Genomic DNA, 57,671 nt, shown 5'->3' on the forward strand with positions numbered 1-57,671 from the left:
CGACGATCCGCGGTTGCAAATCGATTTGGACCGGCTCTTTGCGCGCCGTGGTACTACTCTACTGTTTGCAATTATCAAGCCATGCGCTATACCTCAGACACTCTCTGGTCACGCCGTGGTCGATGCAACCGAAAGCCTTCACGGAGTAATCAATAGTTTGAATTGGGTTGATATCATCGACCTACCCGGCCTTCTACAAACAGAATTTTCTAACCTAGTCGGGGAGTTGCTGCCGCGAATAGGCTTTTCACTGAAACAGCCGGAATATTTCGACACAGGAATCGACTTTCGTGGCATCTATCATGATCACCTAGGGCTTTCCGATCCAACCGAGTACGTCATTCAGGTGAAATACGGACAGAGTGACCGGCTCTCGGTCCGAGACCTCTGGATGGCCGCAGATAGCGCCCGAAATACTGCGGCGCACATACTGATTGTTACCAACTTCCAATTGACGAGTCTGGCGATGACTAGCCTCGTTGACGCCAATAATCGACATGCGAACCTGCGCGTATTTGATAGCTTGCGAATTAAGAACTTACTCTTGAATGAGCCGGATTTAGTTGCAAAATATTTCCCCGTAAGCGAGGTTGGTCAGTGACCACGCTAGGAGGGACTCGACTGGACGTAGCCGGGATCCGTCGACGTCTCACTACGTGTCCGGCAGGGCGGCCGGGGTGGCAGGAGTACGAAAATGTCGGGGTAGAGGCGTTGACGTATCTACTGGTCCCCCCGCTCTCGCGCCCGCAGATCCAGGCCAAAACCCTGTCGGGAATAGATCGCCGCGACGCCATATTTCCGAACCGGATAACGGATTCCAGGAGCCCGTGGGGGCTTCTCTACACAGAACTAAAGGCAAGACTAATCCTCGTAGAATTTAAGAATTACGACCGAATAGAAATTGGAAAGGAAGAAGTCGACCAGACTCGAAACTACATGAAGAAGACGATGGGCAGGTTGGCGATCGTGTGCTGCAATAAATCACCTTCCGATGCCGCATTGAGACGCCGCAACATTGCGTTTTCCGACGAGGGTAAGGTTATACTATTTCTGACAACTGCTCATATGCTGGAGATGATCGACATGAAGGAACGCGGAGAAGATCCGTCCGAGTTCATTATCGACAGCTATGAAACATTCCTAATTCAGCATGAGTAAGGACGTAGCGTCGCTACGGTTCACAAGCACACCATGGGTGCAAGTGGTGGAGGTCGCAAGCATTCATCACCGCGATCCGACACCTGCCGCAGTGCCATTGACCAGCGACGCTCTGCCGGAGCTATGCTAGCCAGCCCAGCCCGATCCAACTCAGCATGACGCGCTACGAGATAATCGCGACATGCCCGCGTGGAGAGATTTTCAGGAGTCCGCAGCTTCGTTCTACCGCAGCCTTGGACTTGTGGCCGAAACCGATGTGACCTTGGACGGCGTTCGAGGTAGGCATGATATCGATGTCACCGTGCGCGGCGCTCGCGCCGGCGTCGAGTTCCTGTGGATCATCGAGTGCAAGTTGTGGCGTCGTCGAGTTCCGAAGTCTGCCGTTGCAACACTGTCGTCGATAGTTCAAGATGTAGGCGCAGATCGGGGAATCATGCTTAGTAACAGCGGTTTTCAGACAGGCGCTCCGAGTTTGGCGTACATGAGCAACGTGACACTGACGAGCCTGGAAACCCTTCAGGCCGATTCATATCATGAGTTTTTCGAGTATCAATGCACTCTGAACGCTAGACGTTGCCAAGCCATCATCGATGCCGTGCACAACAGCGATCTGTACGAGCGAATTCCTGGAGGTCGCCTGACTACATTCGACCGACCAAGTCTCGGCTTCGGTGCCCGCGCTGCGGTACTCAAGACAGCCATCGACGAAGCTCTTGCTGGAAATTGGCCAGTCACGGTTATTAATTTCACCAACGATGTTCAGCGCCATGCTAAAGCGGACAATCCCTCCGCCTTCCTGGATATCTCGGAATATGCAGTAGCGAAGTTGGAGACTGATTTCACTCAGGCAATTGACCGATTCGGCTCCAGAACTATTGTCGGCAGCAAGTGAAATATGATTACCGCGCGGCAACTCGAAATGGACCACCTGGTCGGTGACCCTGGCTCAATCCGAGCCAGGGAGGATCGAAGGGATGCTTGCTGTGGAGGATTTGGCTGAAATTCGTCGTTTGCACAGGTTAGAGGGCATACCGATCTAGGCAATCACCCGGGGCTGCTGCAGGGGTAGGTGACACTGTCACCCGATCCTGCAGCAGCCCCAACCGCCTGGACAGAGAACACGCGGAGCCGATTCGATCGATCGATTACAGCGTCGGGTTTCGGCCGAAGTAATCATCTCGTCCAGCTACCCAACCACGCTGACAGCGGCCTGGGAGAGGATCACCCACCACCACGTTCCCCAACCTGAGAGGTCGCCTTGCGCACAGCCCGCATCGCGCGGAGATCCGTGGTTTCCTGCAGCCTCAATGAAGTGCAGCGCCCGAAGGCACTGCGAGTCGGCCGTATCGGGGTGTCCGAGCTGTTCGCACACGCCATAATGAGGTGCACCACACGAAGGCGCTGCGGTCCATCGGGCATCCTGCAGCGATCGCGCCCCAAGACCCGGCCTCACTCTCGGGGATGGCTCGGCGACGGCTCACGTCGTTGCGGCCGTGTCCTCCGATGCGGGGCTTGCATCGTCGCGAACGTCATCGCGTGCGGTTGTCGGTTCTTCCGCGCTAGATCCGGTGTCGCAGTCGGTGCCGTAGATGAAATTGTGGCAGTTGAAACGTGGGTCGTGGTCTCCCTCGACAAGTCGTTGTTCCCAGGCGAGTAGATCTGCGTGGCCGGGACACTCTTCGACGGCGTTGGCCGCGAATTCGATCGCTTGCTCGTGCAGGCCCGCCACTTCGAGCCGGTCGGCGGCCTCGAGCTGGAGCAACACATCCATCGCCGTCGGCAGTGGGGCCTCTTTGCCGGTGAGCCGGTCTGCCCGTCGCTCCCGTGCCAGCTCCACCCACTGCTGGGTCGTCCAGTCCGGGAAAGCGCGACCGGAGAGCACCGCAACCGAAAAAGCCACCGGTGAAGGATCGTCCAGACAGTGACCGTACGCGTCGAGGAACGCCTTCGCATCTGGCGTTGCCAGCTCCGAGTCAATCCAGGCGTGCCACAGTGCATGCAGTGCAACCATTGTCGTCTTCGCTGTGCCATCGGCCAGGACCGGAACACGCTGTTGGATCTTGGCAACAACCCCTGTCAGGTCGATGCCTTCCTCAGTCTGGCCGGAGTGCCAGGAGATGAACGCCTCAGCCACCCCGTTGAACCCCATTTGCGCGGTGTCGGCATCGAAACCCTCTGACTGCGATACCCAGAACTGGGACGCGAGCTGCATGCGCAAGATCCCGGGGAGCGCACTTCGATAATCCCACTGCTCGGCCGCTACCTGTGGGGCCTGGGCGACGAACCCGCGCACAACATGGCGAACCAGCCGCCACAGCCCGGCGATGGTCAGGATGCGTCGAAACCGAGGCTCGAAGACCGTCTCGGCACCATCGGTGGATACCCAGGCTTCTTCCCCGAGGTCCTCGAGGATGTGACCACGTCGTGATCGGATGTCATAGGCAAGGCCCAACATCCGCTCGAGGTCGGCGGCCTGCGGCGCCCGCACGACGCCGATCGCCTCGCTGCGATAGTAGGCCGGCGATATCCGCGCCATCGTCGAGGACACGAACCGCCGCTTGAGACCGACCCGTTCGGCTTGGAGTACCGCGGCGCGGACCTTGGCGATCAGTGCCTGCTGCTCATCGGCGAGCGCGGCGTCGATGATCTTGCGGGCCCTGCCGTCGTAGCGCTCCCAGGTCACCGGTGTCGTCAAATGGTCATCGGCGAGTGACTCGAGGGCAGCCACAAGGTCGGTGTAGGCACCGGTCGGATCATCGACGGCCCGCCTGGTCGCATCAACAGTTCCTCGGATCACACGCATCACACGCACGAAGTCCTCGCGTGACAAACCCAGCACGACGGTCATGAAGGTCTTCAGCTCATCGAGGTCGCCGGGCTGGATCATGACGCGTGGTTCGAACAACCCCGGCACCAATCCTGCTGCGTTGCCACGCGGGCCGATTCGGCCGCCGCCGGACACCAGGCGGTGAACTTCATCGTGGTTGTGGCTGAAGGTCCGGTTGAGAACGAAGGTCATCACATAGGAGATGTCGTCGAGCAACTCCCGTCCACTGGTGGCCGCAGGAACTCGTCGCTGCCGTCGGGACGCGTGGCTTCGAGCCGATCGATCGCCTCCAGCATGATGGTGGAGACCTCGCGTAGCGGTGTCGCGCCGATGATGGTCCCGACGGGCAGTTGCACGGGCGTCGAGTCGAGAAAGCAGGCGTTGCTGTAGAACGTTGCCCGGTGGGTGCTCTCATAGAGCGCCACGCCGGGCCGGAAGAATCGGCCCGCCGCGATCTGGAGCATCAGCTGGCCTTGCTCGGATCTCTGTTCTTTCTTCGCCACCACGCACTACCTCTCAGGGTCCTCGGTTTGAGTCATGAACCAGCCGTTCCCACCCGCAATGTGGACAATGCTCTGGCGGCTCACCCGGGAAAATGTTGGGCTGCGTGTATCACCGAGGTTTCGACGTCCGCGAGCCGTGACCACCGTTGTGTCGGTGACCAGTGCCAACCGCCGATGCCGCGCAGGCCGGAGTCCGCCGCCAACCACAGGTGAGTGATCTCGCCCGGCAGTACAGGGTCACGGACCGGAAGTTCAGGCTCGGCGAGTCCGCGTGAAGCTTGCACGTGGTAGTGATCAACCCACACGAACATGTGCCGTTCAGGCACAGCAGTCGCAGACAATTTCCGTCGTGCTCCCTGCTGATCGGACCCAGTGCTCGACAACCATGTCTCGACCTCGCCCACAGTCGCCTCCGCACCCAGTGCGCTGCGGTAGCCACTCAGCGACTCGATGAAGACTTCTGGGCCATCACCGCGGGGGTCGAGGCACGAAACACTCAACACTCCGAGTGTTTTCAACTTCCAGTCCACGCTCTGATCCAGGCCACCAAAAGGGTGAGCTCGACCGGCATCGACGTAAGTTCTTGCGGTGGACTCCAGTTCAGCCAGCAGCGGCGCGAGTGCAGCGAGCAGACGGTTGAATCTCGTCTCATCCCGCTCACACAAGACTAGCCACGTCTTTGTCAGCCCGGCTACTCGGCGACCACCTGCGGCCTTGCTCCAATAGGCTTTCTCTGATCCCCGCGCCGCCTGCACGGTATTGCGGCCGACCTCGAGCGCTCCGACCACGCGGCCATCACGATTGAGGAGCTGGTAGTCGACAAGGCCGTCGGCGCTGCCGTCGTCGACGACTTCGAGCTGATACTCGGTGTTGGCCTCCACGATGAGCCGCGCCGCGTACTCCTCGCGACGCTCATGCGGCCGAGGGTCCGTGAGGGTGGTCATGGCCCATGATCGTGTCACCAACGTTGGCCACTGTCACTCAAATTTTCACGTCGCAGCACCGGCATCTATCGGGATACGCCCGCGCGGTCAGCCTTAGAACGCGAACACGCCGCTAACCGGCTTCGATGCTCATCCTCGACAGCCGTGATGGAACGGCAATCGCTGGGCAACGATCATCGGATCGGTACGCGCGTAGGCTTGATGGTTTCACGGCAAGGCCGGTCGTCGGTGACCGTGCGGGCCAGGACAACCGTTGGGAACGCGGAAGTGGGACCGATGAGGGAACAGGTCAGACAGCTCGCCAAACCGTTCCCGTGCAATGCATGGCCGGATCTGAATTGTCCAGTGTGCCGAACCGGGATCCTGGTCGCGCAAACCGGTGCAGTGAAGTCGCACACCAGCGCCCAAGGGCACGCCGCCTACGACCTGAACAACGAGCCGACGGATCTGCACGGGGTCTTCTACGGGCACCTCACTTGCACCTCCCCCAGGTGCGGTGACGAGGTCGCGGTCAGCGGCGATATGAGCGTCGATTACCGCAGCGGGCCTGCTCCCGGCGACGACTACAACGATCAGTTCGAGACCTATTACCAGGTCCGCACGCTGTACCCGCCGATCGAGGTCGTGCAGACACCGCACGGAACTCCCGAGTCGGTGGAGCGCACCTTGCTCGATGCCTCTGCGGTGGCGTGGCAAAGCCCCGGTGCCGGCGCGTCACTGTTGCGGTCGAGTGTCGAGCGGTTGATGGACGAGCAGGCCATCGCCGCGACCACCGCGAGCGGAGGATTCCGGCCGCTGCATGATCGGTTGGTCGACTTCGAGCAGCGCAAGCCTGATGTCGGCGAACTGCTGTTGGCGGCGAAATGGGTCGGAAACCAAGGCGTTCACCCTGGCGGCCTCGCCGCCACAGACTTCCTCGATGTGGCCGAAATTGTCGAGCTCGCACTCGACCTGCTCTATCAAAAAGACACCTCCGCCGTCCGTGCGCGAGCCCAACGAATACGAGCCGCCAGAAAGCTGGTCCCCTGAGTTGTGGCGCGCTACCCCACTGTCATGGCGAGGCTCGCTCCTATTCTCGGCCCCATGCATGCGCGGGCGGCTGAGCCCCGGACGCAAGGAACGTAACCGGACCCGGAAACGAACACGGGCCGGTGCCCTGGGATCAGTGACTGGGCCCCATCAGCGGGTCCACCGGCTATGCGAGTTAGTTGTGCGGTTTCTGGGCTCGACGAACAGGAAAGACGGCGCGAGTTGTCTGCAACTAGGGAGATCCGTTGCGTGCGCAAACATGTCGCGCTTCTTCTGCAGTAGTGGCTTCATCGGGATGTCAGTAAACATGGAAATCTGCGATATGAGCAGTGGAGGCGAAAGTGGCGTTCTGGTGGGCCAGCCAAGGCAACAACTACCCGGTGGCGATCGACCAAGGTTCGCTGTGGACGTGTCCGCGAATCAACGGCGCGCTTCCTCCTGATCGGGCGCTGCTCAAACAGTTGCGCGTCGGAGATCTCGTGTTTCACCACTATGACAGCCACGTCCGCGCAATCAGCGTCGTCACCGCTTCGTGGCGCGATGCGCCACGAACGTCGGGATATCCGAACAAGTACGTAGATCGGCTCAACAACGGCTGGCTGGTCACCGTCGACCCTCTCATCACCGGACTGATGATCCACTTCCAACGCGTGGCGCAACTGCTGCCGCACGGCGCACCCGGACCTTTGGACAAGAACGGCACGCCACAACAGAAGTATCTGTCGCCGTTGACCGATGAGCAGGGACGGAAACTGCTCGACGCGGCCGGACTGTTCGTGCCGGACAGCTTCGAGAACCCGTGCTCCGCCCCGCCTCCGACTGCCAGTGACGCCACGCAGGTGGCGACGCGCCGAGTCGAACAGGCACTTCTACGGACATTTCTGCTCCAGGGTCAAGAGACCGGCGCCTGCGAACTGTGCGGGCGGCTACTGCCCGCGTCTCTTCTCGTGGCAGGCCACATCAAACCCCGCGCGCAGTGCACCGAGGCCGAACGGTGGGCCTTCTCGGAGGTCGCGATGCTCGTCTGCGTGCTGGGCTGCGATGCCTTGTTCGAGCACGGCTACCTCACCGTCGATGACACCGGCACAATCAACCCTGGCCGAACACCGTCACACGACATCATCGACACCGTCCATCCCCTCCTCGGCCGCCCCTGCCCCGCCCACACCCCGGCTCGGGCCGCAGCGTTCCGAGCACACCGAGGGCAGTTCACCCAGTTGCGATAGAGATCGAACCGCAGGCATGACACCACCGGTGGATTGGCCTTCTGCGCTGTCACCTCCGCTATGTATGTCTCGCAGCGCAGCGAGCCTGTTCGGTACTGAGATGTACTCGACAGCAACCGTTGTCGACAGATACGTCCGCAGGACCTATCTTGGATGGCAGGCCGCACAACACCACCGATCACAAACTCACTCGGCGCTGCACACCACCAACTCAAATTCAGCCGTTGCAGGCTCCTCGAATCGAACTCAGCCGAAACCAATAACTCTTCGAATAGCGCGGCCACCATAGCTTTCCCGCACTCGCGGGAAGGCTGACCGTCTATTCGACAAGAGGCCTTCAGGTGGGTTCCTCCAACCGATTCGTGGTCGCGCTCGATCTCACGGGTGGACAGTACGTGTCCGCACCGATTGATCCGGCAGACCCCTATTTACATGTGCTCAAGCGCAAGAGCCTGGCCGGGGACCGCACATTGGTGTGTGCCATGTGCTACGCCGAACTCGGTCGAACAGTGCCCATCGTGGTCCGAGCACGACTGGGCGGCAGTCGTCGTCCACACTTCGCTCACCGACCCGGATACGCACCGCCAGGCGGTGAGCATCACCCGGAGTCGTTGTGGCACTTCGACGGTAAAGCGATGCTGGCACGTTGGGCCCAGGCGCAGCCCGATGTTGTCGCGGTCCGCGTCGAGGCATGGCTGCCAGACCATGAGCGCCGCTCCGATGTCCGTGTTGTCTTCGGCAATGGCCGCGAGGTCGCCCTGGAGGTCCAGGGCAACCCGCTAACCGATGAAGAATGGACCTGCCGGCACGACGACTACCGACGAAGCGGTGTGGTCGATATCTGGCTGTGGCATCCCGAAAGCCGCCCGCACTGGATAGTGTTCAGCGATCCCGACGGTCTCCAACAGCTGTGGTCGTTCGACCCTGCTCAGCGTTCGGTGACCTTGTCTGTCGGCGCACCGCACCGCAATCGGCCGACAGAAGCGCCAAGCGGACACGACATCATCTATCGCGCGAGACATCTGCCGCCGTGCGTCGGCGATGAGCTCATCGCTCATTGTTTCACCTCGAGGATCTCAAGCTGACCTCCCAGGGCATCACTCTCCCCGCAGCCCTGCGGCAATCGATCGCGCTCGAACTCCGACGCGAACACGAACGCGCCGAGACACGAAGACAACTCGACCGACGACGGGAACAAGCGGCGTCGTTGCCCGCTCCGAGTCCGGTACCACCAATCCGTCCCGATTCCCGCATGATCAACCGCCCGACCGAATCTCGCCGATCTACCGACGACCGTGCAGCTGCCGCTCAGCTCGAGTGGATCGAACTCGAGAACACATTCATGCGCGTTGGGCATGTTCCGGCCTATCAGGACTCGCCTCGGCTGCGACGTCCCCGCGGGCCATATCAGCATGTGCAGTGCGGGAACTGCGGCAATACCCTTCTCCCGAACACCACCCCAGCCGACATTCAAGCATGCGCGCAGAAGCGGCCACCGGCACCAGCGCTCAATCTGAGAAACCCACAAACTCCATCCTCCGGTCGCCGACCTACCCGGGGCAACGGGCCAGCGGGTTCGGACCAGCTCTCGCTGTTCTAAGTGGTCTACCGGCGTACCACGCCGAGTCTGGAGTGCAGCGAGCAGCTCTATCAACCCAATGACCAGCGATTTTCTGGGTTGCAGAAGGTTGGCGTACTGGTGGATACCCCCTCTCGTACGACACACCTCCGACTCGCGAAAATACGACGCTACAAAGACCGTCCGACAACCTACGGTTCATGTACCGGTCGGTCGAGTTTGTTGGACGCAGCGAACTCGCGGATTCTGTTGTGAAACACTGTGTTCGACGTATCACACTCCGCAGTAGGCCAGGAACTGACCAGATGGTGACGGCGCAAGGGGGGCGTTGGCGCAAATTCCGCGTTCAGTCGTCAGCGATCTCGTCGCGTCCGGCGCGTTCGGCCGCTCTGGCCCCGTGCTCGCTCAGGCGTGAGTAGAACCCGGCTACCCGAGGGGTATGGCGCTGGGCGGCGGCGATCGTGGCACCCTCGTCGCGTAGTCGGATGTCTTCGGGGTAAGGCTGTCCGGGTGTGCCGTGGCGTACTCCGGTGATCGCCGACATTGCCAGTGCGGCCTCGATTTGTTGTTGGGTTTCGGTGTCGAACCGAGTTGACGCGTTCAAGATGTCAGCGACGAATTCAATTTCGTTCAGAATCAAGTCGTTCGGAGCATCGGCGAGTACGGCGGCGATCGCGTCGACGTCGGATACGGGGCTGGTTCGTAGTGCCTCCAGGAGTATCTGCCGGGTCGTGTGGTCGAATCCGCCTGCTGCCGCGATGAACAGCGGCGCTCCGAAGTGCTTGCGCCGTGATGAGGTTCCCTCTGCCAGCCACCCGAGCAGATCGCGGAGAAGTGTGCGATGGTCGGGATGATCGCGCACGGCCAAGGGCTGAGCCCAATAGATGGGTACCGGCTTGAACACAGACGGTACGTCCGATGTTTCGGCGCGTTCGATCCGCCCGCGCAGGAGGTTCAACACCGCGGCTGGCTCCTCGCTGGAACGTCGTCGAAGGAACTCAAGGATCGAGTACTGGTCGATGTCATCGACAGCGTTCAACTGGGTCCAGATCTTCGCTTGGTGGATCGGGGTGAGGTCGGACCATGCGAGATCGTCGTCGATGTCGAAGTACATCAGCACTTCTTGGGCGACCTTGGTAGAGTTGGCGATTTCGATAGCTGCCAGCAGATCGTAGGCCTGCGGCTGATGGGTCGCTGCCAACTGGCGTGCGGCCTCGACGAGGGCGGCACGGATGTCTTCTCGGGCGTCGGTGGTGAGACTGTGCAGGATCTCCAGCTCACCGGGAACTACTGAGTGGATTGCTCGGCTCCGCGTCGCCAGACCCTTCGCTGCTTCAGTGCGAGCCCGGTCATCTGGTGAATCCAACAGAAGTCTGGCGGCCGGGACGAGTTCTTCGGGTAGGTGGTCGCCAGCCGAGCTGAGGACGGTAGTGGTCAACGCTACGAGACCGGGCGAGACATCCTCGGTGAGGCGTTCGAGCAGCGTGGACAGCAAGCTCGGCCGTGCGGCGACCAGCGCTTGGACGAAACGGTTGTGATAGAGGCTGTCGTGCTCGAACGCGTGTACTTCGCGCTGCGCCCGCTGGTCGAGAAGCACTGTGATCGCTTCGTTGTCGAGTTCGTGGATCGCTCGTGTCACGATCTGGTCGATGCGCTCATCGATTGTGCGTCGGTGCTCTTCGTAGGCCATGCCGGGCTCGCGCAGTAGGTGCGCGAAGCGGTGATGGACCATTAAGGCGAAGTGTGCTTCCACCGTATCGGGGATGGCCTCTATCGCGGCGCGGGCGGCGGCGCGGATGGAGTCGGGGGCGTGGTGTGTGGTCCAGAACAGCGCGTCACGCAGCCCAACGAACACCACAGGGTCGAGTGCTGGGGAAGCAGATAGCGTCTCGTGCACCGCGGCGAGCGTGCGCAGGAAATCCGCGGTCCAGCTCTCACGCTCGTCGTCGCTGATCTCACGGCCGAGCAGGCCCCCGGGAAAACGCAGCGCCAGACCGATAAATCCGGTAGCGGCGATGGCACGTTTCGGATCCGCGTGACGCAGTTCCCGCAGTGCCAAGTCGATCGCGCCGCGGCGGATCGGTCGCACTGATTCTTCGTCGATCCGGTAGGCATGCATGGTCAGCGTCGCGCCGGCTAGGTCCGAGCTCGTTATCTCGGTGGCGACCAATGGCTCGATCGGCGATAGCGGAGAGGTTTGGGTCGCGTCCTGCGCCTGCGATTCGGCGATCTCGAGGACCGCCTGACTAAATTCGGGCGACTTGCCGACACTGAACTCCGCGATCTCCCGCAGCGCTTGCAACGCGAGATTGGTCCGTGGACTGCCGGGCTCGGACGACGCTTCCTGTGCCAAGGGCCAGAGGAGTTCGCACACGGCTTTCACCGAGGTGAGCCTGTGGGCGGCCGACCGTAGGACGGCGATGGCCTGGTCTACGGCCGTGCGCCATGTGTGGCGGAAGTATCGAGCCGCGCCCTCGGCGTGCTCGTCGGGCACTGGATTGTCCAGGATCGTCCGAACCACCGCGATCGCTCGGTCGGACTGGAACCAGGCGACTTTGTCGAGTATCCGCAGAACCGAGAGATAAGAGGTGAGATTGCGTTGCAGGAGCTCGGCTTCCACGAAGCTCCACCAAGCGGCCGTAGCCTCGTGGAGGCCGTGGCCGAGGTGCCAGTCCAACCGGGCGATGTTCACGAACGCGTTCATCCACGCCTCGTCACCTGCCGCGCGCAGGACCTCGTCGAGATAGCCGTTGTGATCGCCTGTAGCACGATCGAAGCACGCGTCGGCGAGAATAACGTCGCCAAGAAGGTCGGGCACTATGCGAATCCAGCCATGGCGTTGGACCAGGATGCCAGCGTCTTCGAGACTTCGGAGATGGTGGGAGATCCGAGGGTAGTTGAGACCGACCAGGGTCGATATCGCGTTGCGGAAGACCTCGTCGCTGCTTCGGAATGGTTGCAGCACCGACAGTGCGTCCACGACCGCTCCGCGGTTTTCCGGATCGCCATAGGCAGACGCTGCGAGCAGCGCGTCTTTGAAACCGTGCAGGATGTCACGGCGGATGCTCTCGTGCTGTCCCAAACCCGCGACGGTGAGCTGACCGGACCTGATCAGACGACCGCCCATTGTCGTCGCCAGCGGGCTGTCGCGCGTCGACTCCGCCAACGAGTTCGCATGAATCCGCATGTCGGGGCCCAAGGCCTCCGCCGCCAACGCTCGGGCCGCAGCCGAATCGAGGTCTTCTAGGGCGATAGTCGTCAACTCGCCGAAGTCGAGTCCGGCGTCGCGCAACGAACGCGCCAACTGGTCACGACCGTATGGGCGGGAGGCGATCACGACCCGAGCCGACCGATTACGCGCGATCAGCCTTTTGATGATCGGCCCGCAATCGTTTCGGTCGTGACCGTCATCGATGAACAGAACGATCGCGCCGGTCGCGGGGAGCCGCTCGAACGCTCGAGCATCGGGTGCCGCGTCCTTAGGCAGCAGTCGAACGAACCAATCCTGCCGCTCGAGTTCCTCGGCGATCGACCGCAACAACCGTGTCTTTCCGATGCCGCCCTGACCGAAGACCACCGATACCGGTTGCAGGTCGTTTCGCACTGCGGCGACAACGGTCGCCAACTCCTCATCGCGTCCCACCAACGTCCAATCGTGGGTGAACGCGTGGTCCTGCGACACCAGTGTGTAGAACTCCTCGACTGTCTGCCACGGACTCGGCTCGGCTAGCCCCAGAAACGGCTCCCGGTGGCCCGGAAAATGAGCATCGACGAACCGTGCCGCCTCATCGGTCGACATTCCGAATCGCACATACCGCGACATGTCCTGCCCGTCCCACAGCGACCAGGTGTCAAACCGGCCCATCTCGTCGCGAGCATCCGCAGTCGCGACCTCCCGCCCCAGAAACAGGTAGTTCCGCAGCCCCGGGAACTCGACCGATTCGACCGTCTTCTTGACCTTCGCGGGCCCGAACTGCTCGTGTCGCTTGCACTGACCGGTCGCATAACGCTTGCCGTCCAGCATCAGCAGAAGGTCGATTCCGTCCTGCTCCTCACCGGACCCGCCATAGCGCGTCGCATGTCCACCAGGATGACGATGATCGAGCAGTTCGCGGCAGACGTCCTCGAATTTCTCTGGGGTGAGGGTGTGAAAGGGCAAACTCGATGACAACGGGCGCACCGCCAGACCGCGATCCGCGTCGGGGTCCAGAATTGCCGGATATCCGGCAACACTCAGCAACGGATCGACTTCGATACCCAGTACCTCGGCGACCGCGAACAAGCGCTCGCGGCGGGGTCGCTCGGTCACCCCTCGCTCCCACCGTTCGACCGTCTGTCGACTTACCCCCACCCGACCAGCGACAGCCGCCTGATCCAATCCCGCGGCCAACCTAGCTTCGAACAGCAACTCCGCCAACGTCTGCACTCACGAAGCATACTGAGCGCCCGACCACCCACCATTGTCAACCGATGACCAGTAGTTTTCGGTGTTGCAGCAGGTTGGCGTACTGGTGGATACCCCCTACGGTATCTGGCTTACACACAGGTCATTTTGTCCGGGACCCTGTCAGATCGATCGCCTATAGACCCAATTCCGTTCGGCGAATCGGTTGGTTGGTATCCGGCTCGAAATACTCCTCGGGACCAAAATTCTCGGCCGCCAGTGTGAATTCGAGGCGCGCGCGCTCCTCCCGATGTCGTTGCAAGGGCGTCAGCCCTTGTCGTCTCTGGTGTTCTGCACGGTGGTCGGCGAGCTCGGAACTGATAGCCTGCTGCAGTGCTATGACAGCTACGTCGCGTGCTGCGTCGTCGTTGCCGGCGGCTTGGGCCTGATCTGCGAGGCGGCGGTGTTCGTCTTCGATTGCGATGTGTTCGGCACGGGCTGCCAGTTCGTTGGAGGTGCAGTTGGCCGCACGCGCGGCGGCACGGGCATGTTGGTGTGCTTCGGTTTGCTGGCGATGTACACCGGCCAAGGTGTTGATGCGTTCTTGCAGAATCTTGCGCTGGCGGCGCCGTGTCACCGAAAGCCCATCGATTTCCTCGCGCGCGGTGTCGAGTGCGACAGAGGTGGCGTGGAGTCGACGGATGGCGGTGTCGAGTTCGTCGGCGTACTGCCGGGCGGTTTGTTGTACACGGTCGGCGGCGTTCTGGTGCTCGGCCACGGCCGGATCGGGTTCTACGTCGACTTCATCGTGTCGGATGGGTACGAAGAAGTCGGCCTCGGTGGCAATGTTTCCGAGTCGTTGATGCAGGACTTCGATCGCCTGGGTGAGGTCGTGATCGGTGAGGCGCTGTAGCAAATCGAGCTCTGGCAGTGGTTGTTCGAGGAGCGGGTGGTCGTGGTACCACTGTTCGATGATCGCGCGTCGGGCGGAGTCGAGGGCCTGCCAGTCTCGGCGTAGCATCGCTAATGCCGCAGGCGCGGGGTGTGTTTCGGTGATGTGGGTGCATCGGGCGGTGATGTGGTCGGCGGGGTCGTGATCTGGGATTCCTGGTCGGTTGTTGTCGCGGCAGGAGTGGCACAGGCCGTCGTCGGAGTGCCGCGGCGGCACAGGAATGCTCGCGTTGCGGGAACGTTCGGTGTTGCAGTCGACACACGCGAGTCCCGCGACGGTGGGCATCGCGGCCAGGTCGTAGTCGATCGGGAACCCGACACCGGCTGTCCGAGGTCGCTCGACCGTCCCAAGTTCAGGGCTATCGGACGATTCCGTGTCAGCGAGATAGATATCGAAGGCGTCATAGATATCGAAGGCGTCGTCGCCAGCTGCCTGGATCGGGTCGAACACGGTTGGTGTGCGGGTGGGGTCGGAGTGCTCGCGATGGTCGTAGACGGGGTGTGATCGTTCACGATCCAGGTCGGTGTCGCGGTGGAAGGTGCGCGGATCGGTCTTCGGTATGGACGCTCGGATCAGGGCCCGATGGTGCGGAGATTGGTCCGCAACCCATCGCAATCGAGCTTTCGCGACCGGGAAGCTGTACTGGTACAGGGTGTCTGTGACCGTGGTCAATACGCCGCGTTCTTCCTCGGACAGCGCATTGCTGAACCGTCGGAACGTTTCGACTGCATCGGTAATCCGCCCTGCTGCGAACATTCTTGCGATGTCCTCGATCCCAGACGTCGGGTCGCCGTCGGTGGGATAGCCGGTGTTGTCCAACCTGGCAGGCTCGTCCAGGTTCGGAGGTCGGCGATTCTCGGCGGCGTCGGGCGCCGACGATTGTTCGTAATCGGCGGTTGCTGTGACCGTTTCGGCGACGGTGGGTGCCGAGGGTCGTGTGGCCCGCGGGGGCGACGAAGTGTAGTGATGGAGGGCGTCGATGCGCCAGGCCAGCGCGGCGGCGAGTTGATCGGGTCGCAGCCGCGCGGCGTCATCGGGTTGGGCGCCTTGCAGGAGTTCGTAGGCAGTACTGAGCAGATCGTGTGAGGACCAGGTACTCGCGGCGCGTTCGACAGCGGCGACGACGCGTGGCCATGCCGGTTCGGTGGTGACCTGTTCGGCCATATGGGTGCCGAGAACTGCTTCCAAGTCGGGTAGCCACTCAGGCTGGAGGAGGTCGGTTCCGGTGGTGTCGAGAGCGGAGGGCTCGAGTTCCAGGCGTGCCCATAGAGCGGCGGCCGCCATCTCATCGGGCAATGGGTGGTGTGCGGCGGCATCGGTGAGCAGCGTGGCGATGTCGATTCGTCCACCGCTGGCACAGAACCTTCGAAATCGCTGGACGGCTGGACCACATGGCGGAACAGGGCATAGCCATGGTTTCACGACTTCGTGATGAAGGCCGCGAGACAGAGGTCATAGCCAACTGGTCGAAAGATACCCTCGTGCACAAGTTCGCGAGGTGGGCAGCCCACAGGATGTTCTACGACGAAACTGAAGGCCCCTACACAGAGATGGTTGTACCGAGCGACGAGCCCGGGCAGTGGCGGCCAGTGCGCTATATGTCGGTCACGGTTGCGCTTCGGCACTACGGAATCGGAGATGACTCGTTCGAAGTGCCGCCATGGGATGGCGAAATGGTCCGAGTCAGGGACAACGCATCCGCGTTGCAAGAATCGTACAAGGTTGCGGACGCGTGCTTCGAGTACTTCACCCAGGACCTGATGATTAGCGGGCCGTACGACCAACTTCTCGACCAGCTAGCCGACGAAGTGTTCCACGCTGTCTTCACCAACCGAGCACTCCTCTATGGACTCAACTGGATCGCATCGTGCATCGTGTCCGAGCTCAGCGCCGAAGCATGCGCTGAAACACCCGAGGTAGCGCGGCTGTTCCGAGTCCATGGTGAAGGGAAGCTCAAGCGCACGCGTCCTCCTTCCTGGGCGCAGAAAGCGGTCTTCTACCGTGACAGGGGTCGGTGTACGTATTGTCGGACGGACCTGAGCGGCGTATACGACTCCCTCAGCACCCACAATTTCGACCACATGATCCCGCTAGCGGTCGGCGGCCTGAACGACATCACCAACCTTCAACTGCTGTGCAGGGATTGCAATGCAGCAAAATCTGACAAGTCCCTCGACGCTGGCGAAACCTACCGCCGTTGGTTTCCTCAATAGCGCCACATCGCCGACGCAGGCAAAGGCACGCCCTTGACCACGGCAACTTGCAGATCGACTGCGAGCGCCTGGAGGACAAGCAAGGCTCCGCGCTGACCCCGTGGGCGCGGCTGCGGGCTCTCTGCCTTCATCGAACCAGCAGTTCTCGCGCCGTGCCGGATGCTGTGATGCTGGACCTGTGCCCGACATGGTCTTCCAGGTTATAGCTATCGCTTAAGTGCGGACGACAGCACCAGGCCGGGAGGTCCCCGCCACGAGCACAGGGGTCGATGCGGTGTGTCTTTCGTGGTTCTCAGGGTGCGTAGCGCGAAGCCGACACAGACAACGTTGAGGGTGGACGTGCGTCGTGATCTGGTCAGACGGCGGCAATCGCGTGCAGCGAATGCGCCGCCTCGTACTCCGTCGGCGGGATCCGACCCGGCCGATGCATCGGCCGCGCGGTGTTGTTTTATTGAACCCACGCCGAGGTCGCTTTCTCGACATCGGAGACCGTGACGAATCACCGGCCCTGACTGGAACGGTGAGTCGCATTCGGTTGGGTCCAATAGCGTGGTGCAGGGCCCGACCACCGAACCGGGCCCGAGCGTGGTGTCGTAGCCGGAATAGGGAGCTCACTCTGTACCCCTCGGCGAGGGTACCAAAGGCCACTTCAAGGCGAAACCACGCACAAACCGAAATCGCTTCATCGAACACACGTTCGATATCACTGTTCCGCGGTATGGTTTCGCCATGCCGCAGCAGCCCCGCGAGGAAGTCCAAGAGCGCACCAGCGTAGAGCTCTTCGCGGGCGGCGGCGGTTTGGCGATGGCCGTGGGCCGGGCTAAGTTTCGACCGCTCTTGTTCAACGAGTTCGCGAAGCGCGCGTGTGAGACGCTTGCCAACAACGCGGCCAAGCGTGTCGAAGATGGCGACACGCCGTGGATACCCGCGGGCAAGCAGCGCCCGCCCCTCGTGGAGGGGGATGTGGCGAAGGTCGACTTCGAGTATCTTCGCGACAAGGTCGACGTTCTCGCCGGCGGTCCACCGTGTCAGCCATTCTCCCTCGGCGGTGTGGCGCGGGGCGACGAGGACGACCGTAACGGCTTCCCGCACATGTTTCGCGCCATCCGCGAGATGCGCCCCAAAGCGGTGATTTGCGAGAACGTACGAGGCCTATTGCGCCCCTCGTTCAGGCCCTACTTCGACTACATCGAGCGGGAGCTGTCCCTCCCGTTCGAGCGACGGGCAGAGGGATCCGACTGGGAGGACCACGACGCGACCCTTCGCAGCCTGTCCAGCTCCTCGTCGATCCCGGACGACGAACGCTACGAGGTCGCTCATTTCCCGGTGAATGCCGCCGACTACGGCATACCGCAGATCCGAAACCGGGTGATAATCATCGCCTTTCGCCGGGACCTCGGTGTCGACTTCGACAGGTACCGGCAACTCGTGCGCCCCACGCACTCCGACGCGCGTCTGTACGCGGAAATGCACGACGGCACGTATTGGAGACGTCACCACATGGCGAAAATACCCGCAGCCGTGCGGAAATCGGTCATGGACCGGATCCCCCTTACACTCCAGAGTCCACTGCTCGTGGACGAACTACAGCTCCAGCCGTGGCGGACGCTACGCGACGCGCTACTCGGCGACGAGGCCAATGGGATCCCGCCCCTGCCGGATGTCCCTCCACACCATCTGGACCGCAAGGACCACTGGAAGGACCTTGCCAAGAAGCACTGGAGCCCCGTGACCAGGGCGGTCGCGGTCAAGGACCACATCGGTTGGCCCGACGCGCGAATCTATCCGGGCCACACACCGAACGAGCTGGACCGGCCAGCGAAGACGGTCAAGGCGGGCGTGCATGGCGTACCGGGCGGAGAGTCGGTGATGCGCCTTGACGACGGGTCCTACCGCTACATGACAGTCCGTGAGACGGCCAGGGTGATGACGTTCCCCGACGAATGGGCACTCTCCGGGCCCCGCGGGGAGAAGATGAGGCAGCTCGGGAACGCGGTGCCGGTCCGGCTCGGTGAGGTCTTCGCGACCGCCGTGGCCACGGTCCTCAGCGAGGCGGAGGCCAGACTCGCTGAAAGGGCCAAGGGCGAGAACTAGGTACAACGGTGACTAGGTCAAACTCAAACCGGTGGCGCGACAGGATGCCACCGGACAGCGCGTGGAAGTGTCGACCCGGGTTGGACAGGGCCAAGCGGACGGCGGAGCAGGACCGATCCGCGGGCGGGAACCACAACCGGCTCGTCGGGCTCGACGACGGCCGGGTCGCCCACGCATCAGTCGTTTTGAAGGTGTTGCCGCGTACGCGACGGATCCGCGCCTACGTTCGGTGGTACGACCGCGACAGGACGGTCACGCGCTACGTTGGGGAGGTCGACGCCAGCACGCGGAGGGGGAACCTCGAGCAGGCATGGAAGTCGGTTATCGCGAGGGGCCTCCTGCCGACTCCGACCGACACGACGGGTTCCTGGGCGAGCACCCCTGCCGTCCGGGCGGTGATGCGAGGCAACCGGAGCCGCGATACCGGGCCGGAACTCGCGTTGCGCAAATACCTTTGGGCGCGAGGCCTCCGGTATCGAGTCGACGCGCGACCACTTCCGCAGCTTCGGCGACGAGCTGACGTCGTCTTCGTGGGTCCACGGGTCGCGGTCTTCGTGGACGGTTGCTTCTGGCACGGTTGCCCGGATCATCACAGGCGGTCGCGAAAGAACGCCAAGTTTTGGGAAGCCAAGATCGCGGACAATCGCGAGCGCGATGCCGAGACCGACGTTCGACTCGTCGAGTCGGGATGGACCGTCCTCCGGATCTGGGAGCACGAGGACCCCGCCGCCGCGGCCATACGCGTCGAGGACGCGGTGCTCCAGCACCGGCAAAACCCCTCCGCTAAGACGAGCGTTCACGCCACCACTTCGACTCATCGCTCGCCCTAACCGAGGCGCGGTTGCGGCCGGAGGGGACCTCGATCGTATGTCGCTCAACAGAATTCGCTTTCTCAGCCAGTCCAGCTCGGCTGGGCGAACATGTGCCGTTCCAGCATCGATCCGGTTGACGTGGGCTCCGACCACCGCGATGTCCAGGGTTCGACCTGGTCACGGCTCTCTTTCGGAAGCTATTGTCCGAGACCCACAATCGGGGCACGAAAGACCTGGGCGGACCACGCTACACCGTCGCGGACAACGAGGTACTCCAAACTCTCCGACAACGGATTTGAATTTCCGTCGCCAGCGCTTCCGGCTAGAATTTTGCAGCGCTTCGGGGTCGGTCGACGAGGGAAGGCAACATGTCGCTAGAGGTCAACAAACACGTCCAACGCATACGTCGATACCAGCCGTTCGACGCCGACGCCTCCGAAATGATCTACGAGCAGCAGGCAGACTCTACGCAGACGCTTTTCACTGTTGCCACGCTCGCCTATCTGCAGGCGGCTATCGAGAGGCCGACGACGAAAACCATCGTCCTGACCGGGGACGCCGGACACGGAAAGACGAGCCTGTGCGCCAGCCTTCTTGCTGAGCTGCGGTCCGATGCCGAGTCAGTCACGACCGAAGCCGCCCGAAAGGCCGTTTTCCGCGACCTCTTGGATGCCGGCGACGCGAGCCGCCCGATCGGCGAGACCTATGCAGGTCGCCCGCTGTACATCATCAGAGATCTCAGCGAGCTCAACGTGCGTATAGGCGCCGAGACGCTTGTCGAGCTGCTCGATCCTCCGGACGAGGGTGTTGCGATCATCTGCGCCAACGAGGGCCAGCTACGCAAATGTGTCGCCGAAGACGACACCGGGCGCGCGAAGATTCTGGTGACTACCCTCGCGGCCGGCATCACGCGCGGACAGGTCAGCGACCCCGATGGCCTGGTAACGGTCATCAATCTCAACTACCAGTCCGTCGCGGCCGACAGCCGCAGCGGCGGTCTGATCCAGTGGGTCCTGAGGCAATGGACAATGCAACAGCGGTGGAAGGCCTGCGAGACCTGTGATGCGCGAAACGTCTGCCCAATCCTGGCCAACCGCAACGAACTAAGCGATCCCACTCGTGGGCCTCAGCGCCGGACTGCGATCCGGGACGTGTTCGCCGCGGCTGAGCGCACCGGGGCCGTTGTCACGACCCGCCAGGCGCTGTCGGTAACCAGCTACATGCTGACTGGCGGTCTGTCCTGTGCAGACGTCCATGCCAAGTACAAACGGTCGCACACGGATACGTCGTGGCAGGCTCCCCACATGTATCACCAGGCTCTCTTCGGAGACCGGCTGACCCAGCAACAACGTCATCGGGTTGCGACATTCCTGGCACTACGAAAGCTGGACCCGGGCAAGGTCTCTCGCCGCCAAGTCGACGACCGATTGGATCCAGACGCGGCCGGCGACTTCCCTCCCTCGGACGCCAGCAGCTATCTACAGAAAGTCCGTACGAATCGAGAAGTTCAGAGACAGGCTGAGCAGTTGCGGGGCTTGTACACGTTCCTTCGGCGGGCCGACTTCTTCAACTGCGACGACAACGAGGACCGGTTCGCCCGTATGGGCCTGCTGGCCGGGGACGATTTCATCAGTATCGAGGATGGGAATCGGGACCCGGCAGACACTCGAGTGCGAGATGGGTTTCTCAAGGGCCTGGAGGCTGTCCAAGGTATCTACCGGGCGGGGCGCAACCCCGACTTCTTGATACTCGACCCAGCGTTCCTTACTCACCACGCCCGCGCTGCCGTGATCTCTCGGCGGGAGACGAGTAAGGACATCGAGGTCGTCGACCAGGTCACGCAGTGGCAGCGGGAAAGCCAGACGAACGTCACTCCGGAGATGCAGGACGCTGTCGAATGGCTGAACCGGGCTATCTATATCCGAATCCCGGCCGTTTCCCCCGGCCATGACGCGGTCTCCGTGGAAGCAGATCTTTTGCGCTTCGAGATGCTGACACGGTGGGCCGCGGGCCTGCGGAGCGAGGTCCAGCATGAGGCGGAGATTCGGGGCCTGAGCGCATCCCTTGCGCGGCTGACCGATTCGTCGGACAACGTCAAAGAGATCCAGGTACTGGTTGGCAACGTCATGAGGAAGCTCATGATCGACATCGGCGACAAGATCAGATCGGTGCGTGCGTGATGGTGGCTGGCTACTCCAGGTCGGAGGTCGTCCGTGGCCTTTTCGGGGTGAATCTCGAAGAGCACGGCCGGGGGTTCTATATACCGCTCGAGATGCTCGCTATCGCCCGCGGTGTCTACCTGGCGCATAAGGACGACCCGGATACGTTCGCAGGACTCCTGGCGGATGGAGCAGACACGGCTTATAAGCGCACCTCGCATGACTTGGCGCGGCGGATCGCCACCAAGACCGTCATCGTCGAAGGCGACGAGGAGCTCGGCAAGGCCATCGATCGGGACTCTACTGAGACGTTGGCGACGCTCCACGCCCTGTTCTCTTCCCTGTTGGTCGAGATCCCTGGGCGTCGTGTCCAACCCAGCTGGTTCGCCGCGCACTTCTATCCGTTCGTCGGTGAGCTCATCCACTATGACGCGGTCGACCGGAGGATCAGGCAGGTCGATGCCTCTAGAGGAGCAAGCGCCAAAAAGCGGGCACTGGCTAGTAGGGCCTCCGCTGGAACCACCACGAAAGCTCCGAATATCGAGCGCTACCTCTTTCGCGATGGTGGAACCTGGGCTTACAAGGTGCTGCGCACCGACCGTGACCTTGACCGCAAAAAATCGACCCGGCAGGGTCTCACCGAGCTCGTTCGGGACAGTGGCACCCCCTTGGGTGATCTCGCCAAAGCCCTTAGCGCACACGACTTCGCCTCCGACGAAGCGCCCGTAAGAGGCTCGGATGCGGAGATTGAGCTGCACGAGAACCTCAGCCCGTGGCCCGATCTGCTGAGAGAAGGTACCCGCAACATCGTCACTCGGGCGAACGCTCCTCGGGCCAAACGCACGGAGAGTCTCATGCACTGGGTCCCATATTGCTTGGCACGCCATCAACTACATTTGGCACACGCGAAGCTCGGTGCCACCGATCGCGGGTCGATCCTGTTGGACTTCGGCAACGAGGCGAGTCCACTTCGCAGAGAATCGCAGAAAAACCTAAATAACTGCCGAAATGACATCGTCAACGCGATCAATGTCCAGGCCACGGAAATGATCCGCGACGCCCAGGGTGACGACGTGAAGAAGCGCGGCTACGAGAGATTCACCAAGGCGGGCAAAGCGATCGCCTCGCCCCGATCATTCTTCAGTGAGACCCTCGCCGCTGTGGGAGCCCTCAACGCGACTAGCGGGCGCCGACACTTCACCATGAAGCCCGCGATGCTTGAGTGCCTGGTCTATGCCACCGTCCCGCAGGGCAGGGAGATGGAGTTCGATCAGTTCTGCTCACTGCTGTACGAGAGGTACGGGCTTGTGACGGGAAAGATTGCGGCCGTGGACCCCTTGGCCTACGAGGTCGACCGATCGGTCTTCGACCACAACCGGAGGGCGTTCAAGGATAAGCTGGCCGCTATCGGCCTGCTCACGCAGTATTCGGATGCGACCAGCATGGTTCGAGGAGGAGCTCAGTGACTGACAGCAGTATTCGAGCCCTCGGTTGCTTCGTTGCGGACGAAGCGCTCCGCAGGGTCACTGAGATCACCGAAGCCCGCGCCGGTCTGTGGGTCCGAGGGTTCGATCGACCGACGGTGACCGAGGCCCTCCGTCATGTCGCACATCGCCAGTTGCGGGCGCCGGACCGTCAGGTCGTCGTGAAAGTCGGTGCCTCTGAGCCGATCGAAGGCGTACCGGCCGAGTACTTGCTGGAGCCGCAGACCCAGCTGACCAAGTGGCGAAATTCGGGACAGGGTAAGGCGGTGTTGCTCTTCGAGTGGGATGAGTCGCCGGACGCGCAGGGGTTGGCGGCCATGAACGCTCTTGATGACACAATGATCCTGGGTGATCACCACGACGCCGTCGGCCAGCGTGGGTTCGACAGGCTTATGGCAGCGGCGTGGCGGGAAGCGGGTGGCAGCGGAACCGTGCCGGGCGTGATGGCCAGTTCCCTGTCCGAGATCTGGCGCGCGACCACTGATGCGGAGGTCCGGTCTCTACACCGATGGGCGACCTTCCTGGTCGAGACCGCGCAGAAGATCGCGGCGATTCCAGTTCGCACCCCTGACGCGGTCTATCCCGAGATCTCGGCAGCCCTGCCCACACTCGATCTTTTCCCGGACCGACAACTCTTCACAAGGCCCGCCGCACTGCCCGCCCGGATCAAGAAGAATGTCTCGGTCAGTGCCTTCAAACAGCCCACCGGCAAGGAGATCACCGAAGACGACTTGAGCGACCGCATTAGCGCGACCGAGTTCAGCGTAGAATCCCTGGACCACATCGGTACGGACTCCGATACTGCCAAATTGCGCATGCGAAACCTTGTACTCAACCGTAATCAAGGTGGCTCCACCCCACAGGACCCTCATCAGCTGCGCGGCGAGCATGACCTGGCGCTGTGGCTTGAGGTCTTTGAGCAGAAATCCACGAAGGTCGGTCTGGGCCAACAGATCCGGCAAGAGATCGAGAGGACCGCGCCAGCTCGAGTCGACGAGTTCGACGCCATGCTGATCGAGGACGCGCTCGACCGCGGAGACCAGGAGTCCGCACAGCGATTCCTAGACGAGGCCCCGGCCAGTATGGGCGATTCGCTCGCTGACCTGTTGCCCAAGCGGTCTCGCCGCAGGGTCGAGAAGCTTGCCTTCCCGAACACTCAGTCCGTCCAGGACCCGCTCCGGGCCCTGCTGCGCGAGCTGACTTACTTCGCAGACGAAGAGGAAGGCTCTGTCGTCATCGGGCTGGAAGGCATCCAGGCTGCCGGACAGTGGAGCCGTTGGTTGTTCGCTTTCCTTTACGCACGCACCCTGCGTGATATCCAGGACTCCACCGGACTTCGCTTGAGTCTTGATGTTAAGGACTGCTTGTTAGACCTGACTCGGCCGCCCCTGCCGGCGGAAGACGAGCCTTTCGAGCCGATCACTGAGTGGGCCCCGCTGCGCATCCTGGTCGAGATGGATGGCACTGCGCAGAGACGTTTCCGCTGGGACCCGCTGGGCATCCCAGGGCAAATCGCGCTGGCGGCCATCATCCACGGCTGGCGAAATCCACCTGGCGATGATAGCGATCTAACCTTTGACACCTTTCTCGGAAAATTCAGCGACCCCCGACAATGGCAGACAGACGAATCTGAGCCCGTCTCCACGACACATTTCGCCAACCAGCTGGAACAACTCAAACTCAAGCACTTCAAGCGGTTCTCCACCGGACTCGATGCCGGGAAGATCACCGATTACATGGACGAGTGGGAACTCGTGATCCGTGAAGCTCGCGCTGGCTTGGTTCCCAACAACGCTCCGGACGCGGACCTGAGTGCGGTCGTCCTGACCGATGTCGTCAGACTTGCCGATCGCCGCATGATGATGCTGGCGACCCACCCGCTGAAGCTGCGCTGGTTGGCGAAGAACTACGCTGAGACCGCCCGCAACATTGGGACCGCCCTGAACAGCGAGGGAGGCCTACGCCTCAACCAGGAGAACGAGGACCTGTTCTTCGACGCCATCGACCGGATCTCACCCCACGGGACACCGGCGGTCCTCGTCGGGCCTGGCGATACTATTGCCATTCCTATGCGCGAATCGGCCGGGCACGAGGAGTACGCACCGGTCCGTTACGGTGGCAACGAGTCCAAGGACTGGCTCTCCAGCGTGGACGAGACCGCGATTGATGAGATGGTCCGTGTCATCACCGACTACCTGACGACCTACCCCCACAAACTCGACGGCCTACGAGTGCTGCTTCTGGACCGCAACGGCGACCCTGTCTTGCCGCCGCGCGTGGCGAGGCAAATGCGCGCGAAGAACCCTCGCCTAAAGGTCGATCTAGTCGTGTTGGCTCCTCAGGCCACCCATCACGAGATTATCCAGGGTTTCGACCTGCAGTTCGCGGGCGCGGAGATGTCCGAGGATAGCTTCCTGCCCGACGTCCAACTCATTTTGCGAGCATGGGAGCCCGACCAGGGAGCAGACCTGTCGGGTTTGGAAGACTCCATCGACCTCGCTCTGGCCCCCGCGCTGTTCGGCGCCCAGACAAGTATCAACCAGAGCACCAAGAAGGAATCCCTGTCCGGCTCGTTCAACTCCTGGAAGCACCCGGCCTCACATAACTTGGCTCAGACCAGCGAGAACGTCGTAAGGGCTCTATTACCTGAGACCGCAGACGAGGCGCTCGAGTCCTGGTCGACGCTGTGCGTGCGCTACCACCGCGATTCCCCGGTCGCCAAAGAGAGCGTCGATGGCATCGACTACTTCGAGATGCAGGTGCGCTTCGACCAGCACCTGAACCTGTTCGCGAAACTGCACCATGTCGCCCACTGGGTCGTCACCCTCGACAGCTTCATCGGTCGTGAGCAGATCGATGCCCTGCGTAACCGTCCTGACGTGATCCTCGTTAAACCTAACGTCGGCAAGAACGAGTCGTACACCCTGATTGTCAGCTCTCAAACTGGTCAGCAGTTCGTCGTCCAGCGACTACGGCGCCGGCTGGAGCAGATCAATGTCGTCAGTTCGCAGGATTCCGAAAACACTGCCAGGCGGATATACGAGGTCGCCCGCAATGTGGCCCCTGGCGCCGTCCTGCGTTCGCTCGGTATCGGCACCACAGTCAACGAGGTGGTCGGCTTAGTCGCCACCCGGTTTGTCATCGACCAGCAGTTCCCGGTCCCTCTCGGGGGCACGAGTCTGGTCACTTGGATCAGCTTCGACGAGCATCACCGCTGGTTCGGCCGCAGCCAAAAGACCCGCGCGGATCTAGGCCGGTTCGTCCTGACAGTTCAGGACGACGGTACAATTCAGCTGGATGTCCTGGTTGTCGAGTCCAAGTTCCGCCAGACCTTCGACGTGGGCTCGGCCGAGGAGCAGCTCAATCGCACCACCGACCTGTGCGTGGATGCCTTCCGATCGGATGGTGAGGTTCACGATGACCGTCCCTTCTGGCTGGACGAGCTCGCAGCCGCGATCACTCAGACCAGTGGCAGCGTCCTACAACCTGCGGATCTTCCAGCCCGATTCATCATTGGAAGCGAAGACCCCCGCCAAGTTGAGGCGAAAGTCCTTGATGCCTTGCGCTCCGAGGACGTTCACCTCGGTCAAGTCACCGGCGTTGCGGTGGCCATCTCCGCTGAGGACCAACGACCGGCCCCAGCGATTAGCGACTTCGGCAGGCACACCCTGGTGAGGTTGAATAAGCACGAGTTGCTGAGTTTTATCGACGCTCTGTGTGCCAAACAAGATCCCGCGAATGCCGCCCCCCTTGTCGGCTTTGAGGATCGCATCACCAACACGACTGTCTCCGCAGATGTCAGGTCCGTCTCCGCAGATATTTCCGCCGAGCTACGCGCGACAGAAATGCCGACGGTATCTGCCGATATTTCCGGAGGGATACCTTCGACAACCACGGTGCGAACCATAATGATGCCTGATCCTGCAGCACAGATAGGCGATTCTCCTCTCAATACCCAGTCCGGTGCGCTCTCTGAAGAAGAGTTGAGTGTCCGATACCACAAGGTTATCGACGTCTTCTCCCACCACAAGGTCACAGTAACGGCGCCGGATGTCAACATGTGGCAAGAAGGACCTGGCTTTTACATCTTCCGGTTTATCCCTAGTCCAGGGGTTACCGTGGACAAGTTGATCAATCGACGCGACGAAATCTTCCTGGCCCTGGAACTTCCTTCCGGATTCAGCATTCGTACCCGCACCGACCGCGGCTCCGTACTCTTCGAGATCCCCAAGACCGACGACGAGAAGTACGGTGTTGACGCCAAGGCGCTGTGGCAGCAGTGCCCGACAAATCCCGACAGTCTCATAGCCCCATTGGGCGCCGACATCGAAGGCAACCCAGTCACCGTTGACCTGTCCTCCGCAGACTCACCGCATTTGTTGGTGGCGGGCACGACCGGATCAGGAAAGTCTGTCGCCCTGGATACGATCCTGAAGGGCCTGGTTCGGTACGACACTGACACCCTGCGTCTTCGCCTCGTCGATCCCAAGGGCACCGAGCTTGTCGACTTCGAGGATGACCCTCACCTTGATGGAATGATCGGTATGGACGCCGCCGACGCCATTGAGATTCTCGAAGGAATGGTCGAAGAGATGGCTGTGCGCTACACCGACATGAAGGCGATCCGCACGCGCAAACTAGCCGAGTACAACGCCAAGGTTAATGAAGCCGACCGAAAGCCATGGATTGTCATCGTCCTGGACGAGTACGCCGACCTCACGAGCGACCCTGACGAGAAGAAGCAAATCGAAGCGCTACTCAAGCGCCTGACACAAAAGGCCCGAGCTGCGGGCATCCATGTCATAGCCGCCACGCAGCGCCCGAGCGCGGATGTGATCTCGACGACTATCCGGTCCAACTTCCCTGCCCAACTCGCCCTGCGGGTCAAGACCGCGACTGACAGCCGCATCATTCTGGACGAGACCGGAGCTGAATCCTTGGCCGGACAGGGTGATGCGTTCCTGCATACAGCCAAGGGCACCACACGACTGCAGGTTGCCTATGACGGGACCTGACCTGGCCATATTTATCTTAAGCCGCGAAATGTGAGTCAGTTGGGACTGCTGATCGGCAGCGCGCACCCGGAAGACAGCAAGACTCTGCGCTGCCGAGTAAGCCAGCTCAAGGAGCGCGGAGTTGGCGGCTACTTGACCCACAACACGGAAACAACACGGATTCAACGGGAATCAACGGGACCGATCGAGATCCGGCGGGAACAACTCGAACGCCAAATCTGCAGGTGACAGGCTGTTTTGGGCAACGTTGAAAAATGTTGGGACACAAAGCATTTAGAGCGGCAGGTTTCTGGTTCGAGTCCAGATGGGGGAGCATCTACCAGGGCAAACGTCATCGTTTGACCCTGGTTTTCTGCTTTTACAGTCTAGTCCACACGGAAACCACACGCTTTGACGGTGCGGGAGCCACACGTTTTCACGAATCAAGCGGTCGAGCGCGGCGGTGAAGTCGGTGGCTTGGGCCGGTTGGTCGACGTAGTGACGGCGGGTGACCGACTCGTTGGTGTGGCCAAGTTGACGCGCGGAGGCTTGCAGCCCGAACTCCTCCGCGATGAGGGTGGCGACTGTCTTGCGAAAGTCTTCGGAGTGACCCCCCGCGAACATTGTGACGGGCCATCCGGTAAGTGGTCCCGGCGTCTATAGGAATGACACAAAAGGCGTCCCGATCAAATAAGAGTTAGGTGACACACATGGACTCTGATGATAGGCCCAGCTCTAAGCGCAAGAGGCGGCAGTTCACTCCGGAACAATTGGCCAGATTCGCGAAGCTGAACAATGACTCCCGGCAACTTCTCGAGCGGTTCGCGGACCGCCTTGCGCCCGAAACCCTGGCTGATTTGCGATCTTTCAGCGACGTTGGCGAGTGGACCTTGCTGGTCGATAATCTTTGTGCCGCTCTTGTGAAGCGTAAAATTTTGGTTAGCCCGGCCGACCGCGATGCCTTGGCCGGGCTGCTGGCATTGTTCGGGGACCCAAAAGACAATATGGATATGTTTTATATAGATGATTATCAGCGGGTACTGGGGGAGCTGAACGTATTCCCAAAGATTGACGTTGATGGTGAACACCTATGAGTCAGTCGGCAAGTTTTTGTGTGACTGGTCAGGCATTGCGGTCGGTGCTTCGGCCTTCTCGTTAGGTCGCCCGTCGATGAGGAAGCTCCGGCGGAGGGTGCCCCCGGCGGTGCAGCGGCGCTACCCCCGACTTGACCCACAACACGGAAACAACACGGATTCAACGGGAATCAACGGGAATCAACGGGCCCGAGTAGGGTCCAGCGGGAACTCCTTGAATGTTGACTCCGCAGGCGATGGGTCGTTTTGGGACACATTGAAACGTCTTGGGCCTCAAGATATTTGGATCGGCAGGTTTCTGGTTCGAGTCCAGATTGGCGAGCATCTACCAGGGCAAACGTACGCGTTTGACCTGGTTTTCTGCTTTCTACAGTCTTCCACACGGAAACCACACCCTTTGACGTGCGGAAGCCTTGCGAAAGGTCTTCGGGCTGACCCACGCGAACTTCTCGCCGCGTGCTTGGCGCCAGAGGCGGTTGAAGTTGAAGGGGCCCAGATTCCGCCGTCGCGGTTGGGGAAGACCAAGTTCAGTTTGTTGGGAGTGGCTTCTGATTAGACGCGGCGAAGGGCGTTGGCCACGAACGCGGGGATCATGACCGTGCGGTATCCGGGGGCGGAGTCAAGGTCGACATCGCTCATCCTCGCCGCCGATATGGCCTGCGCTATATGAGAACTCAACGTCCTCTTCTGCTGATTACCGGATGTTCTGTCGGTACCAGATCGCGGGGTTGTTGCCGATGTCAGTTGACACCGCCATTCACCGGCAGCCGGCCCGCAGCGGGAACACGGACGTTGTTTATGGAAATCACCCAAGGCGCCTCGAGTCACGGGATGCGGTCGGACCTCGGGATGTTTCTCGCTGGCGTCGTCTTTTGTGGCCGCATCGGATCTCCCGGGTAGATCGGCGCCACGCTGCTCGGCGCAGGTGTGCCGGTCAGGCGATGATAGGCGCGGGCCAGCGGGCGGCGGCGAGTACCGGACGCGCCGGGCGTCTGGTCTCGACCTGCGACACGAATGGTGAGGTCATCGCCCGGAGCAGGGCGCCGTAGCCGAGCCCGAACGCCAGTTCGTCGCCGACGGACACGGCGTGGTCGCCGACGTCGACCACCAGGTGATCGCTGCTCGTCCCGAGGATGGCGATTCCCGGCGGCGGGATCAGGCCGTCCACATCGACATCCTGACAGCCCAGCGCGAGGATCGCCTGCCGGATGGTTCGGTCTCGTGTCGGTGCCAGCTGGCGCACGAGCGCAGCCTGGTGGCCGAACGCTGTCTGGGCCCGATCACCCCACGGCTGGGCCGGTTTGACGGCGACCTCGATCACCTCGGCGACGAGACTGAACGCGTCGGGGTGCAGGCCAGGGAGCCGGGTCCGGTGCAGCGGCTCGGTCCCCAACAGGATCGCTTCGCCGATCCGGAGCTCGTTGACCCGACCGACATCGGACGTCGATAGCGCCCACGGCAGGTTGGCCGAGTTGCCACCAGACACGACGTCGAGCACGCCATGGCCACCGGATTCGACTTGGTCGACCAGCCTGCTCAGCTCTCCCATATTCCGGTCGTCCGGGACAACGCCGTTGCGGCAGGCGAGGTTCGTGCCGAGCCCCGACAGGCGCAACCGGCCGCGTTTGCGGGTGACCGCGGCCATAGCTGCGACGTCCTCGATCGCGATCCCCTCGCGAAGGTCGCCGAGCTCGACCATCAGGACGACGTCGTGGGTCCGCCGCTGACGACGGGCAGCGGCATCGAGCGCGTCGAGAACGGTCGTTCCGGTGTTCAGACTCGACGTCGCGGTACGCACGACCTGGTCGACCTGACTGAGCATCGGGGACCGGATCAACGTGCGTGACGCGCTTCGATCCCGAGCGCCTAGCCGGGCCAGATTCTGGATCCGGGAGTCGCCCAGCCCGGACGCGCCGCCGCGCACCATCGCCGCACCCACGGCCGGGGATCCGAGAGTCGCCTTGGTGATTCCGACGACGCGGATGCCGCGCGGGGTGAGCTGGTCCACCAGGTGCCGGGTGTTCGCTTCGATCTTGCCGAGGTCGACGTTGATCCGCGGCGAGGTCATTCGGCGATCGGCACCGGTCGCTTCGCGAGATGTGGCAGGGCTCGCAACACCATGTCGACCAGCTCGGAGGCCGGGCGGGTGAGCGGATCGGTGACGGGCAGCCCGAGCTCGGACTGGTGCTCGGTAATGGCGACGCCGATCTCGTCCGGCTCCATCCGCTCGTGGTTGATCGTCACGCCGATGACTGTCGTGTCGGCGAACGCCTCGATCAAGGCGATTTCGCTTGCCACCGTCGGCATCGGCATCATCGGGAAGTCGCCGAGCATTGTTCGCTTCGGTGCGTGCTGCACGATCACGGCGACCGGTCGGCTGCCCCGCAGGATGTGTCCCGATGTCAGATACGCGGGGTGACTCAACGCGCCCTGGCCCTCGACGACGATGACATCCGGGGCCTCACCCTCGAAAGCGGCCACGACCTGATGCTCGACCTCTCCGGAACAGAACTGAGGGACGAGCGCGTCGAGCGCGACGCCGTATTTGCCGCCCTGGATCAGCGTGGTCTGGCCGGTGCCGACCAGGACAGCCCTGATCCCGTAGGCGTTCAGCGCCTGTACGACCAGTGTGGCGGTGGTGCGCTTGCCGATCGCGCCGTCGGTGCCCAGGACGGCGATCCTGGGGCATGTCACATCGAAGATCCGGCCCGAGAACAGGTGGAGGTCCCGGGCGGGCTTGGGCCGCCGGACATCGGTGATGGTGACCCCGGCCAGCTCGGCTGCGGCTGAGAACTCGGCGTCGTCGGCGAGGAACTCGTGCAACCCGTTGATCACATGCATCCCGCGGGCGATACCTTCGAGCAGCACGACGCGCTGGGCGGCGGAGAGCAGGCCGTCGGCGGGGGCAACGCCGCAGATCAGGTAGTCCGGGACCCGCCCGGCATGCGCGATCGCCTCCGGCAGACCGGTCAGGATCGGGATGCCGCTCGGAGTGCCGTCCAGGAATTCACCGGCGTCGAGCCCGGCGCGACTGCTGTCGATCACGCTCAGGATCTCGTACTTCTCCGAGTGCCGGACCAGGCCGTTCGCGGTCTTGCCGTCCTGTTCACCGAACTGGTTCTCGCAGTAGACGATCGCGGTCGAACCGATGGGGAGCGCGACGAAAGACGGGGAATTGTTATCTGGCGAAAGCATGGAAATCCTCTGGAAAGTCTCAGAGGAGGCGACGGGCTCCGTGCTCGGGCGCGGGCCCGACGATCGACAAGACGTCTGCCCTGAGTAGCGGCAAGATTGCCGACTGGGCCAGGATAGTCGCAGCACCCCCGCTTCCCGACATTGGGGCCGAATGCCGCCATACGCTGCCGCAGATCTGCCGGCGAAGCCGGTGAGGGTGCACCGGACCGACGTTCAGACGGTGTGCGCCGCGACTCCCGGCCCGCCCCCCGCGACTCCGACCGTGTGAACCGGCCACTGATCCTCGCTTGCAACGAATCCGGCTCCGCTGCAACAATATCCATGACCAAGCAGGCGCGATACTCGAACCGAGCTGTTGCTGTCCGCCCCTTGAGCACATCAGCGACGTGTCGCCAAAGGTGCGGCGAATATGCAGGCGATAGGCCATGTTGGCAACAATTGAAAAGTGTTGGGATGCAAAGTATTTGGATCGGCAGGTTTCCGATTCGAGTCCAGATGGGGAGCATAATAAGTCCTCTACCAGCGCAAGCAGGTGGAGGCCTTTTCTGTTGTCCGGGGGATTCCCCAGATCGACTACTTTCCGACTACAAACGTTGGCCTACTCAGGCAGTCTCCACATCCGCACGCCGAGGCAGATCCTCCACAGTAGATGGTAGCGGTCGCAGCTCGACGTCGATCATGGCCCAGCCGCAGCCCGTGAACGTCCAAAGCTTGTCAACCCGGTCACTGTCACAGAGCGGTTGCCGAATTTCGCTGTACAGAGTCGAGAGCGGTGCCACTCCGCCGCGAATCCCGTTGGAGGACAGGAAATAATGCCTGACAGTGACGAACCCGCTGTGCGCTACTTCGCATTGATCGATGACGAGAGAGGCTGGTCCGAGGGCTGGCGCGCACGTCGGATCACCGGGCTCGTGCGCCGGACCGACACCCGACCTGGGCCGACCGACGAAGCGTTCGGCAGGGACTTCACATGGGGTCCTACCGACTATCTCCAGCGCTACAAGCCCGGAAGAGACGAGCCTCACGAGGAGATCTCCGCCGAGGTAGCCGAGCGATTCATAGCGAGTTGGCGCGCCTCGAGGGCGAGCAGCGAGTCCGAGCGCACGCGCCCCGCATCCAACCCACCCATCGATGACGCACAAACCTGACTGAAAGTTGGGATCGGTAGGCGGCGAGCGTGGCATGTACTTGCCGCATGACATCTTCTCAGCTTCCCTCGAACCAACCGCAGTCCGCCGGCCTGGACAAGAAGACCAGTGCGATCCTGTCCTACGCGCTGGGCTGGCTCACCGGAATCATCTTCCTCTTTGTGGGAAGGAACGATCCCGATGTGAAATTCCATGCCGCGCAATCGATCATCTTCTTCGCCGCGGTCTCGGTGCTCAATGTTGTGCTGAGCATCGTCGGCTCGCTCCTCGGAGCCTTGGGCATCATCTTCAGCCTCGCCGGACTCGCACTCGGGATCTTCGCGGTCGTCGTCTGGATCATGGCCATGGTCCAGGCGAACAGCAGCGGCGGTGTCCGCGCGGAGCTTCCCCTTGTCGGAAAATTCGTTGCCCCGCTCGCCGATCAGTTGGCCGGTTCGGTCAAGTAGCGACGTACTCGAAGTTCCCGCACGGCGCCCACACCCAATACTCCGAAGATCAACGGCCCGAGGCTATCTCGGGCCGTTGACGTCCGACCGGCACATCGCGCCCGCAGCCTCATTGACCGGTTTGGCGAACAATACGGTTCATGCTGTGAGTAGCGCTACCACGGGTAGTGCTGTCAGGACTACCAGCAGTGTGACCACGATCTTGGCCAGTCGAATCCGGCTAGGCCCGGGTTCGACGACAAACGGCGCTGCGGCCGCGACGGCGGCCGCGGCGGGTAGGGCGAGCACGGTGCCGATGACGAGTTCGTAGCCATGGGGATCTGTCAGCGGATCGGTTGACAGTCGGGAATGGAGCACGATGTAGACGCACCGCAGCCAGAAAAGTCCTGCCGCACAGGCGATGAGGAGGGCAGATGCGGCGACCGGTATGCGCCATCGGGTGCCCGTCGCCTCCTCGGTTCTCATCACTGCCTCTCCGCTACTTCGGTGGCCGACCTGGGGGGTCCGCCTCCGATCAGCATGCCTGGGCGGTCTGATCGGGGTCACCGCCGGCGGCTAACTCTTTCTCGCCCGCGCCGGTCATGCGGGCTACGAGCGCGGAACGCAGGCGCCAAACTCCGTCCGGCTGCGTCGGGTCGAGCCCGGTGATCTCGGCGATCTTGTTCAGTCGATAGTCGACAGTGTTGGGGTGTACGTGCAGCGCACGCGCGGTGCGCAGGCGAGTGGAGCGGGTCGCGAGGTGCGCTGTCAAAGTCTCCAGCAGGACTGGATGATCCTCGAGCGGGTCCAGTAGCGCGGCCAGGTGCCTTCCTGCCGTGCCCGGCCGGGACAGCTGGTACTCCAGCGACAGGTCGTCGAAGCGCTCGAGCCCGACTCTGCGCAGGCGGCGCATGATGTCGAGCACCGCGTGCGCGCGCTCGACCCCTTCGGAGATGCCGCCGGCTCCCGCCGCCACGAACGCGGCGCGGACCTGTGTCTGCGCCGCGCCGGCAATCTGCTCGACGAACCGTTCGGCTGCGGCGGGATCGAAATGGTCTTGCGGAATCAGCAGGGTAGCCGTATCGGTGCCCATCTGCATCAGCGCCTTGTCATCGCAGAGGTGCAGCACCTCGGCTCTGACTCGCCGAATTGTCCGGTGCGCGAGGATATGACGATCCGGGCGCGGCTCGCCCGCTGAACGGGGTGGCATGAACTCGACCGCGAAGACGAAATAGCTCTCGGCCAGCCGGACCCCGCAGGCGCGCGCCATGGCCGGTGTCGCCTTCCCGGCGATCAGCGCGGCGGCCACGGCATCCGCCGCGTCACTACCCGCCACGCGCATTTCACGCAGGTAAGCCTGGGAGATCGCCATGGAGAGCTCGCGGGAGAGGTGGACGAACATGTGCGCTGTCTCGATCACCGCCAGGTGATCGTCGTCGAGTCTCGCCCGTGCGGTGAGATGGTCGAACACCGCCTGCGCGCCTACCCACACGGCCTTGTGCATCGCGCCGATGGTGACGCCCTGGTGTGCCCATTCCATGATGTCGGCGCGCACCTCGGCCAGCGGTTCGGCAGTGTCGCCGCCGGTCAACATTCTGGCGGTGAGCGCCAGGCACGCATTCACCAGCGCGGTGACATCGCGGCGCAGAACCGCTATGGGCACTCTGGCGGGTAGTTCACTGCCGACGATGAACAGATTCATGATCTTGCCCGAAATCGTTGACGCTGTGGGGAGCCGGTCGATAACCGGCCGACCTACCGTCGTCGCGGCCCGGGCTGACAGGACGCTGTCGGGCATGCGCACATTTCCTACTTTCCGCTGTTTGCGCTTTATCGTGCGGCCTCACCACCCCCCGTTCCAATGGTGCTTCGCACCCAGATGGAACAAGCGTTGTGCACTATGCACCATAGACCACGCACCAAGCGCTTCACCCGTACACCGAAAGAAGGTCAGGAAGCTGGATTCGCAGCTGCGCCCGACGCGGTTCGGCCCTGCGAGTGCACGGTCTCCGAGCCTCGCCGAGTGCCGAAGACCAGGACATTTCAGCTGCACAAGCACTGCCTGCACCCACGATGACAGCAGGTGAGCCGACCACCGCCTCGGAGCCGACGGACCCTGATCCACTGTCGGCAGCCATCGGATACACCGGTCGAATTCGAGTGAACGCGTGTGTACTATTTTGCCGTGAACAGCTCGGGCGCACAGCCGCTACAGGGTTCGACCAGCCACGCTACTCCGCCAGGGTTCGTCCGATGACCACAGTCGTGATCACCGTTCTCGCGATCGTCGCCGCCGGTGAAGCCGTCGGCCTGCTCGTCCTGTCGATCTTGCTGGTCCGGAGTCGGCGCAAGCGCCGGGCGCCACGTCGGTCGACGACTGGTCAGCGGTTGGTGGTGAGCGGTCGCGAAGCGATACGAACGGCCTGGCAGGCCGCGGATCTGGTGCGCGCCAAAGGTTTTCGCGCCGCCGTGCTCACCTCCATCGAAGACCTCGCGGGCTGGGCCCGGGTCGAACGTCCCGACCTGGCCAGACTGGCACCGGACGGCAACGTCGTCATCATGTTCTCCGACATCGAGCAATCGACCGCTCTCAACGAACAGCTGGGCGACCGTGCCTGGGTCAAACTGCTCGACCGCCACCACCGTCTCGTCGATCGATGCGTGCGCAACCACGGCGGCCACGTGGTCAAAAACCAAGGCGACGGGTACATGATCGCCTTCGCCGCTCCCGATCAGGCGGTCCGATGCGGCGTGGCCATCCAGGCGGCGCTGCGCAAGGACGCCGAATCATCGCGGGGCGAGGCCGATTTCCGGGTCCGGATCGGTATCCACATGGGAAGTTCGGTCCGCCGGGGTGACGATTTGTTCGGACGTAATGTCGCCATGGCCGCGCGGGTCACCGCGCAGGCCGAAGGCGGCGAAGTCCTCCTCAGCGAACCGGTGCTGGCGGCGATCGGACGCAGTACCGATCTCACGATCGGGACCGGACGTGAAGCGACCCTCAAGGGCCTGCGGGGCACGCACCGCCTCACTCCGGTCTGCGCGGCGGCAGTTCGAGGAACGTAGCTCAACTGGGCCGGGGACTGTTCTGCCGCCAGTACAACGCGTCCAAGGCGACCGCGACATGCACGCCGTTCTCCGCCAGTGGACGTGGCAGCAACTCGTCCGCGCGGGCGATCCTGCGCAAAATCGTGTTCCGGTGGGTGAACAGGCGCGCCGCGGCGCGCGTGGCATTGCATTGCTCGTTGATGTAGACGAGAACCGATTCGCGCAGTTCGCTGTCGGCATGTTCCAGATCGCCGAGTGTGTATTTGATGAATCGGTCGGCCTGAGCGCCGTTTTCGGTGATCAGCGAAGTCAGTTGCACCTCGCCGAAGGTGACCAGTCGTCGGGTGCTGTGCGGGCGGGCGAGGATTCGGTGCGCGGCCTGAGCGTCGAGGTGACTCGTCCGGAACCCGGCGAGGTCTCGTCCGGTCGAACCGATGGCGATCCGCACGCCGGGGATGTGGTCCAGCGCTTGGGTCAGTGCCGCGGTGTCGGGAGGGGTGGGACCGGGCACCCACACCCACAAGGTGGCCGCGCTGGCGAGCACGCTCAGCGCCGTGGCCGCGCCGGCGGCTTGCGTGAGGGCCCTGGTCACCCGATGCGGTTCGTCGAGTTCCGCGCCGGGGATGTCACTCCAGGCGATGGCCGCGGTGTGGGTGGCGTCGAGCCGGTAGCCGAGGCGGGTCGACGCACGCTCGATATTGGTCGGCTCCCCCTCGAGAATGAGCGAGATGACTTCGCGGCGTTCGGCATACGAGCCGCGGGCGAGTTCGTCGCGCTCCTGACCGATGACCTCGGTGATCGCCTCGATGGTGCCGTCCACGAAGGTGGCGATCGAGGCGGCGGTGACCTCCAGGACCTCCTGCAGCTCGAACGGGTCCGGCGTCAGAATGAAGATGATGGTCATCCACCGTCGCCAGACGACATCTTGCCCGACGCGATAGGCCTGCAATGCGGCCTCGTTCATGCCACGGCGGACCAGGTCGCGAACAATGGCGATCTGGTCCGCACCGAGATTGATCGGCACCGGCATTCCCGGATCGGCCACGTTGGCCGAGGCCCAGTGCAGCAGGTTGCCACGGTTGACGCGCCGGACCGCCTCCGCCAGCAGCGGGTCACCCGCGATCGCACGCAGGCTGGTTTTCCGGAGAGTGGCGTCATAGAGCTCGTCGAGCCATTCCTCCGGCGCGTTCAGCGCGATCTCGGCACCTTGGCGGATCACTTCTCGCGCGCGGTCGGACAGGCGTCGATCGAACAGACCATCACCGGAGTGCACCGCCTCATTATGCAACCTCCGATCTGGCTTCATCGGCGCCGAATTGCCCGTCGCTGATGCCCGCTCGGCGCCGGATCGGTTGTGCGTAGGCATCGCGCCGTACGCGGGGGCGCAATACAGTAGGCGCATGCGTGGACGAATTCGAATCCTGCTGTCAGCGGCCGCGACAGCCGTGGCAGCACTGACTCTGTCCACCCTCCCCACTGCGGTCGCCGACTCGACCACTCCTCCCGACGGCTGCGCGGAGGTCCGGGTCATCACCGTTCGCGGCACCCTCGAGCCGCAGTTCGGCAGTCTGCTGCTCACCCCCCTCGCCTGGCGGATCGCCCAGGAATCCGGTCGCCACACCACGGTGACCGAGCTCGACTATCCGGCCTCGAGGGAATCGGACAGCGCCGTGCGCGGAACAGCGAACTTGACCGCCCTCCTGAACGCGACCGCCGCCGCGTGCCCCGACCAGCAGCTCGTCCTGCTCGGCTACTCGCAGGGCGCGAGCGTCATCGGCGCCACGTTGCAGGCACGAACCGCGTTGACACCGCAGGCGGCCGCGCGCATCGACGCGATCGCACTGTTCGGCAACCCGCTGTTCAACGGCGCGGAGCCCTACAACCGCGGCAGCTACGATCCCGCGCTGTCGGGCACCCGCCCCCTACGCACCGGCGCGCTGGCGGAATTCGCCGACCGCCTGCGCGACTACTGCCAGGCCGCAGACCGCGTCTGCCAGGGCGGCGACCCGGCCGCCGGCTTCGCAAACGCACTGACCTACGGCCATGTCGCGTACTTCGTCAACGACAACCGCGACCAGGCCGCGGCGTACGTCCGCGAACAGCTCAGCCGGTAGCCGCGAAACTCGGAGGTGGCCTCGGGCGGTCGCTGGCATAGTGATTTCACATGGGACGGACGTTCGAGGATTTGATCGCCGAGGCGGCATCGGCGCCGATCGAGGGGTGGGATTTCTCCTGGCTCGACGGGCGGGCCAGTGAAGCGCGTCCTTCGTGGGGTTATCAGCGGCTGATGAGTGATCGGCTGAAGACTGCCTCCGCTGCTCTGGATGTTCAGACCGGCGGTGGCGAAGTTCTGGCCCAGGCGCAGGTGTTCCCGCAGACGATGGTTGCCACCGAGTCGTGGCCGCCGAACGTCGCCAAGGCGACCGCGTTGCTGCATCCTCGCGGCGTGGTTGTCGTCGCCGCGCCCGACGAGCCGCCGTTGCCGTTCGCCGACGCGGCGTTCGATCTGGTCACCAGCCGACATCCGGCGACCATCTGGTGGGCGGAGATCGCGCGCGTTCTGCGTTCGGGGGGAACGTATTTCGCACAGCATGTCGGACCGGCGAGTGTGTTCGAGCTGGTCGAATTCTTCCTCGGTCCACAACCGGAAGCCCGTCGAGGACGCCATCCCGACGATGAGGCCGCCGCCGCGCGGGCCGCCGGACTGACGATCACCGACCAGCGGACCGAGCGACTGCGGATCGAGTTCGACGACATCGGTGCCGTCGTGTACTTCCTGCGCAAGGTGATCTGGATGGTGCCCGGGTTCACCGTCGAGGCCTACCTCGACCAGCTGCGTCGGCTCCACGATCGAATCCGGCAGGAGGGGCCGTTCGTGGCGTACTCCACCCGCACCCTCACCGAAGCCACCAAGCCGTGACTTCCGGGTGGTGTCAGGCCCCGGCCGCGTAGCCCTCGTTGCCCATCGCCTGGGCCGCGAGGCTCTTGCGGTACTGCTCCAGCGCCACCAGGTCGCCGAACAGCGTCATGTAGGTGTCGGGCTCCTCGCTGGCCGACAGTCGCTGCAGCCTCGACTTGAGCTCGGCGATCTGGCGGCCCACCCAGGCTTCCTGGACGCGGGCGAGGATGCCGGTGATGAAGCGGGGGGTGTCGTTCTGGGTGCGCACCGGGAGCTGCTCATTGGCCAGTTCGGAGACCAGCGCGCGGATCATCAGGTCGTCGGTGTGGTCGGCGACGGCGGCGACCCATTCCGCACCGCTGAGCCCGGCAGCCGTGCCGCCGGCCTGGGCGATCATGATGCGCACGGCCACGTAGGCGGGGTGGGTGAAGGCGGCGGCGTCGATGGCGTCGAAGGACACGCCCGCGATACCCGGGTATTGCAGTGCGGCGCTGAGGGTTTGGCGCTGCGCGTACAGCACCGGATCGTTCGGGGCAGGCCGCACCGAGGAACTCTCCTCGACGCGAGGCGCGGGAATCGCCGCGGCACCGGATTTCAGATCAGGCGTGGTGCCGCCCATCCGGTTCTTCTTCGCCTCTTCACCGACCCGGCGCACGACGAGCTGGATGTCGTCCCAGCCCACCCAGCCGGCCAGCTTGGTGGCATACCCCTTGCGGGTGGCGTTGTCCTTGATCTGGGCCACCACGGGCACCGTACGGCGCAACGCCTCGACACGACCCTCGACATCGTCGAGATTGTGTTCGGCGAGCAGTCCGCGAATCACGAACTCGTACAGCGGGGTTCGCCGCGCCACCAAATCACGCACGGCGCTGTCGCCGGAGTGCTGACGCAACTCGCACGGATCCTGTCCGTCGGGCGCGACAGCGATGTAGGTCTGTCCGGCCAGCCGCTGGTCGCCGCTGAACGCCTTCAACGCCGCAGCCTGCCCGGCCGCGTCACCGTCGAAGGTGTAGATGATCTCGCCACGCCAGAAGTTGTCGTCCATCAGCAGCCTGCGCAGTACCTGCAGGTGTTCTTCGCCGAAGGCGGTGCCACACGACGCGACCGCGGTTTTCACCCCGGCCAGATGCATGGCCATGACATCGGTGTAGCCCTCGACGACCACGGCCTGATGGCCCTTGGAGATGTCGCGCTTGGCGTGGTCGAGGCCGAACAGCACCTGAGACTTCTTGTACAGCAACGTTTCCGGCGTGTTCACGTACTTGCCGGGCATGGTGTCGTCGTCGAACAGCTTGCGCGCGCCGAAACCGATCACCTCGCCGCCGAGATTGCGGATCGGCCACAGCAGGCGACGATGGAACCGGTCGATCGGACCGCGCTTGCCCTGCTTGGACAGTCCGGCCGCTTCCAGTTCCTTGAACTCGAAACCCAAGCGCTGCAGGTGCTTCGTCAGCCCGTCCCAGCCCGCGGGGGCGTAACCGCAGCCGAACTGCAGCCAGGACGCCTTGTCGAAGTTGCGGTCGGTCAGATACTTGCGCGCGGCCTCGGCCTCGGGTTCGTGCAGCAGACCCATGTAGTACTCGTGCGCGGCGGCATTGGCGGCGACCAGTCGCGAGCGGGTGCCACGATCGCGCTGCACCGAGGTGCCGCCACCCTCGTAGTTGATCTGGTAGCCGATGCGATCGGCCATCTGCTCGACGGCCTCGACGAAACCGATGTGTTCCATCTGCTGCAGGAACTTGTAGACATCGCCGCCCTCACCACAGCCGAAGCAGTGGAACAGCCCGTGGTTGGGGCGCACATGGAACGACGGCGACTTCTCGTCGTGGAACGGGCACAGACCTTTGATCGAGTCGGCGCCCGCGCGCTTGAGCGCCACGTACTCACCGACTACATCTTCGATCCGGACACGTTCACGGATCGCCGCGATATCGCGATCTGGGATTCGTCCGGCCACGATGAGCGAGTCTAGTCGGGTCTGCTCAGCGGCAGTCCAGCGAGGCGGCGACGCGTTCGAAGCGGCTCTCGGTGTAGGACGCGATCTGGTCGATCACCACGCGCACGCGGGCGGCCTCGGTGGTGGCCGCGTTGAACCAGGGCAGCATCTGATCGTCGAGGTGGGCGGGCGCGATGGTGAGCAGCCGGTCGGCGACGGCCTGCACGCGGTCGCGCTGGGTCTGCTGGCGGGCGAGGTGACCGGGGTCGGAACGCACATAGCGCAGCGCCATGGTCTTGAGGACGGCGACCTCGGCGGCCACGATCGGCGGCACGATCAGGTCGGCCTCGTAGCGGATGAGCGGGCCTTCGCCGTAGCGCTCGTGGGTGGCCGAGATCGCGGCGGTGGCGAAGCGGCCGACCAGTTCGCTGGTGAGCCGCTTCAGCGCCACCGAGGCGGCGAAGCTGCCGTCGTAGGTCGCGGCGTCGGCCACGATGTCGAGTTCGGAGAGCCGCTGGGCGGCGGCGGCCAGCGCTTCGATCGACTGGTCGGGGTGCTGGCCGTGGCCCTGTTCGGCGAGCGCGGCCTGCTCGGCCGGATCGGCGAGAGCGCGCAGGTCGATACGGCCGACGATCACGCCGTCCTCCACGTCGTGCACCGAGTAGGCGACGTCGTCGGACCAGTCCATGATCTGGCATTCCAGGCTCTGCTTGCGGTCGGGCGCGTCTTTGCGGACCCAGGCCAGGCGCTCGAGGTCGTCGTCGTAGGCGCCGAACTTGGTGCCGGAACCGCTTCTGCCCCAGGGGTATTTGAGGGTCGCGTCCAGGGCTGCGCGAGTCAGGTTGAGCCCGAAGCTTTCGCCGTCGGCGTCGAGGATCTTGGGCTCGAGGCGGGTCAGGATGCGCAGGTTCTGCGCGTTGCCTTCGAAACCGCCGTATTCGTCGGCGAATTCGTCGAGCGCGCGTTCACCGTTGTGACCGTAGGGCGGGTGACCGATGTCGTGGGCCAGGCCGGCCAGGTCGACGAGGTCGGGGTCGGCGCCGACACCGTCGGCGATGCTGCGCCCGATCTGGGCCACTTCGAGGGAGTGAGTCAGGCGGGTGCGTGGGGTATCGCCCTCGCGCGGGCCCATGACCTGGGTCTTGTCGGCGAGGCGACGCAGCGCGGCGGAATGCAGCACACGGGCACGATCACGGGAGAACTCACTGCGATGGCCCTTGTCCGCAGCACCGGGCCATGCGGCCTTACCCGGCTCGTGGACCATGCGTTCCTGGTCGTGCGGGGTATAGGTCCGTGTCATCTCACTGTCCCGCCTCATAAGAGAAATCTGCCGAGAAATGAGTGAGCTGATACCAGAGCAGCGCGCCGGTTTCGCGGGCGATGCCGTGGAACTGTGACTCCCTCGTGTAGACGGCGGGTCCGGTGCGGGTGGGTGCGGTCCACGCTTCCAGGCCTGCGTCGCGAGCCATCGTCCTGGTTCGCAGTGAATGCCACGGATCGCTCACGAGTACGGCCGATGACATATCGCGCTCCCCCATCGCCGACGCCACCGCCTCGATGCTGCGCAGTGTGTCGGAACCGGTTTCGACGGCGAGGATGTTCTCGCTGGGGACGCCCTTGTCCTCCAGATACCGTTTGCCCGAGGCGGCTTCGGTATACAGGTCGCCCTCCTGCTTGCCGCCGACGGTGATCACGGTGGGCGCCACCCCGGCTTCGTAGAGTCGCCACGCCTGATACAACCGCGCCTCGAAAACCGACGACGGCGTCCCCGAGTACTGCGCCGCGCCGAGCACCACGATCGCGTTCGCGGGGGTGTAGTCGTCGATCCGCGCGACCTGCCAGACCCGGATCGCCGTCCCGGCGACCAGCACCAACCCCATCAGCACGGCCCCGGCGATCAGCCGGACGAACCACACCGAGACCGTCGACACCAGCCCGCGCGGATGCCTGACATCCGGGGCGGACGTGACCGTTCGCGAGAAACCCGATTTCACCTTCGTCAGTCTGCCAGGTCGGTCCGACGCGCCGTGGGGTCAGCGGTCACCACCGGATTCCGTTCCGGTGAACGGACGACCGACGGTCCCGCGGACTCCCAGGCGATCGTCGCGGCGATGTCGACGAACGCGCGGATCAGCGGACTGTGCGCCGCGCTGGTCCAGGCCAGCACGAGGCTGCTCGGCGGCTTGTCGACGAGCGGGACCACCACGAGACCGTCCGGGACCGGGTGGCCCAGCGGCGTGAGGCCGACGGTGCCGTTCCACAGGACGGTTTGCTGACATTCGTGGACGGTGCGCACCACCGGGCCGGTGTCCGGATCGGTCGGGTGCGACCAGTAGTTCCGCCAGATCGGATCGGTGTCGGTGGGCAGCTGGAACCACTGGCGGTCGGCCAGCTCGCGCAGGCGCAGACTCGCGCGATCGGCCAGCGGATCATCGGCGCGAAGGACGACACCCACCGGGTCGGTGCGCAGAACCTGTGTGGTGATGCCGGTTTCGTCGAAGGGCGTCCGAGTGAGGGCGATGTCGACGCGTCCGGCGCGCAATCCGGCTGTCGGGTCGGCGAAGTCGCCTTCTCGGATATGCACTTGGACGTCGGGATGCGCGGCCCGGTACGCCGCGGCCAGCCGGCTGCCTGCCTCTTCGGCGAAGGTGCCGAGCGTGACGGCGGAAGCCCCGGCGGCGACCGCGACCCTGGTACGCACCCGATCGGCCTGGGCCAGCAGGTCGCGCGCCTCGTCGTAGAGCGTGGACCCGGCGGGCGTGAGGGTCACGCCCGTCGGTGAACGACGCAGCAGTTCGTAGCCGAGGTCGTCTTCGAGCTGTTTGATCGCCCTGCTCAGCGGCGGCTGGGTCATGTACAGCCGGGCGGCGGCGCGACCGAAGTGGAGTTCCTCGGCCACCGCCGTGAAGTATCGCAGCAGACGGAGGTCCATGAGCTGCGACGATACCCGCTCGGTATCGGGTCCGCAGAGATCGGTCTTGGACGCGACCGGTCTCGCGATGATCAGGTGGAAGTCATGAGCGTCATTGTCCTGATCGGACGAATCCTGTTCTCCGCGTTGTTCATCGGCGCCGCCATCGGCCATCTGAGCGCGGCGAAGAACACCGCGCGCTATGCCGCGAGCCGTGCAGTGCCGTCACCGCTGTTCGCGGTGTACGCCTCAGGCGTCGCCATGCTCGCCGCGGGAACGAGCGTGCTGCTCGGAGCCTGGGGCGATCTCGGATCGCTTGTCCTGGTGGCATTCCTGGTGCCGACGGCCTTCCTGATGCACGCCTTCTGGAAGGAAACCGACACCGAGACCAAGCAACACGAGATGGTCCACTTCAACAAGGACCTCGCCCTGGCCGGTGCGGCGCTGGTGTTCTTCGCGGTCTTCGCCTACACCGCCGACCTGGGGCTAACCCTCACCGAACCGGCCTTCACACTGCGCTGACACCGGCCGGACCGGAGGTCACCAACCCCGCGCACGCCATTCGGGCAGATTCGCGCGGTCGGCGCCGAGAGTGGTGTCGTCGCCGTGACCCGGGTAGACGACGGTGTCGTCGGGGTAGCGGTCGAAGAGTTTGGTGGTGACGTCGGTGAGAAGAGTGTCGAAGTCGGCGGGACTATGGGTTTTCCCCACTCCACCGGGGAAAAGTGAGTCGCCGGTGAAGAGGTGGGTGTGGCCGGCGTTGTCGGTGAGGGCGAGGGCGATCGAGCCGGGGGTGTGGCCGCGCAGGTGGATGACCTGCAGGGCGAGGTCGCCGAATTCGATGGTGTCGCCGTCTTCGAGCAGGCGGTCGGGGCGGACCGGGAGGTGGTCGGCGTCGAGGGTGTGGGCGGCGGTGGGGACGTCGAGGGCCTTGGTGACCTCGGTCAGCGCCTGCCAGTGATCGGGGTGGCGGTGGGTGGTGACGAGCTGTTCGATCTGGCCGGGTGTCTCGAGCGCGGTCAGTTCGATGATGCGCTCGGCGTCGTTGGCGGCGTCGATCAGCACGGCGGCGCCGGTGGTGGCGCTCTGGATCAGGTAGGTGTTGTTGTCCATCGGACCGACGGACATCTTCACGATGCGGGCGCCGGGGACGTCGCGCTGCTGGGCGTCCTCGCCCGCGGTGACGTGACCTGTGTACTGGCGAGCGACTGTGACCATGCACCCGATCGTAGAAGCCACGCGCCGCGCTGTCGTGCCGGTGTCGGCATCGACCGTTAGATTCGACACATGCCGCTGTCGAGTTCGGCCCCACGATCGGTTTCCGTGCTCTGCGCGGTGTTCGCCGTGTTGAGTCTGCTGTGCGCGCCGAGTGCGGTCGCCGAACCGCCCGCGCGCATGGGTCCGCAGGTGGTCGATACCGCCAACGTGCTCAGTGCGGGCGACGAAGCACGCGTGCTCGACGCGGTCGACGCCCTCTACCGCGATCACCAGGTGAAGCTGTGGGTGAACTATGTGCGCACCTTCGGGTCGATGGCGCCGCGCGACTGGGCTGCCCGCACTTCCGACCTCTCCGGTTTCAGCGATCATGATCTGCTGCTGGCGGTGGCCGTCGACGACCGCGGCTACTGGCTCGACGGCACCCTCCCCGAAGGGGTGAGCGACTCCGAACTGGACTCGCTGCTCGCGGGCTCGGTGGAACCCGATCTGCGCGACCAGAAGTGGGCACAGGCCGCGGTCGACACCGCCGAGGGAATCGGTTCGGCGATGCGGGGCGGTGGGGTGCCGTGGGGGGTGCTGATCCTCCTCGGGCTGGCGGTGGTCGTGGTGGCCGGTGGCCTGATGTTGTTCTCGCGCAAGCGCCGTGGCGACCGGGATCGCGCCGAGCTGACCACCGCGCGCGAGGTGGACCCGACCGACTCCGCGGCGCTGGCGAGACTGTCGCTGCCGACCTTGCACGCGCTCTCCCGCGAACGACTGGTCGAGATCGACGATGCCGTGCGGACCAGCGCCGAGGAATTGACCTTGGCCACCAGCGAATTCGGTGACACCGCGGTGACGCCGTTCCGCTCCGCGCTCGATGCCGCCCGCGCCGCCACCGCGAAGGCGTTCACGATTCGTCAGCAACTCGACGACGCGATTCCGGAGACGCCGGACCAGCAGCGCGCCATGCTCATCGAGCTGATCGCCACGGCCGGCAAGGCCGATCGCGAACTCGACTCGCAGGTCGCCGATTTCGACGCCATGCGCGATCTGCTCATCGACGCGCCCGCTCGGCTCGACACGCTCACCCGCGACATCGTCGAGCTGACCGCGCGCATGCCGGGCTCCGAAGCCGAACTCGCCCGCCTGGGTTCGACCTATCCGTCCTCGGTCATCGCGCCGATCCACGACAACGTGCGGATGGCGCGGGAGCGGATCACTTTCGCCGAGAACAACATCGATTCCGCTCGCACCGCGCTCACTCAGCCCGTGGGGCAGCAGGGTGGTGCGGTCGCGGCGATCCGAGCGGCCGAAGGCGCGATCGGGCAGGCCAGGACTCTGCTCGATGCGGTCGACCAGGCCGCGACGAATATCCAGCAGGCGCGCGACGGTCTCCCCGCCGCCCTGGACGAACTGCGGGCCGACCTCGCATCGGCTGCCGGTCTCACCGAATTCGGCGGCCCCGACCTTGCTGCGGCGGTCTCGTCCGCCACCGCAGCCCTGAATACCCCGAACGCCGACAGCGATCCCCTCGGCACCTTCCACACCGCGGTCACCGCTGATGCCGAACTGGACCGTGCGATCGCGGCGGCCTCGGATCGCAAACTGGCCGTGGAGGATCTGCGACGCCGACTCGATCGCACCCTCACCGACGCGTCCGCGCGCATCGATGCGGCGTCGTCGTTCATCACCACCCGGCGCGGCGGCGTCGACGCGGAGGCGCGCACCCGGCTCTCCGAGGCGCAACGCCACCTCGCCGAGGCACGCGGACTCGCGGGCAGTGACCCCGAACGCGCACTCGCCAGCGCACAGACCGCCGCCGACCTCGGCGGCCGGGCCATGCAGCAGGCGCAGGCCAGCGTGCAGGCGTGGGAGACGCGCCAGCCGATGTCGGGCGGCGGCTCCCAGACCGGTGCGGTGCTGGGCGGAATCCTCCTGAACGAACTACTCCGCGGCGCGATGAGCGGCGGTTCGCACCGTGGTGGCTACGGCGGAGGCGGCGGTGGCTACCGCCCGGGCTCCTACGGCGGCTCGTCGGGATCACGACGGGTCAGCCGGGGCGGCAGATTCTGACCCCGGCCGCGGGGAGGTCCGACAGCACCGAGCGAGGTCGACAGGTCGCGCTTGACTCTCCCACCGTGTGAGGCCGTACACCGGAAGGCGTCATGTTCAGTATCGGAGATTTCGCCAGGCACGGTCAGGTGTCGGTGCGCATGCTGCGCCACTACGACGCGGTGGGTTTGTTGCCGCCCGCCAGAGTCGACGCGGCCACCGGGTACCGCTTCTATACGGCAGCGCAGCTGGCTCGGCTCAACCGGCTCATCGCACTGAAAGAGCTCGGGTTCACGCTGGAACAGGTGGGCAGAATGCTCGAGCCGGGGCCCGACGCGGCAGAACTGCGCGGCATGCTCACCTTGCGCCGCGCCGAGTTGGAACAGCGGATCGCGGCCGACCGTGCGCGGTTGACCGAAGTCGAAGCGAGACTCCGAATCATCGAAAAGGAGGGCGTCATGCCCGATCAGGATGTGGTGATCAAGTCGGTGCCCGCGGTCCGGGTGGCCGAATCGTCCAGCTGGGCTTCGGGATTCGAACCCCAGGCGATCAGCCCGGTGATCGGGCCGCTGTTCAGCGAACTGTCCGACCGGCTCGCGAAGGCGGGGATCACGATCGCGGGTCCCGCGATCGCCTACTACGACGCGCGGGACGACGGGACTGTAGGCGTGCACGCCTGCGTGCCGGTGAACGTGGAACCCGCTGCGGCACCGGACTTCTCGATCGTCGATCTGCCCGCGCTCGAACACGCCGCGACCACCGTCTATCGCGGAAACGTGAGCGGGATCGGTGCGGCGTGGCAGGCGCTCGGTCGCTGGGTCGAGGACAACGGGCATCGCACCGGCGCGTCCGTCCGCGAAGTCACCCTGGAATGGACGCCCGACCCCGATGGCTGGGTCACCGAACTACAGGAGCCTCTCGCCCCGCGGTGATGTCAGGTCGGCGGTCGGCGCGTACTCGCCTGACTTCAAGCGGTCGCGGCTTCCTGATCGGCGGACGACCAGGACAGCTCGGACGCCACGGCATCCAGTAGTTGGGCGGCGAGCGCGCCGCCGCCCAACCGGCCGATGGTCAACCTGCCGAGGTAGGTGTAGACGAGGAAGGTGACAGCCGCGGACGCCCCCGTCGACGGGCGGGGGTGTGCGGAGAGGTAGACGATCTCGTAGTCGTCGAGAATCAGCCCGGCGGGGGCGCGGAACGTGGGCACCGTTCCGGTGTTGGTGAGCGCGATATGCCCTGCGGTGGAGTGGATTCGATCGGGACCGAAGAAGTCGGGGAAGTGCAGAACGGACTGTTCGATCACCCCGTCGGCCAGGTCGTTGTGCAGGCTGGTGCCGATCCGGCGGGCGAGCACGATGAGGTCCGCGGTGTCGGCGGCGTCCGTGGCGAACGCGGCCAGGCCGGACAGGTTGGTGCCCGCTTCCGCGGCGACCGCCGGGTCGAGGCGCCTGCGCAGGTCGACCGGGTACACACACGACACGCGGTCCGCGCCCGAGAGATCGCTACAGGCCCGCAACACCGCGGCGGTGACCAACCCGTTGACGCTCACCGCGTGGGCGCGAGCCATCTCGAGCACCCGCGCGGTCGCGACGGTATCCAGCTGAATCCGCGCAGGCCTGGCCAATGTGGCCGGTGCGGCTTCAGACCGCTCGACCCCACTCACCGAATCGGTGACGACGAGCGGACGCGCCACCGTCTCGAGCCCCGACCGCCGCCCGCGCCGGATCCCCCGCTGCGCCAGCAGCACCTCGAGCGACGCCGGATACTCCCCCGTCCCACCGGCCGCGGTGTCCGACTCGGCGACGACGGCTGCGGTGTCCGCGATCTTCCCGGTCTCCACATAGTCGGTGTAGTAGCCCCACAGCCGCGCGAACAGTTCGACGCAATGCCCCGCGTCGGCCACACTGTGGTGCACGAACAACGTGACCCGAGCCCGATCCTCTTCGGCGAGAACCACATCCAGATAGGCCAGCTGGGCGCCGGGATCCATGGACTCGGCCGGAATCCGCACCTCGTCGGGATCGCCGAAACTCACCCACGCGCCGACGGCCTCGATATGCCCGGGACGCAACAGGATTCCGTTCTCGTCGGCATCCTCGACGATCCGGCACACCAGAATCGGAAACCGCCGCTGCAATGCCGCGAAGGCCGCGCCGAGCCCGGCCGCGTCCAGTTCCCCGAGCACCGTGACCGACCGTCCGGTGAAGGTCGCGTGCCGCACGAATCGTTGTTCCGACGGGTCGAGCGCCCGCACCACGTCTTCCGGTTCCCACAGCACAACGAAGATCGTGAGGCAAGCGCCCACCCAACGCAAACCGTCAGCTACGCGGTGTGATCAACCGCCCAGCGCGCGGATGCGAAAGAACCCGCACCGACTTGCCGGTGCGGGCTCCCTCGACCTGACGTATCAGGCGCCGATCAGTCGCGCTGCCAGGTAGGACTCGACCTTGTCCAGGGCGATGCGTTCCTGGGCCATCGAGTCGCGCTCGCGGATCGTCACCGCGTGGTCGTCGATGGTGTCGAAGTCGACCGTGATGCAGAACGGGGTACCGATCTCGTCCTGACGACGGTAACGACGGCCGATGGCGCCCGCGTCGTCGAAGTCGACATTCCAGTTGCGACGCAGCTGGGCGGCGAGGTCCTTGGCCTTGGGGGTCAGGTCGGCGTTGCGCGAGAGCGGCAGCACTGCGGCCTTGACCGGCGCCAGACGCGGGTCGAGACGCAGGCTGATGCGCTCTTCGGTGGTGCCCTTCGCGGTCGGCACCTGGTCGACGGTGTAGGCGTCGACCAGGAACGCCATCAGCGAACGCGTCAGACCGGCGGCCGGCTCGATGACGTACGGCGTGTAGCGGTCACCGGTGGCCTGGTCGCGGTAGCTCAGGTCGACGTTGGAGTGCTCCGAGTGCGTCTTGAGGTCGTAGTCGGTGCGGTTGGCGATGCCCTCGAGCTCGCCCCATTCGCTGCCCTGGAAGCGGAAGCGGTACTCGATGTCGGTGGTGCCCGCCGAGTAGTGCGACAGCTTTTCCTTGGGGTGCTCGAACAGGCGCAGGTTCTCGGGGTCGATGCCGAGGTCGGTGTACCAGGACAGACGGGTGTCGATCCAGTACTTGTGCCACTCCACGTCCTCGCCCGGCTTGACGAAGAACTCCATCTCCATCTGCTCGAACTCGCGCGTGCGGAAGATGAAGTTGCCCGGCGTGATCTCGTTGCGGAAGCTCTTGCCGATCTGGGCGATGCCGAACGGCGGCTTCTTACGCGCGGTCTCCTGCACGTTCTTGAAGTTGACGAAGATGCCCTGTGCCGTCTCCGGACGCAGGTAGTGCATGCCCTCTTCGTCGTCGACCGGGCCGAGGAAGGTCTTGAGCAGGCCGGAGAAGTTACGCGGCTCGGTCCACTTGCCGGGCTGACCGGTATCGGGATCGTTGATGTCGGCCAGGCCGTTGGCGGGCGGGTGGCCGTGCTTGGCCTCGTAGGCCTCGATGAGATGGTCGGCGCGGTAACGCTTGTGCGTGTGCAGCGACTCGACCAGCGGATCGGAGAAGGTGGCCACGTGGCCCGAGGCCTCCCAGACCTGGCGCGGCAGGATCACCGAGGAGTCGAGGCCGACGACATCGTCGCGGCTGGTGACCATGGTCCGCCACCACTGCCGCTTGATGTTGTCCTTCAGTTCGACGCCGAGCGGACCGTAGTCCCACGCCGACTTGGTGCCTCCGTAGATCTCACCGCACGGGTAGACCAGACCCCGGCGCTTGGCGAGGTTGGCAACGGTGTCCACCTTCGACTTGGGTGCCACGCGAGATTTCTCCATCCACTGCGAGTCGGAATTGTTCGGCATGCCGTACCGGTGTTCGATGCGGCCTACCGTACGTAAGTGGGTCCAGCGTATCGGGACGCGTCCAGTGGGTTTGCAGCAGCCGAGGTGTCCGCGCGGCGCGTCATTTGACATGCGCAATTATGCATATCAAAATGGAATCTGTTTCCATTAAGGAGTTGGTTGATGACCACCGAGGCCGCGCCCGCGCACCCGCACAACCCGTACCACTCCCCCGCCCCCGCCGCCGTGCCGTCGCGCACGGTACTCGAGGACGCGGGCGAGCTGCTGCGGGCACTGGCCGCGCCGGTACGCATCGCCATCGTGCTGCAGTTGCGTGAGTCGCCGCGCTGCGTGCACGAGCTGGTCGACGCGCTCGGCGTCACCCAGCCGCTGGTCAGCCAGCATCTGCGCATTCTCAAATCGGCGGGTGTCGTACACGGCGAACGCTCGGGCCGCGAGGTGCTCTACGAACTCGTCGACGATCATCTGGCGCATATCGTAGTCGATGCCGTCGCGCATGCCGAGGAAGGGTAATCCGTTGGCAGACAACACCTCCGCGAAGCAGGTCGGGGTCCGCAGCACTCGTCAGCGCAGCGCCATCTCGGCCCTGCTCAACAACATCGACGAGTTCCGTTCGGCGCAGGAATTGCACGACGAGCTCCGCAAACGCGGCGAGGGCATCGGCCTGACCACCGTCTACCGGACTCTCCAGTCCCTGGCCGACGCCGGCATGGTCGACGTGCTGCGCACCGACACCGGCGAATCCGTCTACCGCCAGTGTTCGAGCGGCCACCATCACCACCTGGTGTGCCGCCATTGCGGGCGCACCGTCGAGGTCGAGGGCCCGACGGTCGAGGCATGGGCCGAGACCATCGCGAGCGAACACGGCTTCACCGAGGTGAGCCACACCCTCGAGATCTTCGGCGCCTGCCGCGAGTGCGTGCACAGCCGGGCCGATGCGGACGAGGACGAGCCCGCCTCCGTGTGACTCACGTCACATAATGGAACCTTTGCTTCGCGAGCCCCGTCCAACCTTCACGAAGGGACCGGTCCGCTCGGGCGCGTAGTCCTCTCGGCATCGAAGGAGGGGGCATCGTGAGTGGGACCCTGGGCGTCGAGCCCGATCAGTTGAGGACCATGGCGACGACCTGGCGTCGGGAGGCAGCCGAAGTCGACGCACTGAGCTGGGCGGCCGCGAGCGAGGCCACCGGCGACGGCAGTGACGTGCTCGCCGCCGTACGCGGACTGTCCGACCCGGCTTCGCAGGCGATGGACTCGATCGCGACCCGATACACGACGCTGGCCGACCTCGTCGACAAGTTCTCCGCCGATATCCAAGCCAAAGATGCCGAGACCGCGGGCGAGATCGGGAAGCTCGGTACCCGCTGATGCGGCCGACCATCCCCCAACTCGACACCTGGAATCTCGAAGGCCTGCACCGCGCCGGGGAAGCCGCCCGTGCCAACGCCGACACCCTCTCGACCTCGGTCGACGACTGCTCGCGCGCGGTCTCGGCGGCGGGTGGCTGGTACGGGCAGACCAAAGACGCGGCCTCGCGGCGCATCGACGAGGAAGTCGATCACGGCTACGAGGTCCGCACCGTGCTGCTCCGCGTGGCCGACGATGCCGACGACGCCTATCAAGGCTTGAAGCACGCCAAAACCTATGTGCTGGAACAGAAGAACCTCGCCGTCGGGCAAGGTTTCGTGGTCGCGCCCGACGGCCGGGTGACCCATTCCGATCCGGAAGAGGAAGGCGCCGCGGGAGTTTTCCAGCTCAACCTGCTCAGCGGGTTGGACGAGCTCGAACGCCTCGACAACCTGTTCGGCGCCAGGCTGCGGGAATCGATGGGCGACCTCGGGGCGATGCGCGACGGGCAGCCCGACATCACCCTCGCCGACGGTTCGATGCGGGACCCGGACGCGGTCGCGATCCAGCTGGCGTCGATGTCGCCGGACGATCGGGCGACCTTGCTGGCCGGGTTGAGTCCCGAAGCGCGACGTCAGCTGGTGATCGCGGCGCCGGAGAAGCTGGGCAATCTGAACGGGGTGCCGTTCGTGATGCGGATCGAGGCCAACGAGATCAATGTCCGCAATGCGCTGACGTCGGAGAAGGCCAAGCCGAATCGGGACGAATCGCGGGTGAAGCAGTTGGAAGCGATGCTCGCGCCCATCCCGAATCCCGAAGGTGCGGGCACGCTCGACACCACCGCCGCCGCGACCGGCGATACAGCGACACCGCAACTGGGCATGGTCGACCGCAAGTTCGTCATGTTCAGCACCGAGGGCAACGGGCGGATGATCGAGATGGTCGGTGAGGTGAAGTCCGGTGCGCCCGGTGTGGGGGTGTATGTGCCCGGCACCAGTACGAATCTCAACGGCTCGGGGTCGAATCACGTGGCCGCGTGGAATCTCGCCGATCAGACGGGCGGCCCGATCTTCCTGTACATGGAGGGCGACTTCCCGCAGAGTCTGACCAGCCTTTCCGACGGGGCGCCCAGCCCGAAATTCGCGGCCGATATGGCGCCGAAGCTGGTCGACTTCGGACGAGAAGTCGACCGGGAGGTCGCCGCCGGTGCGCCGGGCACACCCGTGTCCTATGTGGGGCATTCCTATGGTGGTTCGGTCGTCGGTTCCGCCGAGCAGTTGGGTCTGCGGGCCGACCGGGTACTGCATGCCTCGTCGGCGGGAACCGGTGTGTTCGAAGGTGGTTGGAACAACCCGAACCCGGATGTCCAGCGCTATTCGATGACCGCGCCCGGCGATTTGATCGGCGTGGTGCAGTCCTATCCGGATGGCGGGCTGACCGTTCCCGGCGGGCTTCACCTTCCCGGCAATCCGCACGCCTCGGAAGTTCTCGGTGGCGATCCCGATGAGGTACCCGGCGTGACCCGGCTCGACACCGGGTTCTACGGCAGTGACATCGACAGCCACAGCCGTGGCGAGGTCGTGTTCGGAACCGACGGCCACGGGAAGTACTGGGATGACCCCCAGTCGACCGCGTTCAACAACATCGCTGGAGTGATCGCGGGGACCGACGCGACCGCTTACGTCGAACGCGGGATCGAAACCCGTTGGGTGGATGTGGGTCTCGGCGACAACGGCAACGGCGGTAAGGAAGCGTTCGATGCCGGACGTGCCGCGACAGCGGGAGCGGTCTTCGACGTCGACGACCCGTACGCGAACCCGCGCGTCACCGACAACCCCCAACGTGGCGAACCGATCGATATCCCATGAGAAGGCTTGTCGTGATCTGCGCGATTCTCGTGATGCCTGCCTGCTCGGCGTTCGTCGATGATGGTCCGTCGAACGACACGATCAAGAGCTCCACCGGCCTGATGGTGACCGAGGCGTCACAGATCGTTGCAGACAACTTCGAACTGATCTCACCGAACCCGCACCCGGTCGAGGTCGGCGCCGTAAGACTGGGCAACGGATGCCGCACCGACCCGAACACGCTGAAAAGCTACGGTCCGCCGTACACACCGCACTACCAAGAGGTGGTGCTGAATCCGTCACCGGAGTACATCGAGACAGCGCTGGCGAACCTCGAGGCGATGACCGCACGTGGTTTCACGCGACAGGAAGGCATCCCCGGCGACGACCCGGCGAGCCGGGTGTATCGCGATTCACGAGGGTTCGCCGTGTACAGCATCCGGGACAAGACCGTTCGCGGCGAGGTCGAGTTCACCTTGTTCTCCTCCTCCCCCTGCGCAGCGGAGTAGGCGTGACCTTTCGCGATGCGCATCAGCGTGACTACGATCTTCGGAGCGGGGACGTCATGAACGAGCACCGGTTCTGTGGGAGGGACGAAGACATGGCAGTTCGAGGTGCGGCGGCGAGGGTGTTCGGCGTTGTCGTGGTGGCGGGGTTGGCTGCCGTGGGGTGCGGGGACGGTGAGCAGGGGACGGCCACTCCGCAGACGAGCGGTGTGAGTGTGGCGGCGAGTCCCACTTCGGTGGATGCCGAGGCGAAGGTGTGGGATCCGTGTTCGCTGCCGGATTCGGCTGTCAGCGAAGTGGGCCTGAACGTCGCGAGCGAGAAGAAAGACGTTGCGGGCGTGGACTTCACAGGGTGGAAGATCTGCAGCTGGATGGATCCAGGTAAGCAGTTCAGCCTGGCAGTCATGTCGTCGGAACACACTCTGGCCGAATCGCGGGCGCGTACAGATTTTTCGGACTGGAACTCGCTGACCGTCGGATCCCACGCCGCACTCGAGTTTCGACAGGCCGGCGCATCCCACGACCTGTCATGCTTCGTTGCCGTAGAAGTGCCGGCCGGATCTGTCATGTTCAGGTTCCAGAATCGCGTCAGCGCCGACAATCCTTTGCCTCCGTGCCCCGAAGCCCGTCGATTGAGCGCCGGTCTGGTCCAACACCTTCCAACGGTATGAGGGAGTGATCGCAATTGCACCTCAGCATCGACCCCGCCGAGTGGAATCAGCTTCTGAGCCAGGCGAATGCAGGGCAGCTCTCGCTCGACCCCGAGGTCGGCAAGGATCTCGACCGCGTGTGCGATGACCACCTGGACCGACTGGAAGAGGTCTTCGAGCAAGTGGCGATCGTCAGTGCGATTTCCGGTTTCGGCGACTTCAACTCGGGTAGGACGTTGGAGCGGAAATTCTCCTTGACTGCGTCCGGAGGCGACCGCCCACTGGACGAAGTCCTCAAGAAGCACATCGAGGCCGTGCAAACAGCCAAAGAGGTTGTGGCCAAAGCGATTGCGAACTTCGTCGCCCAGGACGAAGCGACCGGTGCCGAGATCTCCGCGACAGGAGAACACCTGTGACCTACGAGGACTACAAGAGCAAGGTGATCGCAGCTCAGGAGCAATGGAATACCGAGCGGGCCAAGATCTACGACCGCCAGCTCGCGGGCAACTACGCCACCATCTTCGGCGGCGACATCCAGCCTCCGCACATCACCACCCCTGACAACTACGACAGCATGACGCTCGAGCAGATGCAGGCGGCGGTCGCGGCGATGAAACCGCAGCTCGTCGATGACGCGGTCACCGCGTGGGCGAATATCGGTGGCGCGCTGATGGGCACCTTCACCGGCTTCAACCAGCAGTTCGCCCGCACCGTCACGGGCGCGGGCGGCCACAGCGGTTGGACGGGTGCGGCAGCTTCCGCCGCCGTCGCTGCCGTGAACAATTATGCGCAGCAATCGATTCCGCTCTCCCAGGCGGCGACCGCGATCAGTCTCAAACTGACCGAGATGCGCACCGGGATCGAGCAGACCCAAGCGTTGATGCCCGGCCTCACCGAGCGCACCAACGTCACCGGCAAGACACTGCCCGCCGACGGTGTGATGAAGGTCGACGACCACAACCGCGACGAAGCCACCCAGGAGGGCAGGCGGATCCTTCGCTCCGTGTACAGCCAGGTCGCCGGCCAAACCGACAACGGCGTGCCCTTCTTGCCGACCGCGCCGACCATCGCCGGCGACGACGGCGGACCGGGCAGCAACGGTGATACGAATGCCATTGACACTCAAGATGATTCGACCAACGGCGGCAATGAAAACGAGGACCCGTCAGCGGGAACGTCGGGCGACGGCGCGACACCTGAGGGATCCGGTGCCGAACCGT

The 57,671-nt window shown here is 64.0% G+C and carries 45 protein-coding genes (2 of these 45 cut by a window edge); 28 read left to right on the plus strand and 17 right to left on the minus strand.

Going from position 1 to position 57,671, the window contains the following annotated elements; translation table 11 throughout:
* From ACFVJ5_RS28895 to ACFVJ5_RS28905, 3 genes are all read left to right on the plus strand, one after another.
* Positions 1-601 carry the 3' portion of a DEAD/DEAH box helicase family protein gene (locus ACFVJ5_RS28895; protein WP_379224856.1) on the plus strand. Its footprint begins 1,079 nt before the window's first position, so the window shows 601 of its 1,680 coding nt (coding positions 1,080-1,680); the start codon falls outside the window, past its left edge; the stop codon is at positions 599-601.
* Positions 598-1,158, plus strand: coding sequence for a hypothetical protein (locus ACFVJ5_RS28900; protein ID WP_379224858.1), 561 nt, complete (start codon positions 598-600; stop codon positions 1,156-1,158). The genes ACFVJ5_RS28895 and ACFVJ5_RS28900 overlap by 4 nt, the downstream gene beginning before the upstream one ends.
* 181 nt (positions 1,159-1,339) lie before the next feature.
* Positions 1,340-2,050: a restriction endonuclease gene (locus ACFVJ5_RS28905; protein WP_379224860.1), complete on the plus strand. Its 711-nt coding sequence runs from the start codon at positions 1,340-1,342 to the stop codon at positions 2,048-2,050.
* A 585-nt stretch (positions 2,051-2,635) separates the two neighbouring features.
* Here ACFVJ5_RS28905 and ACFVJ5_RS28910 read toward each other — a convergent pair.
* The 3 genes from ACFVJ5_RS28910 to ACFVJ5_RS28920 form a co-directional block, all read right to left on the minus strand.
* Positions 2,636-4,201 carry a hypothetical protein gene (locus tag ACFVJ5_RS28910; RefSeq protein ID WP_379224862.1) on the minus strand — a complete coding sequence of 522 codons (1,566 nt, stop codon included), beginning with the start codon at positions 4,199-4,201 and terminating at the stop codon, positions 2,636-2,638.
* Positions 4,177-4,488: a hypothetical protein gene (locus ACFVJ5_RS28915; protein ID WP_379224864.1), complete on the minus strand. Its 312-nt coding sequence runs from the start codon at positions 4,486-4,488 to the stop codon at positions 4,177-4,179. The genes ACFVJ5_RS28910 and ACFVJ5_RS28915 overlap by 25 nt, the downstream gene beginning before the upstream one ends.
* Positions 4,489-4,568: 80 nt before the next feature.
* Positions 4,569-5,432, minus strand: a complete 864-nt coding sequence (locus tag ACFVJ5_RS28920; protein WP_379224865.1) for a hypothetical protein — start codon at positions 5,430-5,432, stop codon at positions 4,569-4,571.
* Positions 5,433-5,816: 384 nt separating this feature from the next.
* Here ACFVJ5_RS28920 and ACFVJ5_RS28925 point away from each other — a divergent pair, with 384 nt between their 5' ends.
* From ACFVJ5_RS28925 to ACFVJ5_RS28935, 3 genes are all read left to right on the plus strand, one after another.
* Positions 5,817-6,461: a DUF4145 domain-containing protein gene (locus ACFVJ5_RS28925; RefSeq protein WP_379224867.1), complete on the plus strand. Its 645-nt coding sequence runs from the start codon at positions 5,817-5,819 to the stop codon at positions 6,459-6,461.
* A gap of 329 nt (positions 6,462-6,790) precedes the next feature.
* Entirely contained in the window at positions 6,791-7,687 is an 897-nt protein-coding gene (locus ACFVJ5_RS28930; protein WP_379224869.1) for a hypothetical protein, read from the plus strand.
* Between the two features lie 341 nt (positions 7,688-8,028).
* A complete protein-coding gene (locus ACFVJ5_RS28935; protein ID WP_379224871.1) occupies positions 8,029-8,772 on the plus strand; it encodes a competence protein CoiA in 744 nt (247 codons plus the stop codon).
* Between the two features lie 840 nt (positions 8,773-9,612).
* Here the strand turns inward: ACFVJ5_RS28935 and ACFVJ5_RS28940 are convergent.
* Together ACFVJ5_RS28940 and ACFVJ5_RS28945 are read right to left on the minus strand one after the other, a co-directional pair.
* Positions 9,613-13,692: a helix-turn-helix domain-containing protein gene (locus tag ACFVJ5_RS28940; protein ID WP_379224873.1), complete on the minus strand. Its 4,080-nt coding sequence runs from the start codon at positions 13,690-13,692 to the stop codon at positions 9,613-9,615.
* A 154-nt stretch (positions 13,693-13,846) separates the two neighbouring features.
* A complete protein-coding gene (locus tag ACFVJ5_RS28945; protein WP_379224875.1) occupies positions 13,847-15,421 on the minus strand; it encodes a hypothetical protein in 1,575 nt (524 codons plus the stop codon).
* A 572-nt stretch (positions 15,422-15,993) separates the two neighbouring features.
* Between ACFVJ5_RS28945 and ACFVJ5_RS28950 the strand changes: the two genes are divergently transcribed.
* The 7 genes from ACFVJ5_RS28950 to ACFVJ5_RS28980 all read left to right on the plus strand — a co-directional run bounded on the left by ACFVJ5_RS28950 (position 15,994) and on the right by ACFVJ5_RS28980 (position 29,452).
* The gene (locus tag ACFVJ5_RS28950; protein WP_379224877.1) at positions 15,994-16,815 is read left to right on the plus strand and encodes an HNH endonuclease; all 822 of its coding nucleotides are present in this window, start codon (positions 15,994-15,996) and stop codon (positions 16,813-16,815) included.
* Between the two features lie 729 nt (positions 16,816-17,544).
* Positions 17,545-18,909 (plus strand): DNA cytosine methyltransferase, encoded by a 1,365-nt coding sequence (locus ACFVJ5_RS28955; protein ID WP_379224879.1) that lies wholly within the window; start codon positions 17,545-17,547, stop codon positions 18,907-18,909.
* Positions 18,910-18,989: 80 nt separating this feature from the next.
* On the plus strand, positions 18,990-19,739 hold the full coding sequence (locus tag ACFVJ5_RS28960) for a very short patch repair endonuclease (RefSeq protein ID WP_379224881.1): 750 nt from the start codon (positions 18,990-18,992) through the stop codon (positions 19,737-19,739).
* 350 nt (positions 19,740-20,089) lie between these two features.
* Positions 20,090-21,901, plus strand: a complete 1,812-nt coding sequence (locus ACFVJ5_RS28965; RefSeq protein WP_379224883.1) for a hypothetical protein — start codon at positions 20,090-20,092, stop codon at positions 21,899-21,901.
* Between the two features lie 47 nt (positions 21,902-21,948).
* Positions 21,949-23,346 carry a hypothetical protein gene (locus ACFVJ5_RS28970; RefSeq protein WP_379224885.1) on the plus strand — a complete coding sequence of 466 codons (1,398 nt, stop codon included), beginning with the start codon at positions 21,949-21,951 and terminating at the stop codon, positions 23,344-23,346.
* The gene (locus ACFVJ5_RS28975) at positions 23,343-28,379 is read left to right on the plus strand and encodes an FtsK/SpoIIIE domain-containing protein (RefSeq protein ID WP_379224887.1); all 5,037 of its coding nucleotides are present in this window, start codon (positions 23,343-23,345) and stop codon (positions 28,377-28,379) included. Before ACFVJ5_RS28970 ends, ACFVJ5_RS28975 begins: the two co-directional genes overlap by 4 nt.
* A 689-nt stretch (positions 28,380-29,068) precedes the next feature.
* Positions 29,069-29,452, plus strand: coding sequence for a hypothetical protein (locus tag ACFVJ5_RS28980; RefSeq protein WP_379224889.1), 384 nt, complete (start codon positions 29,069-29,071; stop codon positions 29,450-29,452).
* A gap of 934 nt (positions 29,453-30,386) precedes the next feature.
* Here the strand turns inward: ACFVJ5_RS28980 and ACFVJ5_RS28985 are convergent.
* Both ACFVJ5_RS28985 and ACFVJ5_RS28990 read right to left on the minus strand, forming a co-directional pair.
* The gene (locus tag ACFVJ5_RS28985; RefSeq protein WP_379224891.1) at positions 30,387-31,520 is read right to left on the minus strand and encodes an alanine/ornithine racemase family PLP-dependent enzyme; all 1,134 of its coding nucleotides are present in this window, start codon (positions 31,518-31,520) and stop codon (positions 30,387-30,389) included.
* Positions 31,517-32,647, minus strand: coding sequence for a DUF1611 domain-containing protein (locus ACFVJ5_RS28990; protein ID WP_379224893.1), 1,131 nt, complete (start codon positions 32,645-32,647; stop codon positions 31,517-31,519). The genes ACFVJ5_RS28985 and ACFVJ5_RS28990 overlap by 4 nt, the downstream gene beginning before the upstream one ends.
* Positions 32,648-33,842: 1,195 nt before the next feature.
* On the opposite strand from ACFVJ5_RS28990, the gene ACFVJ5_RS28995 reads away from it, so the two are divergent.
* Positions 33,843-34,241 carry a DUF4870 domain-containing protein gene (locus ACFVJ5_RS28995; RefSeq protein ID WP_379224895.1) on the plus strand — a complete coding sequence of 133 codons (399 nt, stop codon included), beginning with the start codon at positions 33,843-33,845 and terminating at the stop codon, positions 34,239-34,241.
* Between the two features lie 138 nt (positions 34,242-34,379).
* On the opposite strand, the gene ACFVJ5_RS29000 is transcribed toward ACFVJ5_RS28995, so the two are convergent.
* Together ACFVJ5_RS29000 and ACFVJ5_RS29005 are read right to left on the minus strand one after the other, a co-directional pair.
* Complete coding sequence (locus tag ACFVJ5_RS29000; RefSeq protein WP_379224897.1) at positions 34,380-34,706, minus strand: hypothetical protein; 327 nt, start codon at positions 34,704-34,706, stop codon at positions 34,380-34,382.
* A gap of 49 nt (positions 34,707-34,755) precedes the next feature.
* Complete coding sequence (locus ACFVJ5_RS29005) at positions 34,756-36,018, minus strand: PucR family transcriptional regulator (protein WP_379224899.1); 1,263 nt, start codon at positions 36,016-36,018, stop codon at positions 34,756-34,758.
* A gap of 455 nt (positions 36,019-36,473) precedes the next feature.
* Between ACFVJ5_RS29005 and ACFVJ5_RS29010 the strand changes: the two genes are divergently transcribed.
* Positions 36,474-37,286, plus strand: a complete 813-nt coding sequence (locus ACFVJ5_RS29010; protein WP_379224901.1) for an adenylate/guanylate cyclase domain-containing protein — start codon at positions 36,474-36,476, stop codon at positions 37,284-37,286.
* 1 nt (position 37,287) lies between these two features.
* Here ACFVJ5_RS29010 and ACFVJ5_RS29015 read toward each other — a convergent pair whose 3' ends face one another.
* Positions 37,288-38,541, minus strand: a complete 1,254-nt coding sequence (locus tag ACFVJ5_RS29015; RefSeq protein WP_379224903.1) for a PucR family transcriptional regulator — start codon at positions 38,539-38,541, stop codon at positions 37,288-37,290.
* A gap of 127 nt (positions 38,542-38,668) precedes the next feature.
* On the opposite strand from ACFVJ5_RS29015, the gene ACFVJ5_RS29020 reads away from it, so the two are divergent.
* Both ACFVJ5_RS29020 and ACFVJ5_RS29025 read left to right on the plus strand, forming a co-directional pair.
* Entirely contained in the window at positions 38,669-39,382 is a 714-nt protein-coding gene (locus ACFVJ5_RS29020) for a cutinase family protein (protein WP_379224905.1), read from the plus strand.
* Between the two features lie 50 nt (positions 39,383-39,432).
* Positions 39,433-40,188 carry a class I SAM-dependent methyltransferase gene (locus ACFVJ5_RS29025; protein ID WP_379224906.1) on the plus strand — a complete coding sequence of 252 codons (756 nt, stop codon included), beginning with the start codon at positions 39,433-39,435 and terminating at the stop codon, positions 40,186-40,188.
* 13 nt (positions 40,189-40,201) lie between these two features.
* Here ACFVJ5_RS29025 and dnaG read toward each other — a convergent pair whose 3' ends face one another.
* From dnaG to ACFVJ5_RS29045, 4 genes are all read right to left on the minus strand, one after another.
* Positions 40,202-42,124 carry a DNA primase gene (gene dnaG / locus ACFVJ5_RS29030; RefSeq protein ID WP_379224908.1) on the minus strand — a complete coding sequence of 641 codons (1,923 nt, stop codon included), beginning with the start codon at positions 42,122-42,124 and terminating at the stop codon, positions 40,202-40,204.
* Between the two features lie 25 nt (positions 42,125-42,149).
* Positions 42,150-43,403 (minus strand): deoxyguanosinetriphosphate triphosphohydrolase, encoded by a 1,254-nt coding sequence (locus ACFVJ5_RS29035; RefSeq protein WP_379224910.1) that lies wholly within the window; start codon positions 43,401-43,403, stop codon positions 42,150-42,152.
* 1 nt (position 43,404) lies between these two features.
* Complete coding sequence (locus ACFVJ5_RS29040; RefSeq protein WP_379225113.1) at positions 43,405-43,983, minus strand: YdcF family protein; 579 nt, start codon at positions 43,981-43,983, stop codon at positions 43,405-43,407.
* Positions 43,984-44,102: 119 nt separating this feature from the next.
* Positions 44,103-45,035, minus strand: coding sequence for a LysR family transcriptional regulator (locus tag ACFVJ5_RS29045; RefSeq protein ID WP_379224912.1), 933 nt, complete (start codon positions 45,033-45,035; stop codon positions 44,103-44,105).
* A gap of 84 nt (positions 45,036-45,119) precedes the next feature.
* Here ACFVJ5_RS29045 and ACFVJ5_RS29050 point away from each other — a divergent pair, with 84 nt between their 5' ends.
* Positions 45,120-45,536, plus strand: coding sequence for a DoxX family protein (locus tag ACFVJ5_RS29050; RefSeq protein ID WP_379224914.1), 417 nt, complete (start codon positions 45,120-45,122; stop codon positions 45,534-45,536).
* Positions 45,537-45,554: 18 nt separating this feature from the next.
* Here the strand turns inward: ACFVJ5_RS29050 and ACFVJ5_RS29055 are convergent, their stop codons facing one another.
* Positions 45,555-46,232: an MBL fold metallo-hydrolase gene (locus ACFVJ5_RS29055; RefSeq protein WP_379224916.1), complete on the minus strand. Its 678-nt coding sequence runs from the start codon at positions 46,230-46,232 to the stop codon at positions 45,555-45,557.
* A gap of 69 nt (positions 46,233-46,301) precedes the next feature.
* Here ACFVJ5_RS29055 and ACFVJ5_RS29060 point away from each other — a divergent pair, with 69 nt between their 5' ends.
* Together ACFVJ5_RS29060 and ACFVJ5_RS29065 are read left to right on the plus strand one after the other, a co-directional pair.
* The gene (locus ACFVJ5_RS29060) at positions 46,302-48,287 is read left to right on the plus strand and encodes a TPM domain-containing protein (protein WP_379224918.1); all 1,986 of its coding nucleotides are present in this window, start codon (positions 46,302-46,304) and stop codon (positions 48,285-48,287) included.
* 92 nt (positions 48,288-48,379) lie between these two features.
* Positions 48,380-49,198, plus strand: coding sequence for a MerR family transcriptional regulator (locus ACFVJ5_RS29065; RefSeq protein ID WP_379224920.1), 819 nt, complete (start codon positions 48,380-48,382; stop codon positions 49,196-49,198).
* Between the two features lie 35 nt (positions 49,199-49,233).
* Here the strand turns inward: ACFVJ5_RS29065 and ACFVJ5_RS29070 are convergent, their stop codons facing one another.
* Together ACFVJ5_RS29070 and ACFVJ5_RS29075 are read right to left on the minus strand one after the other, a co-directional pair.
* Positions 49,234-50,544, minus strand: a complete 1,311-nt coding sequence (locus ACFVJ5_RS29070) for an acyltransferase (RefSeq protein WP_379224922.1) — start codon at positions 50,542-50,544, stop codon at positions 49,234-49,236.
* Between the two features lie 129 nt (positions 50,545-50,673).
* Positions 50,674-52,074, minus strand: coding sequence for a glycine--tRNA ligase (locus tag ACFVJ5_RS29075; protein ID WP_379225115.1), 1,401 nt, complete (start codon positions 52,072-52,074; stop codon positions 50,674-50,676).
* Between the two features lie 189 nt (positions 52,075-52,263).
* On the opposite strand from ACFVJ5_RS29075, the gene ACFVJ5_RS29080 reads away from it, so the two are divergent.
* The 8 genes from ACFVJ5_RS29080 to ACFVJ5_RS29115 all read left to right on the plus strand — a co-directional run.
* On the plus strand, positions 52,264-52,614 hold the full coding sequence (locus tag ACFVJ5_RS29080; RefSeq protein ID WP_067456316.1) for a helix-turn-helix transcriptional regulator: 351 nt from the start codon (positions 52,264-52,266) through the stop codon (positions 52,612-52,614).
* Positions 52,598-53,068: a Fur family transcriptional regulator gene (locus ACFVJ5_RS29085; RefSeq protein WP_379224924.1), complete on the plus strand. Its 471-nt coding sequence runs from the start codon at positions 52,598-52,600 to the stop codon at positions 53,066-53,068. Before ACFVJ5_RS29080 ends, ACFVJ5_RS29085 begins: the two co-directional genes overlap by 17 nt.
* Before the next feature lie 107 nt (positions 53,069-53,175).
* Positions 53,176-53,469, plus strand: a complete 294-nt coding sequence (locus ACFVJ5_RS29090; RefSeq protein WP_379224926.1) for a type VII secretion target — start codon at positions 53,176-53,178, stop codon at positions 53,467-53,469.
* Entirely contained in the window at positions 53,469-55,316 is a 1,848-nt protein-coding gene (locus ACFVJ5_RS29095; protein WP_379224928.1) for an alpha/beta hydrolase, read from the plus strand. Before ACFVJ5_RS29090 ends, ACFVJ5_RS29095 begins: the two co-directional genes overlap by 1 nt.
* Positions 55,313-55,804 (plus strand): hypothetical protein, encoded by a 492-nt coding sequence (locus ACFVJ5_RS29100; RefSeq protein WP_379224930.1) that lies wholly within the window; start codon positions 55,313-55,315, stop codon positions 55,802-55,804. Before ACFVJ5_RS29095 ends, ACFVJ5_RS29100 begins: the two co-directional genes overlap by 4 nt.
* Positions 55,805-55,806: 2 nt before the next feature.
* Positions 55,807-56,472, plus strand: a complete 666-nt coding sequence (locus ACFVJ5_RS29105; protein WP_379224932.1) for a DUF3558 domain-containing protein — start codon at positions 55,807-55,809, stop codon at positions 56,470-56,472.
* Positions 56,473-56,486: 14 nt separating this feature from the next.
* Positions 56,487-56,867 carry a hypothetical protein gene (locus tag ACFVJ5_RS29110; RefSeq protein WP_379224934.1) on the plus strand — a complete coding sequence of 127 codons (381 nt, stop codon included), beginning with the start codon at positions 56,487-56,489 and terminating at the stop codon, positions 56,865-56,867.
* A protein-coding gene (locus ACFVJ5_RS29115) for a hypothetical protein (RefSeq protein ID WP_379224936.1) crosses the window boundary here: on the plus strand, positions 56,864-57,671 show its 5' portion. 521 nt of this gene lie beyond the right edge of the window; the window shows 808 of its 1,329 coding nt (coding positions 1-808); the start codon lies at positions 56,864-56,866; its stop codon lies off the right edge, out of view. The genes ACFVJ5_RS29110 and ACFVJ5_RS29115 overlap by 4 nt, the downstream gene beginning before the upstream one ends.

This window comes from Nocardia sp. NPDC127606, assembly GCF_042671725.1.
Taxonomy (GTDB): Bacteria; Actinomycetota; Actinomycetes; order Mycobacteriales; family Mycobacteriaceae; genus Nocardia.

Bases quoted from the DNA above. Each gene is read 5' to 3' on its own strand.
- ACFVJ5_RS29005 (WP_379224899.1), bottom strand. From the start codon at position 36,018: ATGCCCGACAGCGTCCTGTCAGCCCGGGCCGCGACGACGGTAGGTCGG.
- ACFVJ5_RS28990 (WP_379224893.1), bottom strand. From the start codon at position 32,647: ATGCTTTCGCCAGATAACAATTCCCCGTCTTTCGTCGCGCTCCCCATC.
- ACFVJ5_RS28950 (WP_379224877.1), top strand. From the start codon at position 15,994: ATGGCGGAACAGGGCATAGCCATGGTTTCACGACTTCGTGATGAAGGC.
- ACFVJ5_RS29080 (WP_067456316.1), top strand. From the start codon at position 52,264: ATGACCACCGAGGCCGCGCCCGCGCACCCGCACAACCCGTACCACTCC.
- ACFVJ5_RS29010 (WP_379224901.1), top strand. From the start codon at position 36,474: ATGACCACAGTCGTGATCACCGTTCTCGCGATCGTCGCCGCCGGTGAA.
- ACFVJ5_RS29040 (WP_379225113.1), bottom strand. From the start codon at position 43,983: ATGGGGTTGGTGCTGGTCGCCGGGACGGCGATCCGGGTCTGGCAGGTC.
- ACFVJ5_RS28995 (WP_379224895.1), top strand. From the start codon at position 33,843: ATGACATCTTCTCAGCTTCCCTCGAACCAACCGCAGTCCGCCGGCCTG.
- ACFVJ5_RS29020 (WP_379224905.1), top strand. From the start codon at position 38,669: ATGCGTGGACGAATTCGAATCCTGCTGTCAGCGGCCGCGACAGCCGTG.
- ACFVJ5_RS29055 (WP_379224916.1), bottom strand. From the start codon at position 46,232: ATGGTCACAGTCGCTCGCCAGTACACAGGTCACGTCACCGCGGGCGAG.
- ACFVJ5_RS29025 (WP_379224906.1), top strand. From the start codon at position 39,433: ATGGGACGGACGTTCGAGGATTTGATCGCCGAGGCGGCATCGGCGCCG.
- ACFVJ5_RS29000 (WP_379224897.1), bottom strand. From the start codon at position 34,706: ATGAGAACCGAGGAGGCGACGGGCACCCGATGGCGCATACCGGTCGCC.
- ACFVJ5_RS29075 (WP_379225115.1), bottom strand. From the start codon at position 52,074: ATGGAGAAATCTCGCGTGGCACCCAAGTCGAAGGTGGACACCGTTGCC.
- ACFVJ5_RS29050 (WP_379224914.1), top strand. From the start codon at position 45,120: ATGAGCGTCATTGTCCTGATCGGACGAATCCTGTTCTCCGCGTTGTTC.
- ACFVJ5_RS29085 (WP_379224924.1), top strand. From the start codon at position 52,598: ATGCCGAGGAAGGGTAATCCGTTGGCAGACAACACCTCCGCGAAGCAG.
- ACFVJ5_RS29100 (WP_379224930.1), top strand. From the start codon at position 55,313: ATGAGAAGGCTTGTCGTGATCTGCGCGATTCTCGTGATGCCTGCCTGC.
- ACFVJ5_RS28905 (WP_379224860.1), top strand. From the start codon at position 1,340: ATGCCCGCGTGGAGAGATTTTCAGGAGTCCGCAGCTTCGTTCTACCGC.
- ACFVJ5_RS29045 (WP_379224912.1), bottom strand. From the start codon at position 45,035: ATGGACCTCCGTCTGCTGCGATACTTCACGGCGGTGGCCGAGGAACTC.
- ACFVJ5_RS28920 (WP_379224865.1), bottom strand. From the start codon at position 5,432: ATGACCACCCTCACGGACCCTCGGCCGCATGAGCGTCGCGAGGAGTAC.
- ACFVJ5_RS29035 (WP_379224910.1), bottom strand. From the start codon at position 43,403: ATGACACGGACCTATACCCCGCACGACCAGGAACGCATGGTCCACGAG.
- ACFVJ5_RS29065 (WP_379224920.1), top strand. From the start codon at position 48,380: ATGTTCAGTATCGGAGATTTCGCCAGGCACGGTCAGGTGTCGGTGCGC.
- ACFVJ5_RS28955 (WP_379224879.1), top strand. From the start codon at position 17,545: ATGCCGCAGCAGCCCCGCGAGGAAGTCCAAGAGCGCACCAGCGTAGAG.
- ACFVJ5_RS29095 (WP_379224928.1), top strand. From the start codon at position 53,469: ATGCGGCCGACCATCCCCCAACTCGACACCTGGAATCTCGAAGGCCTG.
- ACFVJ5_RS28980 (WP_379224889.1), top strand. From the start codon at position 29,069: ATGGACTCTGATGATAGGCCCAGCTCTAAGCGCAAGAGGCGGCAGTTC.
- ACFVJ5_RS28965 (WP_379224883.1), top strand. From the start codon at position 20,090: ATGTCGCTAGAGGTCAACAAACACGTCCAACGCATACGTCGATACCAG.
- ACFVJ5_RS28985 (WP_379224891.1), bottom strand. From the start codon at position 31,520: ATGACCTCGCCGCGGATCAACGTCGACCTCGGCAAGATCGAAGCGAAC.
- ACFVJ5_RS29060 (WP_379224918.1), top strand. From the start codon at position 46,302: ATGCCGCTGTCGAGTTCGGCCCCACGATCGGTTTCCGTGCTCTGCGCG.